This is a genomic window from Streptomyces sp. NPDC047853 (genome assembly GCF_043204535.1).
Taxonomy (GTDB): domain Bacteria; phylum Actinomycetota; class Actinomycetes; order Streptomycetales; family Streptomycetaceae; genus Streptomyces.
Genome location: NZ_JBIDCI010000003.1, coordinates 443794 through 501125 on the forward strand (window position 1 = coordinate 443794; position 57332 = coordinate 501125).

Genomic DNA, 57332 nt, shown 5'->3' on the forward strand with positions numbered 1-57332 from the left:
CGTGGGGGGGGGGGGGGGGGGGGGGGGGGGGGGGGGGGGGGGGGGGGGGGGTTGGGGGGGGGGGGGGGGGGGGGGGGGGGGGGGGGGGGGGGGGGGGGGGGGGGGGGGGGGGGGGGGGGGGGGGGGGGGGGGGGCCGTGCCGGGGGGTGTCCGTCCTCGGAACGGCGCGGAATCGGTCGCTTGCAAGGGTGCGGGGTGTTGACGCGCCAACCGCTGCGGGCGGACACCCCCCGACCCGGCCCCTCCTCGCCGTACGCGGCTCTCCGTCCGCGGAGCTGCGCCCTCTTTGCCGCAGCTGCGGGCAGTCGTGCCGCTGGGGCGGCACGGGTGGGCGCAGCGGCACCCCGTAGCGCCGGGCCGGGTCCGCCGGGGCGCGGCCCGGCGCTACGGGGCATGCAAAAACCCCGTCACTCCTCGGCAGAGGGCGGCGGGGGAGCCGTCGGGCGCAGCTTCAGCCAGGCCAGGAAGAACAGGCCGAGGAGCAGCATGCCGAGGCCGGTCCACAGGTTGATGTTCACTCCCTCGGCCTTGTCGATGTCGTCGTCGGACGCCACGAAGCCCGCGATCGTCACGATGACGCCGTAGACCACGAACAGGCCGCCGATGATGCGCCGGATGTCGAACAGCCGTGCGGCGGTAACGGACTTGGTCTCCAGCTCGGAGACCTCGTCCTGGACGTTCTTGTCGGAGTAGGAATCGGACATGCTCTCTCAATCCTCCCGCGGTCAGAACGAGAACGGGATGTAGCAGGCGGCGGCCAGGACGACCGCCCCCCAGCCCAGCAGCGCCGGCTTGCGGTACCACGCGTCGTCGCCCTCGGCGGGTGCCTCGGTCATGCCGGGGGACGTGGTGCCGTAGACCAGGCCCTGGAGCTCGGCGGTGGGCTTCGGGGCGGTGAACAGGGAGACCGCGACCATGACGACCGCGCCGGCCACGAAGCCGGCGATCGCCGAGACGAAGTTGGCGCCCTGGTCGGAGGGGATGTCGATGATGCCCTGCTTGTAGATGACGAAGTAGTTCACCATCGCCGCGGTGGTGCCGGCGATCAGGCCCCAGAAGCCGGACTTCATGGACGCCCGCTTCCAGAACATGCCGATGATGAAGACCACGAACATCGGCACGTTGAAGAAGGAGAAGAGCGTCTGGAGGTAGCTCATGATGTTGGAGAAGGACGAGGCCAGGAACGCCGTGCCGATGGAGGCGAGGACGCCGATCACCGTGATCAGGCGGCCGAAGCGCACGTAGTAGTCGTCCTCGCGGTCCTTCTTGACGTAGCGCGCCCAGATGTCGGTGGTGAAGACCGTGTTGAAGGACGAGACGTTCGCCGCCATGCCGGCCATGAAGGCGGCCAGGAGGCCGGTGACCGCGATGCCGAGGACGCCGTTGGGCAGCAGCTGCTGCATCAGGTACGGGATGGCGTCGTTGTACTGGAGGTCCGAGCCGGGGGTGCCGATCTTCGGGACGAGGACCGCGGCGACCAGGCCCGGGATCATGACGACGAAGACGATGAAGATCTTCGGGAAGGCGGCGATGAGCGGCGTGCGCTGGGCGGCCGAGAGGTTCTTCGCCGACAGGGCGCGCTGCACCTCGGCGAAGTTGGTCGTCCAGTAGCCGAAGGACAGCACGAAGCCGAGACCGAGGACGATGGTCAGCCAGTTGGCGCCGAGCGGGTTGTCGCTGCCGATGCCCGTGCCGCCCCACGCGGTCATGAAGTCGCCGCCGCGGGACTGGGTGAGGGAGTCGGACAGGCCGTCCCAGCCGCCGACCTTCTTCAGGCCCAGGATCGTGATCGGGATCAGGCCGGCCAGGATCACGAAGAACTGGAGGACCTCGTTGTAGATCGCCGAGGAGAGGCCGCCGAGCGTGATGTACGCGAGGACGAAGAAGCCGGCGACCACGATGGCCACCCACTGGGGCCAGCCGAGGAGGGCCTCGACGACGATCGCGAGGGCGTAGAGGTTGACGCCCGCGATGAGGATGGCGGCGACGGCGAACAGGATCGAACTGAGGAGGTGCGCGGCCCGGTCGAAGCGCAGGAGGAGGAACTCCGGAACCGAGCGGACCTTCGAGCCGTAGTAGAACGGCATCATCACCAGGCCCAGGAAGACCATCGCCGGGATGGCGCCGATCCAGTACCAGTGGGTCGTGTAGACGCCGTACTGGGCGCTGTTGGCGGCCATGCCGAGGATCTCGGTGGCGCCCAGGTTGGCCGCGACGAAGGCGAGGCCGGTGACCCAGGCGGGCAGTGAGCGGCCGGACAGGAAGAAGTCGAGGCTGGTCTTGACGGAGCGGCGGGCGGCGAAGCCGATGCCGAGCACGACGACGAAGTAGATCCCGAGGATCGTGTAGTCGAGCCAGTTGGTGGGGAGTCGAAGCTCCGCGGCTAGATATGTGGGGGTATGCATACGAACTCGCTTCGTTGCGCGAACTGGTCCGGAGCGGAACCTACGCCTCCGCGTTCAGTAATTGAACACTTCCGGTGACGTTCTTTGTTTGATTGTGATGAGCGGCGGGTCTGGTGAGTTGTGATGTGTTATGTTTGATTGTGTTGAGTGAGTGGGTGCGGGTGTAGAGGAGTGCGGCAGTGAAGAAGACCTCGACCCGGCTGGCCGACGGTCGCGAGCTCGTCTACTACGACCTGCACGACGACGCGGTCCGCGACGCCGTGGACCGCCGTCCGCTGGAGCCCACCGTCACCACCTCCGAGGTCCGTCGCGACCCGCTGCGCGGCGATTCGGTCGCCATCGCCTCGCACCGCCAGGGCCGCACCTACCACCCGCCCGCCGACCAGTGCCCGCTGTGCCCCACGCGGGGCGAGCGGCTGAGCGAGATCCCGGACACGTCGTACGACGTGGTGGTCTTCGAGAACCGCTTCCCCTCGCTGGCCGGCGACTCCGGCCGCTGCGAGGTCGTCTGCTTCACCTCCGACCACGACGCGTCCTTCGCCGCCCTGAGCGAGGAGCAGGCCCGGCTCGTGCTCGACGCCTGGACCGACCGGACGTCGGAGCTGTCGCATCTGCCCTCCGTGGAACAGGTGTTCTGTTTCGAGAACCGGGGCGCCGAGATCGGCGTGACGCTGGGGCACCCGCACGGGCAGATCTACGCCTACCCCTTCACCACCCCCCGCACCGCCCAGATGCTCCGTTCGCTCGCCGCCCACAAGGACGCCACGGGCGGGGAGAACCTGTTCGACGCGGTCCTGGAGGAGGAGCTGGCCGGTGAGCGGGTCGTCCTGGAGGGCGAGCACTGGGCCGCCTTCGTGCCGCACGCCGCGCACTGGCCGTACGAGGTGCACCTCTATCCCAAGCGCCGGGTGCCCGACCTGCTCGGGCTCGACGAGGCGGCTCGCACAGAGTTCCCCCAGGTCTATCTGGAACTGTTGAGGCGCTTCGACCGGATCTTCGGTGAGGGTGAGCCTCCGACGCCGTACATCGCCGCCTGGCACCAGGCGCCGTTCGGGCACCTGGAGGACTTCGAGGGCGTGGTGCGGGACGACTTCGCGCTGCACCTGGAGCTTTTCACCATCCGCCGTACGTCCGGCAAGCTGAAGTTCCTCGCGGGCTCCGAGTCGGGCATGGACGTGTTCATCAACGACGTGCCCCCGGAGCTCGCGGCCGAGCGACTGCGAGAGGTAGCGAGTTCATGAGTGGGAAGTACCTGGTGACGGGCGGTGCGGGGTATGTCGGCAGCGTCGTCGCCCAGCATCTGCTGGAAGCCGGTCACGAGGTCGTCGTGCTCGACAACCTCTCGACGGGCTTCCGGGAGGGCGTCCCGGCGGGCGCCGTGTTCGTCGAGGGGGACATCCGCGACGCCGCCAAGTGGCTGGACGCCACCTTCGACGGGGTGCTGCACTTCGCCGCCTTCTCGCAGGTCGGCGAGTCGGTCGTGAAGCCCGAGAAGTACTGGGAGAACAACGTCGGCGGCACCATGGCGCTGCTGGAGGCGATGCGCACGGCGGGCGTGCGCCGGCTCGTCTTCTCCTCCACGGCCGCGACCTACGGCGAGCCGGAGGAGTCCCCGATCGTCGAGTCCGCGCCCACCAGGCCCACCAGCCCCTACGGCGCCTCGAAGCTCGCCGTGGACCACATGATCACGGGTGAGGCGAAGGCCCACGGGCTGGGCGCGGTCTCGCTGCGGTACTTCAACGTCGCGGGCGCCTACGGGGCGTACGGCGAGCGCCACGACCCCGAGTCCCACCTGATCCCGCTGGTCCTCCAGGTGGCGCAGGGCCGGCGCGAGGCCATCTCCGTCTTCGGTGACGACTACCCGACCCCCGACGGCACCTGCATGCGCGACTACATCCACGTCGCCGACCTGGCCGAGGCCCACCTGCTGGCCCTGGGCGCGGCCGCCCCCGGCGAGCACCTCATCTGCAACCTGGGCAACGGCAACGGCTTCTCCGTCCGCGAGGTCGTCGAGACCGTCCGCCGGGTGACGGGCCACCCGATCCCGGAGGTCGTCGCGGAGCGCCGCGGCGGCGACCCGGCGGTCCTGGTGGCGTCGGCGGACACCGCCCGCGAGAAACTGGGCTGGAACCCGTCCCGCGCGGACCTCGCGGGGATCGTGGCGGACGCGTGGGAGTTCGCGCAGCGGCGCGCGGACCGGGACTCGACGAAGGGCTAGGGGTCAGGGCATGGGCGAGGCTGTCGCGGAGACCGTCGGCGAGCGGTTCCGGGAGCTGTACGGGGCGGACCCGGAAGGGGTGTGGGCGGCGCCGGGCCGGGTCAACCTCATCGGCGAACACACGGACTACAACGACGGCTTCGTCATGCCGTTCGCGCTGCCGCACACCGCGGTCGCCGCCGTCTCCCGGCGCGACGACGGCATCCTGCGCCTGCACTCGGCGGACATCGCCGCCGCACCCGTCGAGCTGCGGGTCGCCGACCTGGACCCCGGCTCGGACAAGTCCTGGACCGCCTACCCCTCGGGCGTCGTCTGGGCGCTGCGCGAGGCCGGCCACGAGCTGACCGGCGCCGACGTCCACCTCGCCTCGACGGTCCCCTCGGGCGCCGGGCTCTCGTCCTCGGCGGCCCTGGAGGTCGTCGTGGCCCTGGCGTTGAACGACCTGTACTCCCTCGGCCTGCGCGGCTGGCAGCTGGCCAGGCTGTGCCAGCGGGCGGAGAACGTCTACGTCGGCGCCCCGGTCGGCATCATGGACCAGACCGCGTCCGCCTGCTGCGAGACCGGGCACGCCCTGTTCCTCGACACCCGCGACCTCTCCCAGCGCCAGATCCCCTTCGACCTCGCGGCCGAGGGCATGCGCCTGCTCGTCGTCGACACCCGCGTCAAGCACTCCCACAGCGAGGGCGAGTACGGCAAGCGCCGCGCCGGCTGCGAGAAGGGCGCCGCGCTGCTCGGCGTGGACGCGCTGCGGGACGTGGCGTACGAGGAACTGGACGCGGCGCTGGAGCGGCTGGCCGACGACGAGGAGGTGCGCCGCCTGGTGCGCCACGTCGTCACCGAGGACGAGCGGGTCGAGCGGGTGGTGGCGCTGCTGGAGTCCGGCGACACCCGCGCCATCGGCCCGGTCCTGGTCGAGGGCCACGCCTCGCTGCGCGACGACTTCCGCATCTCCTGCCGGGAACTGGACCTGGTCGTCGACACGGCCCTCGCGGCCGGCGCCCTCGGCGCCCGCATGACCGGCGGCGGCTTCGGCGGCTCGGCCATCGTCCTCGTGGAGGCGGCCGACGTCGACGCCGTGACCAAGGCGGTGGAGGAGGCGTTCGCGGCGGCGGGCCTCACCGCCCCGCGGGTCTTCGAGGCGGTGCCCTCGGCGGGGGCGCGGCGCCTCGTCTGAGCCCGGCTACCCGAGCCGCTTCACCAGCGTGTACTCCGTGATCCCCGGCGGATAGTCGGGGATCACGCAGACCACCTCGTACCCCTGCCTGCGGTAGAAGTCCGGTGCCTGGAAGTCCCAGGTCTCCACCCGGGACGCCGAGCAGCCCCGTTCCCGGCGGGCCACGCGCTCCGCCTCCGTCAGCAGGGCGGAGCCCAGCCCCGCGCCGCGGTGGCGGTCGTCCACCCACAGGTAGGTCACGTGCAGCCAGGTCGCCCAGGTGTGGCCGACGAGGCCACCGGCCAGGGCGCCGGCCTCGTCCAGGACCCAGACGTGCAGGGGGAATTCGCGTTCGTGAGCGGTTCCGCGCAACGAACGCAGCACCGGGGAGGCCGCCGTGTTCGTCTCCCGCAGGCGGGTGCGCAGCAGATCGCGCCGTGCCTTGTCCACTTCTGTCACAAGACGAAACATGCGGCTCACCATAAACGTGCCGGACTGTCAGTTCTGCAAATAGCCTTCCGCTCCCGGCGCCCGCCCGTACTCTGATGGACAGCACCGGTGGGGGCCGGTGCCGTTCAGGGGGCGAGACAGCCGGGTACGACGCCCGGGACGGGGGCAGTGGTGGTGGCACGGCGGCGGCCGTGCGGCCGCGGCGTCCTGTCCCGGAGCACCGACCGCACCGTCGGGCACGGGACTCCGGGCGTCGTACCCGTGCCGGTGGCGTCTTCCGACGACGGACAGACGATGGGTATCCCCTGCTCCTGGAGGAGCTCGGGGGAGGGGGTTTCGTGGTTCGTATCCGAGTCCTGGTCGTCGACGACCATCGCATCTTCGCCGAGTCGCTGGCCGCCGCCCTGGCCGCCGAGCCCGACGTCGACGTCTCCGCGGCCGGCAGCGGTCCGGCCGCGCTGCGCTGCCTGGAGCGGGCCGCGTCCGAGGGGCGCCGGTTCGACGTGCTGCTCGTCGACGCCGACCTCGGCGGCCGGGTGCCCGGCGCCCGGCCCGCCGTGCCGGTGCGGGAGGGCAACGAGGACGGCCTGGTGGACGGGATCTCCCTGGTCGCCGGGGTGCGGACGGCCCAGCCCGGGGTGCGGACCGTCGTCCTCGCCGAGAAGGACGACCCCCGGCGGGCGGCCCTCGCACTGGGTGCCGGCGCCTGCGGGTGGGTGGCCAAGGACTGCTCCCTGTCGCGGCTGCTCAGCGTCATCCGGGGCGTCCTGCGCGACGAGACGCATCTGCCGCCCGCCCTGCTCACCGGCGTCCTGCGGGAGTTGACCGCCGCCCGCAAGCACCGCACCGAGAGCGAGCGGCTGGTGGAGTCGCTGACCCCGCGCGAACGCGAGGTGCTGCGCTGCATGGTGGCCGGGCTCGGGCGCAAGGCCGTCGCCGAGCGGCTGTACCTGTCCCCCCACACCGTCCGCACCCACATGCAGAACGTGCTGGGCAAGCTGGGCGTCCACTCCACCCTCGCGGCCGTGGCACTGGCCCGCCGGGCCGGGGTGGGACCGGTGGACCTGGGGCCGGCCGAGCGGATCGGGTCGCGGGAGAGCACCAGCGCCTGAGCGGGGGCCGGTGCGCACCGGTCGGGACCCGCGAGGCCTTGGCCCCTACGGTCCTCAGCCGGGGATGTTGTCGAAGGGGGCGGTCAGCTGGCGCAGCAGTGCCGCCAGTTCGCTGCGCTGGGCGCGGGACAGCTCGGCGAGGATCGCGCGCTCCTGGTCCAGCAGACCCGCCAGGGAGCGGTCGGCGCGGTCCCGGCCCTCGTCCGTGAGCCGGACCAGCACACCGCGCCGGTCACTGGGGTCGGGCAGGCGCTCCACCAGGCCCTTCTTGGCCAGGCGGTCGATACGGTTGGTCATCGTGCCCGAGGTGACCAGGGTCTGCGTGAGGAGCTGGCCCGGCGAGAGCTGGTACGGGGTGCCCGCGCGGCGCAGCGCGGTCAGGACGTCGAACTCCCACGGCTCGAGTTCGTGTTCGGAGAAGGCCAGTCGCCGTGCGCGGTCCAGGTGCCGGGCGAGCCGGCTGACCCGGCTCAGTACCTCGAGCGGTTCCACGTCGAGGTCCGGGCGCTCCCGGCGCCACGCTGCGACCAGCCGATCGACCTCGTCCTCCATGACGATCAGTGTAGTGGTTGTGTCGATGTGAAGTCTCTTGACCTCAACTCTCTTGACGTCAAGATAGTTGTCGGTGACGCTGGGTACCCGCCCCGGACGCGACCCTGGAGGCTCCATGCCCGCCACCACCCCCACCTGGGACCCCGCCCAGTACCTGCGCCACGCCGGACACCGCGCCCGCCCCTTCACCGACCTCCTCGCGCGCGTGCCCGACCTCGCCCAGGGCGCCTTCGCGAGGCCGCCCCGCATCGCCGACCTCGGCTGCGGCCCCGGCAACGTCACCGTCCTGCTCGCCGACCGCTGGCCCACCGCCCGCATCACCGGCTACGACAACTCGGCGCGGATGCTCGAACGCGCCGGGGAGCACGCCGGGCCCACCCCCGGGGGCGGACGCCTCGACTTCGCCCCCGCCGACGTCCGCACCTGGACGCCCGCCGAGCCGTACGACCTCCTCGTCAGCAACGCCACCCTCCAGTGGGTCCCCGGCCACGCCGACCGCTTCCCCGACTGGATCGCCGGCCTCGCCCCCGGCGGCGTCCTCGCCTTCCAGGTGCCCGGCAACTTCGACGCCCCCAGCCACCGCCTGATGCGCGAGATCGCCCACTCCCCGCGCTGGCGGGACCGCCTCGCCGGCACCCTGCGCCACGACGGGGCCGTCCTCACCCCCGAGGCCTACCTCGACCGCCTCACCACGGCCGGCTGCACCGCCGACGTGTGGGAGACGACGTACGTCCACCTGCTGCCCGGCGAGGACGCGGTCCTCGACTGGGTGAAGGGGACGGGACTGCGGCCCGTGCTCACCGCCCTCGACGACGACCCCGAGGCCCGCGACGCCTTCGTCGAGGAGTACCGGACCGCGCTGCGCGCCGCCTACCCGGCCGGGGCGCACGGCACCCCGTTCCCGTTCCGCCGCGTCTTCGCCGTGGCCCGCACGGAGGGAAGTCGGTGACCACCCCCGCGGGGGCGACCCCGCCACCCCGGGTGGCGGACCGGACGGGTCACACCACCCCGTCCGCCACCAGCGCCTCGATGTCCTCGGCGGACAGGCCCAGCTCGCCGAGGACGGCCCGCGTGTGCGCGCCCGGCGCGGGCACCGCCTCCATGCGGGGCGCCCCGCCCGTCGGGCCGGGAGGCGCCAGGGCCGGTACGGGTCCCACCGGGGTCGGCACCTCGTGCAGGCGCCCGCGCGCGGCCAGCTGCGGATGGGCCCACACCTCGTCGAGCGTGTTCACCCGGGCGTTGGCCACGGGCACCGCGCCCAGCAGGTCGATCGCCTCGGCGCTCGTCAGCTCCGCGAAGCGGGCGGCGACGATCCCGCCCAGCGTCTCGCGATGCGCGTTGCGGGCGGCGTTGGTCGCGTAGTCGGGGTGGTCGGCCAGCTCCGGCCGCTGAAGGAAGCGCTCGCAGAAGCCGCGCCACTCGCGCTCGTTCTGGATCGCCATCATGACGACCTTGCCGTCGCCCGCCGTGAACGGGCCGTAGGGGTGGATCGTGGCGTGCGCGGCACCCGCCCGAGGCGGCGGTTCGGCCCCGTCGAGCGCGTAGTACAACGGGAAGCCCATCCACTCCACGGTGGCCTCCAGCATCGACACGTCCAGATGCGTGCCCCGCCCGGTCCGCCCGCGTTCCAGCAGCGCGGCCAGGATCGAGCTGTAGGCGTACATCCCGGCGGCGATGTCCGACACCGAGACGCCCACCTTGGCCATCTCCTCCGGCGTGCCCGTGACGGACAGCAGCCCCGACTCCGCCTGCACCATCAGGTCGTACGCCTTGCGGTCCGCGTAGGGCCCGGGAGCGCCGTAACCGGAGATGTCGCACACGATCAGCCCGGGGTGCCGGGACCGCAGCTCCGCCGCGCCCAGGCCGGCCCGGGCCGCCGCGCCCGGCGCCAGGTTCTGCAGGAAGACGTCGGCGCCCGCGATCAGCCGGCGCAGCACCGCCGCGCCGCGCGGGTCCTTGATGTCCAGGGTGAGGGACTCCTTGTTCCGGTTCACCCAGACGAAGTGCGAGCTCAGACCCCGTGCCCGGGTGTCGTAGGCGCGGGCGAAGTCCCCCGTGCCGGGACGCTCCACCTTGATCACCCGCGCGCCGAGGTCGGCGAGCTGACGGCTCGCGTAAGGAGCGGCCACCGCCTGTTCGAGCGCGACGACGGTGACTCCGCGAAGCGGCTGCATGCGTGATTCCCCCGAGGTGCCGCTAGCTCTTGCGGTGGCCGATCAGCCGCGGCTTGGGCTCCAGACCGTCCAGCCCGTGCCACGCCAGGTTCACCAGGTGCGCCGCCACCTCCGCCTTCTTCGGGCGGCGCACGTCCAGCCACCACTGCCCGGTCAGCGCCACCATGCCCACCAGCGCCTGCGCGTACAGCGGGGCCAGCTTGGCGTCGAAGCCGCGGTTCTTGAACTCGCGGCCCAGGATGTCCTCCACCTGGGTGGCGATGTCCGAGATGAGGGAGGCGAAGGTGCCCGTCGACTGCGGGATGGGGGAGTCGCGGACCAGGATGCGGAAACCGTCCGTGTACTCCTCGATGTAGTCCAGGAGCGCGAAGGCCGCCTGCTCGCACAGCTCACGCGGATGACCGGCGGTCAGGGAACTGGTCACCATGTCGAGCAGCCGCCGCATCTCGCGGTCCACCACCACCGCGTACAGCCCCTCCTTGCCGCCGAAGTGCTCGTACACCACCGGCTTGGAGACCCCGGCCTTCGCCGCGATCTCTTCCACCGACGTGCCCTCGAAACCCTTCTCGGCGAAGAGGGTGCGACCGATCTCCAGCAGCTGCTGGCGGCGCTCGGCACCGGTCATCCGGGTGCGGCGCGCGCGGCGCGGCTTGTCATTGCTGGGAGTGCTGGAGTCGGTCGCCACAGCGACCATCATGCCGCCTCGACGGACTCCTTCCGGCGGCGGGAGCCGCCTTCGTCCGTGTTCCGCCGGGAATCGATACGCGAGCGTGACGGCCACCGCACGTCGTAGGCCCAGCCGAGCCGCTCGAACCAGCGGATCAGCCGCGCGCTCGAGTCCAGCTGGCCGCGCATCACACCGTGCCGCGCCGAGGTCGGGTCGGCGTGGTGCAGGTTGTGCCAGGACTCACCGCAGGACAGGATCGCCAGCCACCACACGTTGCCCGAGCGGTCCCGCGACTTGAACGGGCGCTTGCCGACCGCGTGGCAGATCGAGTTGATCGACCACGTCACGTGGTGCAGCAGGGCCACCCGCACGAGTGACCCCCAGAAGAACCCGGTGAACGCCCCCCACCACGACATCGTGACCAGCCCGCCGATCAGCGCCGGGAGGGCCAGCGACACCAGCGTCCACAGGACGAACTGGCGGGAGATCGCGCGCAGCGCCGGGTCCTTGATCAGATCCGGGGCGTACTTCTCCTGCGAGGTCTGCTCCTCGTCGAACATCCAGGCGATGTGCGCCCACCACAGGCCCTTGATCAGGGCCGGGACCGTCTCCCCGTACCGCCACGGCGAATGCGGGTCGCCCTCGTGGTCGGAGAACCTGTGGTGCTTGCGGTGGTCGGCCACCCAGCGGACCAGCGGACCCTCGACGGCCATCGAGCCCGCGATCGCCAGCGCGATCTTCAGCGGCCGTTTCGCCTTGAAGGAGCCGTGGGTGAAGTGACGGTGGAAGCCGATGGTGATGCCGTGGCAGCCCAGGAAGTAGAAGAAGACCAGCAGGCCCAGGTCCAGCCAGCTGACGCCCCACCCCCAGGCCAGCGGCACCGCCGCCACCAGCGCGAGGAACGGGACGGTGATGAACAGCAGCAGCGTGATCTGCTCGAGGGACCGCTTCTGCTCACCGCCCAGCGTGGCGGACGGCGCGGCGGTGCCGTCGGGATTCTTCGAAGCGTCCGGGATCACATCGGAACTCGTGGTCATGCGCGTCCCCTGGGGGGTCGAGGGTGATGTCAGGTGCCGGGTCTCGGTATCCGTGTGCTCGTTCCTACGGTTCCGTAACCTACGGCGACGTAAGTATGGCAGCGCGTGGTGCCGCGGCAAGAGCCCCAGAGCCTGCGCGTCCCGGCCGACACCTATCCTGGGGGTCGGTCGGACAGCGCGGTCCGCTCTGATTACTTCCCGGACGTCCGGCCCGGTAAGCGGCTCCCGCCGCGCGAGACGGCCGTCCGGGTCCCCTCCCAGACGAGCTTCAACACTGCAAGGAGCCGCACCTGTGAGCAGTGCCGACGACCAGACCACCGTGACGACCAGCAGCGAGCTGCGCGCCGACATCCGCCGGCTGGGTGATCTCCTCGGAGAGACCCTGGTACGGCAGGAGGGCCCCGAGCTGCTGGAACTCGTCGAAAAGGTGCGCCGACTCACCCGAGAGGACGGCGAGGCCGCCGCCGAGCTGCTGCGCGGCACCGAACTGGAGACCGCGGCCAAGCTGGTCCGCGCCTTCTCCACGTACTTCCACCTCGCCAACGTGACCGAGCAGGTCCACCGCGGCCGGGAACTGGGCGCCCGGCGCGCCGCCGAGGGCGGACTGCTCGCGCGGACCGCCGACCGCCTGAAGGACGCCGACCCCGAGCACCTGCGCGACACCGTCCGCAACCTCAACGTGCGGCCCGTCTTCACCGCGCACCCCACCGAGGCCGCCCGCCGCTCCGTCCTCAACAAGCTCCGCCGCATCGCCGCGCTCCTGGACACCCCGGTCATCGCATCCGACCGCCGCCGCCTCGACACCCGCCTCGCCGAGAACATCGACCTCGTCTGGCAGACCGACGAACTCCGCGTCGTGCGCCCCGAGCCCGCCGACGAGGCCCGCAACGCCATCTACTACCTGGACGAACTCCACGCGAACGCCGTCGGCGACGTCCTGGAGGACCTCACCGCGGAGCTGGAGCGGGCCGGCGTCAAGCTCCCCGACGACACCCGCCCCCTCACCTTCGGCACCTGGATCGGCGGCGACCGGGACGGCAACCCCAACGTCACCCCCCAGGTCACCTGGGACGTCCTCATCCTCCAGCACGAGCACGGCATCAACGACGCCCTGGAGATGATCGACGAGCTGCGCGGCTTCCTCTCCAACTCCATCCGCTACACCGGCGCCACCGAGGAACTCCTCACCTCCCTCCAGGCCGACCTCGAACGGCTTCCGGAGATCAGCCCCCGCTACAAGCGCCTCAACGCCGAGGAGCCCTACCGGCTCAAGGCCACCTGCATCCGGCAGAAGCTGGAGAACACCAAGCAGCGCCTCGCCAAGGGCACCCCCCACGAGGCCGGCCACGACTACCTGGGCACCGCCGAACTCCTCGACGACCTGCGCATCGTCCAGACCTCCCTGCGCGCCCACCGCGGCGGCCTCTTCGCCGACGGCCGCCTCGCCCGCACCATCCGCACCCTCGCCGCCTTCGGCCTCCAGCTCGCCACCATGGACGTCCGCGAGCACGCCGACGCCCACCACCACGCCCTCGGCCAGCTCTTCGACCGGCTCGGCGAGGAGTCCTGGCGCTACGCCGACATGCCCCGCGAGTACCGCACCAAGCTCCTCGCCAAGGAACTGCGCTCCCGGCGCCCCCTGGCACCCACCCCGGCACCCGTCGACGCCGCCGGGGAGAAGACCCTCGGCGTCTTCCAGACCGTCCGGCGCGCCCTGGAGGTCTTCGGCCCCGAGGTCATCGAGTCCTACATCATCTCCATGTGCCAGGGCGCCGACGACGTCTTCGCCGCCGCCGTGCTCGCCCGCGAGGCCGGACTGCTCGACCTGCACGCCGGCTGGGCGAAGATCGGCATCGTGCCGCTCCTGGAGACGACCGACGAGCTGAAGGCCGCCGACACCATCCTGGAGGACCTCCTCTCCGACCCCTCCTACCGGCGCCTGGTCGCCCTGCGCGGCGACGTCCAGGAGGTCATGCTCGGCTACTCCGACTCCTCCAAGTTCGGCGGCATCACCACCTCCCAGTGGGAGATCCACCGAGCCCAGCGCCGCCTGCGCGACGTCGCCCACCGCTACGGCGTGCGGCTGCGCCTCTTCCACGGCCGCGGCGGCACCGTCGGCCGCGGCGGCGGCCCTTCGCACGACGCGATCCTCGCCCAGCCCTGGGGCACCCTGGAGGGCGAGATCAAGGTGACCGAGCAGGGCGAGGTCATCTCCGACAAGTACCTCATCCCGGCCCTGGCCAGGGAGAACCTGGAGCTGACCGTCGCGGCCACCCTCCAGGCCTCCGCCCTGCACACCGCGCCCCGCCAGTCCGACGAGGCGCTCGCCCGCTGGGACGCCGCGATGGACGTCGTCTCCGACGCCGCCCACGCCGCCTACCGCAAGCTGGTCGAGGACCCCGACCTGCCCACGTACTTCCTGGCCTCCACGCCGGTCGACCAGCTCGCCGACCTGCACCTGGGCTCGCGGCCCTCCCGCCGCCCCGGCTCGGGCGTCTCGCTCGACGGACTGCGCGCCATCCCCTGGGTCTTCGGCTGGACCCAGTCCCGGCAGATCGTCCCCGGCTGGTACGGCGTCGGCTCCGGCCTGAAGGCCCTGCGCGAGGCCGGCCTGGACACCGTCCTGGACGAGATGCACCAGCAGTGGCACTTCTTCCGCAACTTCATCTCCAACGTCGAGATGACCCTCGCCAAGACCGACCTGCGCATCGCCCAGCACTACGTCGACACCCTCGTGCCGGACGAGCTGAAGCACGTCTTCGACGCCATCAAGGCCGAACACGAACTCACCGTCGCCGAGGTCCTGCGCGTCACCGGCGAGACCGAACTCCTGGACGCCGACCCGGTCCTGAAGCAGACCTTCGCCATCCGCGACGCCTACCTCGACCCGATCTCCTACCTCCAGGTCGCCCTCCTCGGCCGCCAGCGCGAGGCCGCCGCCGCGGGCGAGGAAGCCGACCCGCTGCTCGCCAGGGCGCTGCTCCTCACCGTCAACGGCGTCGCCGCGGGCCTGCGCAACACAGGCTGACGCCCCGCCCCCGACGAAAGACCGGTGCCCCGGGCTCACCCGAGCCCGGGGCACCGGCACGTCACGCCGTACGCGGACGCCTCACACCGCGACAAACGCCGCCGTCAACAGCGCGACCCCGGCCCCGGCCATCACCCACGCCGCCCGCGTCCGCCGCAGACCGCCCGCCACCACCACCGACGCCAGCAGCAACGCCCCGCCCAGCGGCACCCAGGCGTAGAGCACCCCGGCCGGCCCCGAACGCACCGCGTCGTCACTCCCCGGCTTCATCACCACGCTGTACGTCCGCCCCTGGCGCACGGCGACCGAGTCCTCCAGGACCACCCGCCCCCGCGTCTGCGACCCCGCCGACACCGGCGCGTAGGGCCCACTGCACACACCCCCGCCGCACCGCGTCACCTCGACGGTGCCCTGCTCCCGGCCCTTGGTCAGCAGCACGTGCTGCGCCGTACCCCAGGACGCCCAGACCCCGGCGATCAGGATCACCACCGTCACCGCGCCCATCGCCGCGATCCGGCCGAACCGCAGCAGGGCGGAGGAGGCCTGACGGGGACGGGCGGCGGCGGAGGCGGGCATGGCCGGGATCATTGGCCATACCTGCACGCCCGGTCAACTCGCCCGCGCACCATCACCGGACAAGTCGGGAGTTGTACGTCAGGAGTGCGCATCAGCAGTCGTGCGTCAGCAGTCGTGCGTCAGCAGTCGTGCGTCAGGAGCGGTGCGTCAGGAGTGGTGCGTCAGGAGTTGTACGAACTCTGCGCCCGCTCCAGGCCCTCGATCACCAGGGCCTCCACCGCGTCCGCCGCCCGGTCCACGAACCAGTCCAGCTCCTTGCGCTCCGTCGACGAGAAGTCCCGCAGCACGAAATCGGCCACCGGCATCCGCCCGGGCGGCCGCCCGATCCCGAACCGCACCCGGTGGTAGTCCGGCCCCAGCGCCTTCGTGATCGACTTCAGCCCGTTGTGCCCGTTGTCCCCGCCGCCCAGCTTCAGCCGCAGCACGCCGTAGTCGATGTCCAACTCGTCGTGCACCGCCACGATGTTGCCGACCGGGACCTTGTAGAAGTCCCGCAGCGCGGTCACCGGCCCGCCCGACACGTTCATGAACGACATCGGCTTCGCCAGGACCACCCGCCGACTGCCCGGCCCCGGCGGCCCGATCCGCCCCTCGACCACCTGCGCCTGCGCCTTGCCGTGCCGCTTGAACCGCGCCCCGATCCGCTCCGCCAGCAGATCCGCCACCATGAAACCGACGTTGTGCCGGTTCGCGGCGTACTCCGCCCCCGGATTGCCGAGTCCGGCCACCAGCCAGGGCGCACTCGCGTCCGTCGTCACGTCCCCGTCTCCTTCGTGTCCGCCATGACCCTCCGCCATGACCCTCCGCCATGACCGTCCGTACAAACGCGTCGGCCGCCGCCCCCGCGGGAGCAGCGGCCGACCGACGTTGACCGTGGGACGAGGATCAGGCCTCGGCGGCCTCGTCGCCCGTGCCCTCGCCCTCGCCCGCGGGCTCCTCGGCCTGCGCGGCCAGGACCTGCAGGACGACGGTGTCCTCCTCGACGGCCAGCTTGGTGCCGGCCGGGAGCGGGATGTCCTTCGCCAGGATGGAGGCGCCGGCCTCCAGGCCCTCGACGGAGACTGTGACCGACTCGGGGATGTGCGTGGCCTCGGCCTCGACCGGCAGCGCGTTCAGCACGTGCTCCAGCAGGTTGCCGCCCGGCGCCAGCTCACCCTCGGTCTGCACGAAGATCTCGACGCTGACCGTCTCGCCACGCTGCACCAGCTGCAGGTCGACGTGCTCCAGGAAACCCTTGATCGGGTCACGCTGGACCGACTTCGGGATCGCCAGCTCGTTGGACTTGCCGTCGATGTCCAGCGCGATCAGCACGTTCGGCGTACGCAGCGCCAGCAGCAGCTCGTGGCCCGGCAGCGTCAGGTGGATCGGGTCGGAACCGTGGCCGTACAGCACACCGGGAACCTTGTTGTCACGACGGATGCGACGGGCGGCACCCTTGCCGAACTCGCTGCGCGTGGCGGCGGCGATCTTCACCTCGGACATGATCACTCCTCGTAGAGGTAGAAAGCGGACGTGGTCACCCGGCCACGAACGGCCTGCTACGAAGAGCGCGTCGATAACGGACCGCCACACCCGCCAGAACGGGTACGGCCTCCCTCGCCGAGCAACTTCAGCAGTCTACTCGGAGAGGGAGGCCGCACCCAAAACGATCAGTCACGACGGCCCGCGGCGATCGGCGCGGGCCGCACGCCGCTACTGCTCGTCGAACAGGCTCGTCACCGAACCGTCCTCGAACACCTCGCGCACCGCACGCGCGATGGTCGGCGCGATCGACAGCACCGTGATCTTGTCCAGCTCCAGCTCGTTCGGCGTCGGCAGCGTGTTGGTGAACACGAACTCGCTCACCTTCGAGTTCTTCAGCCGGTCCGCCGCCGGACCCGACAGCACACCGTGCGTCGCCGTCACGATGACGTCCTCCGCACCGTGCGCGAACAGCGCGTCCGCCGCGGCGCAGATGGTGCCACCGGTGTCGATCATGTCGTCGACCAGGACGCAGATACGCCCCTTCACGTCACCCACGACCTCGTGCACCGTGACCTGGTTCGCCACGTCCTTGTCCCGCCGCTTGTGCACGATGGCCAGCGGCGCGCTCAGACGGTCGCACCAGCGGTCCGCCACCCGCACCCGGCCGGCGTCCGGCGAGACCACCGTCAGCTTCGAACGGTCCACCTTCGCACCCACGTAGTCCGCCAGCAGCGGCAGCGCGAACAGGTGGTCCACGGGACCGTCGAAGAAGCCCTGGATCTGGTCCGTGTGCAGGTCCACCGCGAGGATCCGGTCCGCACCCGCGGTCTTCATCAGGTCCGCGATCAGACGCGCCGAGATCGGTTCACGTCCGCGGTGCTTCTTGTCCTGCCGCGCGTAACCGTAGAACGGCACGATGACGGTGATGGAGCGGGCCGACGCGCGCTTCAACGCGTCGATCATGATCAGCTGCTCCATGACCCACTTGTTGATCGGGGCCGTGTGGCTCTGGATCAGGAAGCAGTCCGCACCGCGCGCCGACTCCTGGTAACGCACGTAGATCTCGCCGTTGGCGAAGTCGAAGGCCTTCGTCGGAACGACCCCGACACCCAGCTCGTGGGCGATCTCCTCGGCAAGCTCGGGGTGGGCGCGGCCGGAGAAGAACATCATCTTCTTCTCGCCGGTCGTCTTGATCCCGGTCACAGCACGTTCTCCTCAGAGGTTTCGCAGCTGAGCGTCACGGGCGCTCTCCCGACTGGCCGCGGGGGCGTCTCAGCTGGTGGGGTGCGGATGTGCACCTATCACGGTACGCCGTGTTCGACGCGCCGGTTTCCGGTCAGCCCTCGCCGCCGGCCTCCCCGGAGACCGCCTCGGCCGCCTTCGCCGCCGCGCTCCCCGGTCGCTTCCGAGCCACCCAACCCTCGATATTCCGCTGCTGGCCACGGGCCACGGCCAGCGAACCGGGCGGCACGTCCTTCGTGATGACCGAGCCGGCGGCGGTGTAGGCACCGTCCCCGACCGTGACAGGAGCCACAAACATGTTGTCCGAGCCCGTCTTGCAGTGTGAGCCGACGGTCGTGTGGTGCTTGCTCTCCCCGTCGTAGTTCACGAACACGCTCGCGGCGCCGATGTTCGAGTACTCGCCGATCGTCGCGTCGCCCACGTAGGAGAGGTGCGGCACCTTCGTGCCCTCGCCGATGGAGGCGTTCTTCGTCTCGACGTACGTACCGATCTTGGCCTTGAGCCCGAGACGGGTACCGGGACGCAGGTACGCGTACGGGCCCACGGTCGCCTCGGGGCCGACGGCCGCCGAGACCGAGACGGTGTTGTCCACACGGGCACCGGCGCCGACCCGCGTGTCCGTGAGCCGGGAGTTCGGACCGACCTCGGACCCCTCGGCGAGGTGGGTGGAGCCGTGCAGCTGCGTGCCCGGGTGGACGATCACGTCCTGCTCGAAGGTCACCGTCACGTCGACCCAGGTGGTCGCCGGGTCGACGACCGTCACGCCGGCCAGCATCGCCCGCGTCAGCAGCCGGTCGTTGAGGATCCGACGGGCCTCGGCGAGCTGCACCCGGTTGTTGATCCCGGCGATCTCCCGGTGGTCCCCGGCGACCGACGCGCCGACCCGGTGCCCGGCCTCGCGCAGGATGCCGAGGACGTCGGTGAGGTACTCCTCGCCCTGGCTGTTGTCCGTACGCACCTTGCCGAGCGCGTCGGCGAGCAGCCGGCCGTCGAAGGCGAAGACACCGGAGTTGATCTCGCGGATCGCCCGCTGCGACTCGGACGCGTCCTTGTGCTCGACGATCGCGGTGACGGCACCGGAGGCCCCGTCCCGCACGATCCGGCCGTACCCCGTCGCGTCCGGCACCTCGGCGGTCAGCACGGTCACCGCGTTCCCGTCGGCGGTGTGGGTGGCGGCGAGGGCCTGGAGCGTCTCGCCGGTCAGCAGGGGCGTGTCACCGCAGACGACCACGACCGTGCCGTCCACGGTGCCGCCCAGGGCCTCCAGCCCCATCCGCACCGCGTGCCCGGTGCCGTTCTGCTGCTCCTGGACGGCGGTGCGCACCTCGGGGGAGACCTCGGCGAGGTGGGCGGTGACCTTCTCACGGGCGTGTCCGACGACGACGACCAGGTTCTCGGGGTCCAGCTCATCGGCGGCGGCGAGCACGTGCCCGACGAGGGACCGGCCGCACAGCTCGTGCAGGACCTTGGGGGTGGCCGACTTCATACGGGTGCCCTCACCCGCTGCGAGAACGACGACGGCGGCCGGGCGAATGGCGCTCACGGGATGCCCTTCGGCTTTTTGGGGGGTGGGGGTGGACATCCGCAGGATACCGGGGTGGGTTGTGGGGGGCATGAGTGCGGGCCCTGACATCGGCTTTCGCCGGTCAGGACCCGAACTGAGCAATTGCTCCCGGGGGAGGACTCGAACCCCCATGATCAGAACCAAAATCTGACGTCTTGCCCTTAGACGACCCGGGATTACCGCTATGTCCGATTTCGTAGATCGGCTGCGGAAGCAGCACCTACTATGCCGTACCACCAGCCCTCAATGCGACGGTACAAATCCGCTCCGCCGCGTACGTCGATCCGCAGGCAGCCCCGATAGCTCTCGCCGGTGTTCTTCCGGTTGGTTTTGGGGCTGTGTCGCTTGAGGGTGGTCTTCATCAGGTCGGCCGCGTCGATGCCGACGTGATCCGCCCAGAAGGCTTCGGCCTGCGGTACGTCGGCCGTTTCGTGAATCTGTACGGCGAACCCGAGGGTCGCTGGATCCACGCGCAGCAGCTGCAGCCAGTCCAGGAAGAGTGAGATGACGTTCGGATCGCTGTTGACGAAGGTCACGCGCTCCCGGCGGCTGTAGGGCTTGCTCTTGGAGCCTTCCGCCCAGTAAAGGGCTACGCCCGCCACGAAGAGCTCACGGTCGGACAAGGTGCCCACCTCTTCCATGGCCTGCCGCGTGGTTCGCTGCCGCTCCTCTTCTCGCGTGCGGAGCGTCGCTTCCCAGCCCTTTTTGGCGATCGCCGCCGCCTCCTCGCGGGTCCGCCTGCGTTCGGGCTTCGGCAGATCCCGTACCCACAGCGAGATCGAGCTCTTGCTGCACCCCAGTTCCACCTGGATCCGGTCGTACGTCCACCCCTGGAGCCGTAGCTCCCGTGCCCGCTCCCGCAGGTCGTCCTTGGCGTTCGGGCGCTTCGTCCACTCGGGCGGAGGCTCGCCCTCCAGGAGTCGGTTGAGGATGTCGTTGTTGTCGACGTGGAGCCGGTCGCGGATCTGGCGGCGGCTCAGGCCCTCGCGCCGCAGCGCCACCGCCCGCTCCCGCAAGCCCTCGAAGTCCGCGTACTTGTTCTGTGGATGTGCCATGGGCATACCGTCCGGCCGGAATCCCCGCTTCCGGAGGTGAAGGGCCCGGGGTTCACCAGTTCGAGGGATATCGCGTCCTATCGTTTGTCGAAAGTCACCGGAAATGGGGCGCCCACCGCCCGTAGGCTGGGAGGCATGACCACGACGGGGGAAGAACACGCACCGGCCCGGGGTGGGCCTTGGTGGTGGGACAGGCGGCGCGGTGCGGTGCTCGATGTGAGCCTCGGCGCCGTGTCCGCGCTGGAGTGCGCGGCGGAGGGGGTTCCGTTCGCGCGGGACGCGGGGATTCCGCTGGCGGCGGGGGTCGTCTTCGGGTTGCTGGCCGGCTCGGTGCTGGTGGTGCGGCGGAGGTGGCCGATCGCGGTCGTGCTGGTGGGGATCGCCATCACGCCCGCCGAGATGGGTTTCCTGCTGGGCATCGTCGGCCTGTACACGCTGGCGGCGTCGGAGCTGCCGCGGCGGATCATCGGGTCGCTGGCCGGGATGTCGTTCCTGGGCACGCTGATCGTGACGTTCGTGCGGCTGCGGCAGGACATGGCGCGGGACGGCGTGGATTTCGGGGACTGGTTCTTCCCCTTCGCGTCGATCGGGACGTCGCTGGGCGTGACCGCTCCGCCGCTGCTGCTGGGCCTGTACGTGGGGGCGCGGCGCCGGTTGATGGAGAGCCTGCGGGAGCGGGCGGACAGTCTGGAGCGGGAGCTGCAGTTGTTGGCGGAGCGGGCGGAGGAGCGCGCGCAGTGGGCCCGCAACGAGGAGCGGACGCGGATCGCGCGGGAGATGCACGACGTGGTCGCGCACCGGGTGAGTCTGATGGTGGTGCATGCGGCCGCGTTGCAGGCGGTGGCGCGGAAGGACCCGGAGAAGGCGGTGAAGAACGCCGCGTTGGTGGGGGACATGGGGCGGCAGGCGCTGACGGAGCTGCGGGAGATGCTCGGGGTGCTGCGCAGTGGTGGGGACGGTGTGCGCGGGGAGCGGGCGTCGGTGCCGCTGGCGGCGGTGGGGGCGGCTGCCGCGGCGGCGGCCTCGCGGGCCGCGGGGGACGGGGAGGGGCCCGCGGACGGGCCGTGTCTGTCCGAGTTGGACGAGTTGGTGGGGCAGTCGGAGGCGGCCGGGATGGTCGTGAACCTGTCGGTGGAGGGGGAGGAGCGGTCGTATCCGCCCGAGGTGGAGTCGACGGCGTTCCGGGTGGTGCAGGAGGCGTTGACCAATGTGCACAAGCACGCGGCCGGCGCGAAGACGTACGTGCGGCTGGCCCACCGGGTCTCGGAGATCGCGATGCAGGTGGAGAACGAGCCGCCGCCGGAGCTGTCCTCCGCCTCGTCGGCGCGGTTGCCGTCGGGTGGCAACGGGCTGGTGGGGATGAAGGAGCGGGTGGCCGCGTTGGGCGGGGTGTTCGTGTCCGGCCCGACGGACGCGGGGGGTTTCCGGGTGTCGGCGGTGATTCCGGCGTCGTCGGCGGTGCTGTAGCCCGCGGGTCAGCCGGTGGTGAGGCGGGTCGGCTGGGTGCCGGCGACGAGGGTGGCGAGGGCCTGGTCGATGTCGGGGCCGAGGTACCAGTCGCCGGTGTGGTCGAGGGCGTAGACGCGGCCCTCGGTGTCGATGGCGACGAGGGCCTGGCTGTCGGTCTCGATGCCGAGGGGGCAGGTCCGGGTGTCGAGGGCGCGGCCGAGGTCGCCGAGGGTGCGGGCCATGTGGAGGCCGTGCAGGGGGTCCAGGTGGAGGACGGCGGGGGCGATCTGGCGGCCGGGGCCGGTGGGCGCGATGTGGAGGCCGCCGAATTCGGCCCAGGCCTCGACGGCGGCGGGGAAGACGGTGTGGCGGTGTCCTGCGGGCGAGGTGTGTTCGCGCAGGGTGTCGGCCCAGATCTCGGCCTGTTTGATGTCCCAGCGTCCGGGCAGCCAGCCGGCGTCGCGCAGCGCGGCGTCGACGGGGACGGGGAAGCGGGTGGTGGAGGTGCGGTCGGCTTGCATCGGCCCTTGGTTCGTTTCGGTCGGCTCTGGCGGCTCTGGCGGCTCTGTCTTCGGTGGGGGTGGCCGGGGGGTCAGCCGTCCTGCGTCGTGGGGTCGACGACGCGGACGCCGAAGTGGGCGCTGAGGGCGGTGCAGGCGCGGCACGGTGCGGCGAAGCTGCCGTGCAGGGGGTCGCCGTCCTCGCGGATGCGGCGGGTGGTGAGCTTGGAGTGCTTGAGCGCCTTGCGTGCCTCGCCGTTGGTCATGGGTTTGCGTGCGGCGCGTTTGCTGCGGGCGGCGTCGGCGGTGGCCAGGTGTCGTGAGATGAGGATGGTCTCGGCGCAGCGGCCGGTGTAGCGGTCGCGTTGGCCGCTGGTGAGGGTGTCGAGGAAGTCCTGTACGAGAGGGTGCAGGGCGGGCGGTGCGTCGGCGCGGGTGGCGGTGCCGGTGAGGGTGGTGCCGCGGACCGACAGGGCGGCGGCGACGGTGGGGAGGATGCCGTCGCGGCGGTGCTGGAGGACCGGCGCGTGGTGGGCTTCCGTGCTGCTCCAGCCGACGCGGGGGTCGCCGCCGCGTGGGCCGTCGGACCGGCCGGTGTCGGGTCCCGTCTGTGTCGCACTCATGATCGTCTTCCCCTCCTGAGCATCCCCCCGGAGGTCACAGAGTGCCAAATCCCGTGGCGGCTGCGGAAGCTGGGGCGTGGCGACACGCCCGGGTACGGGCGGTGCGTCACGGGAGGGTGACGGCTGGTCACGGAAGCGGAGGTGGGCGTGTCGGGCGCGGGGTCCGGTGCCGGTGACCCCTCTTGCCGTACCGCATAGGCTGTCGGCACCGCGATCGCGTGCGGTGAACGAGACAGTTCAGACAGTGCAGACAGATCAGACAGACGCCGCAGGGGGCAACCGCCATGACGACAGGTCGGCTCGGGCAACAAGCCGCGCCGCCGAACGCGGCCTATGCCGGACAGGTCGTGCATTTCCCGGATCCGGTGCGGGCGGCCCGTCACCCGAGAGGGGTACGGGTGGACGAGGGTGGTTACCCCGTCTTCTCGCCGTACGCCCGCGCGGTCGCGGAGATCGCGGACCCGCCGGAGGGGTTCGGCGTCGACGAGCTGCGGCTGACGGACTACGTGTCGGCCAACGCGGCGCTGTCGGCGTCGGGGCACGAGTTGTGGGACACGGTGCCCGCGGTGGCGACGCCGCACGGCTGGACGTGGCACCACGTGGCCGGTTCGCGGCGGATGGAGCTGGTCCCGGTCGAGGTGAAGGCGCTGTTGCGGCACCACGGCGGGATCGCGACGGCGGCGGTGGACCAGGGCAAGCGGGGCACGCGGCCGTTGCAGGAGACGCGTCCGGCGCACTTCGGTCTGCCGAAGTCGGGAGTGGCCGTGTCGGAGCAGCAGGTGCAGGAGGTCGAGGAGGACCTCGGGTACCGGCTGCCGGGCGCGTACCGGTCGTTCCTGAAGGCGGCGGGCGGCTGTGCCCCGGTGGGCACGGCGCTCGACGCGGAGCTGGGGCTGCTGGTGGACCAGCCGTTCTTCACGGTGCGTGAGGAGGCGGCGGTCAACGACCTGGTCTATGTCAACAAGTGTCTGCGGGACCATCTGACCAAGGACTACCTGGGCGTCGCGTTCGTCCAGGGTGGTCTGCTCGCGGTGAAGGTGAAGGGCGAGCGGCTCGGTTCGGTGTGGTTCTGCGCGTACGACGACGTGCGGGACGTGGACCCCGCGTTGCCGCCCGCCGAGCGGGTGGAGCGGTTGCTGCGGCCCTGCGGTGAGGACTTCGACGCGTTCCTGTCGCGGCTCGCGGGGTCTCCGCCGGAGCTGGAGACGGTGGCGAACCTGATGGTGGACGGCGGGTTCGCGCGTGCGGTGCCGGTGGCGTCTGTGCCCTCGGCGTCTTCGGCGTCTTCGGCGTCTTCGGTAGGGGAGTGAGCTGGCGATGGTGACGTTCGCGCAGGCGCAGGAGCGCGCGGAGGAGTGGGTCAACGGCGAGCTGCCGTCGTACCAGCACCGCGAGGTGCGGGTCCGGGAGTTCGACCTCGGGTTCGTGGTGTGGGCCGAGGACCGTGCGGACGGGCCGCGTTCGGACGGGGGTGCGCAGCGGCTGGTGATCGCGCGGGACAGCGGTGAGGCGACGCTGTGGCCCGGGCTGCCGGTGGGTGAGGTCATCCGCCGGTACGAGGAGGAGTACGGCCGTCCCGAGGAGGCCGCGGAGCCGGCGTCGGCGCCCGCGGCGCGGGTGGACCTCAATCAGACGTCGTTCCTGCTGAGCCCGCCGGAGTGGTTGCAGGAGGCGGCGGACAAGCTGGGCATTCCGGATCGGCGGCAGGGGGGCGGCGCGGCCGCCGCCGGTGCCGACGCGGGGCCCGGGGCGCTGCCCGAGACGCAGGCCGGGGTGCCGACGGCGCCCGAGCCGTCCGCGTTCCCCGCCGCGCCGGCGGCTCCCGCGGCCTCGGCCGACGCGGGGTCGAGCGGTGCGGTGTGGCCGGCCGCCGGGTCCGGTGGTGCCGGCTCTTCCGCGGCGGGCGCGCCGGCGGGGGCGACGCCCTGGGCGGGGACGGACACCAACGCGGACGCCGGTGAGGACCGTTCGGTGCCGCTGCCCGAGACCGTGTTCGCGCCGCCGCTGAGCAGTGCGGACCGCGGCACGCCGCCGCCCGCGGCCACGCCGGAGGCCAAGACGGCGCTGCTCTCGGGGGGCAGCCGGCTTCCGCCGACGGCGGTCGCCCCCGCGATCGAGGACCCGAACGCCTCGGCCGCGCCCGCGGGAGCGGATACGTCGGCGCCCGCGTCACCGGCGCAGCCGTCGGCGGGTGCGGGTGCGGGTGCGCCCGCCACGCCGGCCCGGCCGCTCCGCCCGGACGCGGGGGACATCGCCGACGCGGCGACCAGCAAGGCGACGCCCCCGCCGCGGCGGGGCGGTGGTTCCACCACCCCGGCTCCGCCGAGCGCGCCGGGCGTGCCGGGCGTGCGCCCCGGCGGGACGCCCCCGCCGTCCGCGCCGGGAACGCCGGGAACGCCGGCGGGCGGTTACGTGCCGACGCAGCTGGTGTCGTCCCTCGGCCCCGAGGGTCCGGGCAACGGCCCCGGTACGCCGCCTCCGCCGAACGCGCCGCAGCCGCCCGCCGGTCAGGGTGCGCCGGGGACGCCGCCTCCGCCGAGCGCCCCCGGCGGCACGACGCCCCCGGGCGGGATGCACCACGCCGCCACGATGCTGGCCGACCCGGGCCGGACGGGTGGCGGTGCGCCCCAGCAGCCCGGGCCCCCCGCGCCGCCCGCGCCTCCGGGTGCGCCGGGCGCCCCCGGGGTGTCCGGTGGGCCGGGCACGCCTCCGTTCCCCGCGGCTCCGGGTGGGCCGGGCACGCCGCCGCCCCCCGCGGCTCCGGGTGCGCCCGGCCGCCAGGGTTCCTCCGGTGGGGCGGGCGGTGCCGTGCACCACGCCCAGACCGTGCTGGCCGCGCCGCCGGTGGCCGGCCCGGGTGCGCCTCCGCCGCCGCCGGGTGCTCCTGGCGTCCCGGGTGCCCCCGGGGCCCAGGGCGTTCCCGGGGCTCCGGGTGTCCCCGGCGCCGCACAGCCCATGCCGCCCGGTGCCATGCCTCCGCCCGGTGCCATGCCGCCCCCGGGTGCCATGCCGCCGCCCGGTGGGCCGGTGCCCGGGCAGCCGCCCGCGTACGGCTATCCGCAGCCGCCCGCCGGTCTGCCGACCGTCGGCCCGGGCTACCAGGCCGTGCTGCGCTACCGCGCCCAGGACGGCTCCGAGCAGCAGCTGATCCGGCGTTCGGCGCCGGGCACGCCGCACCCGGAGTGGCAGATCTTCCACGAGCTGCGCGCCATGAACGTGCCGCCGGACCAGGTGCTGGAGCTGCACACGGAGCTGGAGTCGTGTGAGCTGCCGGGCGCGTACTGCGCACGGATGATCCGCGAGCAGTGGCCCCAGGCGCGGATCACCTCCATCGCCCCGTACGGCACGGACCACGCGAGCCGGCAGCAGGGCATGCAGCAACTGCTCGAGCACCAGGGCGAGTTGCATCAGGTGGCCGACGGGCCGGCCCGGCCGGCGCCGGTGCGTGCCCCGCTGCCGCCCGTGCAGCCGGTGCCGCCGGTGCCGCCGGAGGTCATCGGGCAGGAGCTGGGCGGCGCGTTCGGTCCGGGGGTCTTCCGGTTCGAGCAGGCCGCGGTGTCGCGTCAGGGTGTGCCGCCGGTCGTGGCACACACGCTGGTCGCGGCGGGTCTGCCGATGGACATGGGCCCGTTCTTCTGGGCGCAGGCCCAGCCGGGCCGCCCGGTGCCGACGCTGGCGGAGCTGGCGGCCGAGCGGGGGGTGCAGCCGGCCCCGGACGCGGGTTCGTACCTCGTCGTGGGCAGTGACTTCGGCCGGGCGATCTGCGTGCAGTACGGCACGGCGGCCATCGTGGCGGTGCCGGTGGAGGCCGGTCCGGGCGGGGCGCCCGTGCCGCCGCAGTTCGTCAACACGGGGCTGCCGGAGTTCGCGCGCAGCCTGGCCCTGCTGGGCCGTATGTGGCGGCTGCGGTTCGGGCTGAACCAGGAGCAGGCGGGCCGCTGGACGGTGGACTTCCAGGCTCAGCTGGCCGCGCTGGACCCGGCGGCGCTCGGCTCGCCGGAGAGCTGGTGGTCGGTGCTGCTGGAGCAGATGTGGGACGGGCTGCTGTGACGGTTCGTCACCGCTGACGCGTCCGACGGGTGGGGCCCGGTCGTCCTGAGGGGCGACCGGGCCCCACCCGTTTCCGTGCGGTGTGTCGCATTATGTTGGGTTACGCCCGCTCCATAAAGTCGGTCGGGTCCATTCAGTGCGGCAGGTTCACCGCAGGGGTGATGAGCATGAGCAGCGCATCGGCGTCTCCGCACGACTTCGTGACCGTACGCGGGTGGGACCGCGGTTACCGTCCCGAGCAGGTGGAGGCGTGTGCGGCGGCCCTCTCCGAGGAGCGCGACGCGGCCTGGGAGCGGGCGGCCCGGCTGACCGTGCTCGCCCGGGAGATGGGGGAGGAGCTGGCGGAGCTGCGGGAAGCGGCCGCACACCTCACCTCGCAGGACTACGCGGGGCTCGGGGAGCGCGCCCGGCGCCTGTTCCTGCTCGGTCAGGAGGAGGCCGAGGCCGTACGGGAGGAGGGCCGGTGTGCGGCGGAGCGCCTGGCGGAGGAGGCGCGGGCGTACGCGGCCGGTCTGCACGAGGCGGCGCGGGCGCACGCCGACGCCGTGCGCGCCGAGGCCGACGAGCGGGCCCGGCAACGGCTGCTCGCGGCGCGTGCGGAGGCCGACGAGGCGCGGATCGAGGCGCGGCGCGAGGTGCGGTCCGGGCGTGCGGAGGCGTTGGCGGCCCTGCGGGACATGCGCGGGCGGACCACCGGGATGCTGGCCGAGCAGGACAGGGAGCACGCCGGGCGGCGCGCCGCGGCCGAGCGCGAGCACGACGAGCGGGCGCGGGCGCTGGACGCCCGCCACGCGGAGCTGGTGGCCCGCGCCGAGCAGGGCGTGGACGCGGCGCGGCGGGCCCTGGCCGCCGCCGAGGAGGCCGCCACGCGGCGGCAGGAGGAGGCCCGGGCCCGGGCGGCCGAGGTGGTCGCCGAGGCCCGGGCACGGCAGGAGCGGATCGCCCGTGAGACGGAGCGGCTGCTGCGCGAGCATGGGGAGCGGTGGGACGAACTCCAGGCCCAGATGGCCTCCGTGCGCAGCAACCTCAGTTCGTTGACGGGGCGGGCGGTGGAGTGAGGCGCGGGGCTCCCGGCCGTGGCTCCGGGAGCGTCGCGCCTCACTCGCCCCGGCGGACCGCTCCGGCCAGGATCCAGCCCTCCACGGCCTCGTAGGCGCGGCGCTGCTCCTCCGCCTTGCGCCGGCCCGACAGCACCGTCCCCAGCCAGCCGAAGGCGAAGCCGAGCGGGATGGTGACCAGGCCCGTGGTGGTGAACGGGAACCAGTTGAAGTCGGCGTCGGGGAAGGCGGAGACGGGCGAGCCGGAGACCAGGTTGGTGCCCGGCATCAGCAGCAGGACGGCCAGCGAGCCGCCGATCAGGGTGCTGAGCAGTCCGGTGCGGGTGTAGCGGCGCCAGAAGAGGCCGTAGACGAGGGCGGGGGCGAGGGCCGAGGCGCCCAGGCAGAAGGACAGGGTGACCAGGGGCTGGAGGCTGCGGTGCTGGACGAGGGTCGCGAGGACGATCGCGGGGACGCCCACCGCCAGGGCCGAGACGCGGGCGAGGGCCATCTCGCGGCGCGGTGACAGTTCCCGGACGCGGGCGGCGAACACGTCGTGGGCGAGGGAGTTGGCGCAGGCGAGGATCATCCCGCCGACGGAGGCGAGCAGGGTGAGGAAGACGGCCGTGGTGACCGTCGTGAACAGGAACGTCTCCGCCGTGGACACCTGGGCGCCGAACGCCGCCTGGGAGCCCAGCAGGTAGGCGGTGTTGCCCTGCGGGTCGACGCCGATGACGGTCTCCCGTCCCACCAGGGCCGCCGCGCCGAAGCCGACGACCGTGATGACCAGGACGAACAGCGCCACGGCCGACACCGCCCAGGACATCGAGCGGCGCACCTGGCGGGCCGAGGACGCGGTGTACATGCGCATGGTGACGTGGGGGAGGCAGGCGCCGCCGAGGACGACGGTCAGGTGCGCGGTGACCATGTCCACCTCGGGGTGCGGTCCGCCCGCGAACTGGAGGCCGGAGTTGAGGAACGCCTCGCCCGCACCGCTGCGGTCCGCCGCCGCGTCGAACAGGGCGCCCGGGTCCCAGTCGAAGCGGTTCAGGATCAGTACGGCGACCACGGCGCCCGAACCGAGCAGCATCACGATCTTGAGGATCTGGATGAGGGCGGTGCCTTTCATCCCGCCGATCGCGGCGTAGCTGATCATCAGTACGCCCAGGCCGATGATGCAGCCGGTCTCCAGTGACTCGCCGGAGAAGCCGAGGACGAAGGCGAGCAGTTGGCCGGCGCCCGCGAGCTGCACCAGCATCAGCGGGAGCAGCGCCGCGAGGGTCACCGCGCAGGCGGTGACGCGGACGCCGCGTCCGGGCATCCGCCGGGCGAACGCGTCGCCCATGGTGAAGCGGCCCGCGTTGCGCAGGGGTTCGGCCAGCAGGAACATCAGCAGCATCAGCGACAGGGCGGTGCTGAGCGCCAGGACGACGCCGTCGTGGCCGAAGAGGGCGATGACGCCGCTGGTGCCGAGCACGGTCGCGGCCGAGATGTAGTCGCCGGCGATCGCCAGGCCGTTGCGCATCGGGGACAGCGAGCCGTAGCCGGTGTAGAACTCGTCGAGGTCGTCCCGGTCGGGGCCGGTCATCACGCACAGCAGCAGCGTGATGGTGGCGACGGTGGTGAAGCCGACCAGGGACATGGTCTGGGCGTTGCCGCTGAACTCCGTCATCGTGCCACCCTCCGCCGGGCGTCCAGTTCGGCCTCCTTGCGGATGCGGTCCGCGAGCGGGTCGACACGCCGGCGGGCGGTGTGTTCGTACAGGGCTATCGCCAGCCAGGTGACGGGCAGCTGGACCAGGGCGAACATCAGGCCGGTGGGTATCCCGCCGACGAGGGTCCCGCTCATGAGGCCGGGCGCGTAGGCGGACAGGAGCAGGAACAGGGTGAAGTAGCCGAGCGCGGTGAGCGTGGCGGTGCGGCGCTGCCAGCGGTAGGCGCTGCGCAGGACCCGCAGGTCGCTGTGGTGCCCGAGCGCGGCCCGGCGCGGCGCCCGTCGGGAGGCGGGGGCGGCGAAGGGGGCGGGGGCGGCGAAGGGGGAGGGGGACGGCTCCGCCGGTCGCCGGGGGCGGGCGCCGTGGGGGGACGGGGCGGGGGCGTGGGACGGGTAGGGCGGGCGTTGCTGCGGGGGTGGTGGGGGCCGGTGCGGGTACGACGGGGACGGGTCGTAGGACATCCCGGTGCTCCTTGCGCGGCTCGGGTCCGGTGCGGCGGACCGCAGGGAGGTGGGGGGCGGCGGGCCACGCACGTTACTCGCCGGTCACGTGGAGCGCTGAGTTTTGGCCCAACTGGTCGGTCGGTATGCGCCGAGCGGTCCGATCGGACGGTGTTACCCGCGTTAACCTGGGCTTTTCCACAGGTGCCGGCCCGCGGGACCTCAGTCCTTCAGCACCGGGAACCGGCGTGGCGCGACCACGAGCAGCACCAGGAACGCCAGCGCCGCCGCACCCGCCGCGCCCCAGTACACCGCGTGCACGGCGTCGGCGATCGCCCTCCGTACGGGCTCGTGGGCGGCCCCCGAGTCCAGCGCCCTCGTCACCGAGTCGAGCGCGCCGGCCCCGTGCTCGCCGGCCCCGGCCTCGACGAACTCGCCGGTCGAGTGCGCGCCGTTCCCGTGCTCGCCGTTCCCGAGGTCGGCGCCCGTCCCGCTCAGCCGCGCCGCCAGCACCCCGTTGGCGATGGCGCCGAAGGCCGCCGCGCCGAGCGTCTGTCCGGTCTGCCGGCAGAAGAGGATCGACGCGGTGGCGGTGCCCCGCTCCGACCAGCCGACCGTGGACTGGACCCCCACGATGAGCGGCAGCTGGAACAGTCCGAGCGCGGCGCCGAGCAGCAGCATCAGCAGGGCCGGCTGCCAGGCCTCGCCGGGGTAGGGCAGGAAGGGGAAGGCGAACAGGAGCAGGGCCGCGGCGCCGATGCCGAGCACCGCCGTGTTCCGGAAGCCGATCCTGCGGTACACGTGCTGGCTCAGGGCCGCCGACACCGGCCAGCTCAGCGTCCACACGGAGAGCACGAAGCCGGCCGCCACGGGCGCCAGACCCAGCACCGACTGGGCGTAGGTGGGCAGGAACACGGCCGGCGCCACCATCAGCACGCCCAGCGCGCCGAGTGCCAGGTTCACCGCGGCGATCGTACGGCGGCGCCACACCCAGCCGGGGATGATCGGCTCCACCGCCCGGCGCTCGATCACCACCACGGCCGCCAGCAGCGCGAGACCCGCCCCGAACAGGGCGAGCGAGGGAGCCGACAGCCACGGCCAGGCCACCCCGCCCTGCACCAGGGCGGCGAGCAGCACGCCGCCGCAGGCGAAGACGGCCAGCGCGCCCGCCCAGTCGACCCGTGCGCGCGCCGTGCGCCGCTCCCGCGCCGGCTCGTGCAGGTGACGGACGATCAGCCACAGGGCGAGCGCGCCGACAGGCAGGTTGACGAGGAAGATCCAGCGCCAGTCGGCGTAGGCGACCAGCAGGCCGCCGATGCCGGGGCCGGTGACCGCGGAGACCGCCCACACCGTGGACAGCCTGGCCTGGATCTTCGGCCGCTCCTGAAGCGGGTACAGGTCGGCGGCAAGGGTCTGCACGGTGCCCTGGAGGGCGCCGCCGCCCAGCCCCTGCAGGACCCGGAAGGCGATCAGCGCGCCCATGTTCCAGGCGAGCGCGCACAGCAGGGAGCCGAGGAGGAACAGCGCCGCCCCCGCCACCAGGACCGGTTTGCGGCCGAAGGTGTCGGAGAGCTTGCCGTAGACGGGCAGCGTGACCGTGACGGCCAGCAGGTAGCCGGAGAAGAGCCAGGAGAAGAGGGAGAAGCCGCCGAGGTCGCCCACGATCTGCGGGACGGCGGTGGAGACGATCGTGGCGTCCAGCGCCGCCAGCGCCATGGCGAGCATCAGGGCCGCGACGACCGGACCGCGCCGGTCCGGGCCCGTACCCCGCCCGGCGCCGTGTGTCACCGGCCTGGTGCTCTCCGCGCCGTCCGCGCCGTCCACCCGGGTGCCCTCCCTTGCGTTCCCCCTGCATCCATCCGCCGGGATCAGCTTGCCATTTGATACCGGTGCGACGGCAGGGTGAGGCTCGGTGCGACCAAGGGGGGAGGCCTACCCCGAGACCGCCTCCCCCGGAGGGTGGACTGCCCCTAGGGGTACCTCCGTACCAGGGGTCGGGGAGGGTTCGTACCGACGGAGGACGAGACGGCCCGCGCGCGTCCTTAATCTGGCTTTACGCCGCTGGGGGGCGGCGAACCGGACCCACGGGGGTGGGGTTTTCCCCAGCGGAAGAGTGCGCTGAACCTCAGCGCGCCCGACCCCTGGTTCCGGCCAGACTTCTCGACGTAGCAGCGACACCTTCCACGCACCACGTTCACGCACCACGTCCACGCACCGAGTTCACGCGAAGCGGTAGCGCGCAGCGTCCACCGCCGGCATCGGCGGCCCGGACGATGACCGACATAGGAGACTTGACATGACATCGGCCGTAACCATTCCCAGGCACGGGGACACTGGAGGGCGTACGGCCGTTGCCGCGCGAGCGCGGCAGGTCGTGAAGGCCTACGGGTCGGGCGAGACCCGGGTCGTCGCCCTCGACCACGTGGACGTGGACATCGCCCGCGGCCAGTTCACCGCGATCATGGGCCCGTCGGGGTCCGGCAAGTCGACGCTGATGCACTGCCTGGCCGGCCTGGACACCGTCACCGGCGGGAAGATCTACCTGGACGAGACCGAGATCACCGGCCTGAAGGACAAGAAGCTCACGCAGCTGCGCCGGGACCGGATCGGCTTCATCTTCCAGGCCTTCAACCTGCTCCCGACGCTGAACGCGATCGAGAACATCACGCTGCCCATGGACATCGCCGGCCGCAGGTACGACCGCGCGTGGCTGGACCGGGTCGTCGAGACCGTGGGGCTCGCCGGGCGGCTGAAGCACCGGCCGAACCAGCTCTCCGGCGGCCAGCAGCAGCGCGTCGCGGTGGCGCGGGCACTGGCCGCGCGGCCCGAGATCATCTTCGGTGACGAACCGACCGGAAACCTCGACTCGCGGGCCGGCGCCGAGGTGCTGGGCTTCCTGCGCCGGTCGGTCACCGAACTGGGGCAGACCATCGTGATGGTCACCCACGACCCGGTCGCCGCCAGCTACGCGGACCGGGTCCTGTACCTCGCCGACGGCCGCATCGTGGACGAGATGTACGAGCCGACCGCGGACACCGTCCTCGACCGCATGAAGGACTTCGACGCCCGGGGGCGCACGTCATGACCGTCGTCAAGACCTCGATGCGCAACTTCTTCGCGCACAAGGGCCGCATGGCGCTCTCCGCGGTGGCCGTGCTGCTGTCGGTGGCGTTCGTCTGCGGCACCCTGGTGTTCACCGACACCATGAACACCACCTTCGACAAGCTCTTCGCCGTCACGTCGTCGGACGTGACGGTCATGCCGAAGGACGCCAAGAGCGAGGAGACCCCGCAGAACGGCGTGCCCGCGGCGCTGCCCGCGTCCGCCCTGGAGCAGGTCCGCAAGGCCGAGGGCGTCGAGTCCGCCGAGGGCGCGGTCGCCTCCATGAACGTGACCGTCGTCGACGCCGACAACGACAACGTGGGCGCCACCAGCGGCGCCCCGACCATCGCCGGCAATTGGACGAAGAACGACCTGCGGTCGATGGAGATCACCTCCGGGCACGCCCCCCGCGGGCCGACCGAGGCCATGGTCGACGCCGACACCGCCGACAAGCACGACCTGAAGCTCGGCGACGAACTGCGCACCATCGCGCAGACCGGCGACTTCAAGGCGAGGATCGTCGGCATCGCCTCCTTCACGGTGACCAACCCCGGCGCCGCCGTCGTCTACTTCGACACGGCCACCGCCCAGCGCGAACTGCTCGGCGCCACCGGCCGGTTCACCCAGTTCAACGTCACCGCCGCGGACGGTGTCTCCGACGCGCAGCTCAAGCAGAGCGTCTCCGGGGCCACGGACGGCACCTTCAAGGTGCAGACGGCGAAGGAGAACTCCGACGAGAACCGCAAGGAACTCGGCGAGTTCATGAACGTCATCAAGTACGCGATGCTCGGCTTCGCCGGGATCGCGTTCCTGGTCGGCATCTTCCTGATCATCAACACCTTCTCCATGCTGGTCGCCCAGCGCACCCGCGAGATCGGCCTCATGCGGGCCGTCGGCTCCTCCCGCAGCCAGGTCAACCGCTCGGTGCTGGTCGAGGCGCTGCTCCTCGGCGTCGTCGGCTCGGTCCTCGGCGTCGCGGCCGGTGTCGGGATCGCCGTCGGCCTGATGAAGCTGATGTCGACGGCGGGCATGAACCTGTCCACCGACGACCTGACCGTCAAGACGGCCACCCCCGTGGTCGGCCTCATCCTCGGCATCGTCGTCACCGTCCTGGCCGCCTACCTGCCCGCCCGCCGCGCGGGCAAGATCTCCCCGATGGCCGCCCTGCGCGACGCCGGTACACCCGCCGACGGCAAGGCCGGCTGGATACGCGGTCTGATCGGCCTGGTCCTCACCGGTGCCGGTGCCGCCGCCCTGCTCGCGGCCGCCGGTGCCGACAAGGCGAGCGAGGGTTCGCTGATGCTCGGTGTGGGCATCGTGCTGTCCCTCATCGGCTTCGTCGTCATCGGGCCGCTGCTGGCCGGCATCGTGGTCCGGGCGATCAGCGTGGTGCTGCTGCGGGCCTTCGGTCCGGTGGGCCGCCTGGCCGAGCGCAACGCCCTGCGCAACCCGCGCCGCACCGGCGCCACGGGCGCCGCCCTGATGATCGGCCTCGCGCTGGTGGCCTGCCTGTCGGTGGTCGGCTCCTCCATGGTCGCCTCGGCCACCAGCGAGCTGGACAAGACGGTCGGCGCGGACTTCATCGTCCAGGGCAGCCAGCGGATCGTGCCGCAGGCCGAGAAGGCGATGCAGGAGACGCCCGGCCTGGACCACGTCACCCGCTACAAGATGCTCGACGCCACCCTGACCTCGCCCGACGGCAAGAAGGACGACGAGGGCATCACGGCCGCCGACCCGACCTACGCCGAGGACGTGAACCGCGCGACGACCGAGGGCGAGCTGACCGCCGCCTACGGCGCCGACGCGATGTCGGTCGGCTCGGACTACGCGACCGAGCACGACGTGCACGTCGGCGACACGATCTCCGTCGCCTTCAAGGGCGGCGAGACCGCCGAGCTGAAGGTCGCCGCGATCACGTCCGACGACGTGGCCATCGACCAGGGCGCGCGGTACATCAGCATCGAGACGATGCGGAAGTACCTGCCGGCCGACAGCGTCCCGCCGAACACGATCATGTTCGCCAAGGCCGCGGACGGCCAGGCGGAGCAGGCGTACGCGGCGCTGAAGAAGTCGATGGATCCCTACCCGCAGTACCAGGTGGCCGACCAGACCGACTACAAGCAGGAGCTGAAGGACCAGATCGGCCAGCTGCTGAACATGGTCTACGGCCTGCTCGCCCTGGCGATCATCGTCGCCGTCCTCGGCGTGGTGAACACGCTGGCCCTGTCGGTGGTCGAGCGGACCCGCGAGATCGGCCTCATGCGGGCGATCGGCCTCTCCCGCCGCCAGCTGCGCCGGATGATCCGCATGGAGTCCGTCGTCATCGCCCTCTTCGGCGCCTTGCTGGGCCTGGGGCTGGGCATGGGCTGGGGCGCCACGGCGCAGAAGCTGCTCGCCCTGGAGGGACTGAACGTCCTCGACATCCCCTGGCCGACGATCATCGGCGTCTTCGTCGGCTCGGCCTTCGTGGGCCTGTTCGCGGCGCTCGTCCCGGCCTTCCGCGCGGGCCGGATGAACGTCCTGAACGCCATCGCGACGGAGTAGCGACCGGAAGCCACCGCATACGGGGGTTGCGGGGGAGCGCCCGGCGCCGGAGTCCTCAGGACTCCGGCGCCGGGCGCTTTCGTGCGGGGACTCCGGCGGGCCCGGCGCACGGCAGGTGTCTCGGCGGCGGGGTTTCGCGGTGCGGGGAGTCCGCCCGAGCCGGCGCGCACGCCGGCGACCCGGCGGCGGACGCCGTCCACAGCCCCCGGCGCCGGCCCGCCCGGCGTCGTACGCTGGAGACCCCCGGCCCTCATCACGCCGGGTTGTTCGCGTTGCACATCTTCAGGACGGAAGCGCCCTCTCCATGAGCCTGCACGGTCTGCTCGACGCCGTCGTCAAGGACACCGCCCTCGCGGAAGCGATCTCGGCGGCCGCAGACGGCAACCGCATGCACGTCGACCTGGTCGGCCCGCCCGCCGCCCGCGCCTTCTCGGTCGCCGCGCTGGCCCGCGAGACCGGCCGCCCCGTGCTGGCGGTGACGGCGACGGGGCGCGAGGCGGAGGACCTGGCGGCGGCCCTGCGTTCCCTGCTGCCTCCGGAGGGGGTCGTGGAGTACCCCTCCTGGGAGACCCTCCCGCACGAGCGCCTCAGCCCCCGCAGCGACACCGTCGGCCGCCGCCTGGCCGTCCTGCGCCGCCTCGCCCACCCCCGCGCCGACGACCCCGAGACCGGACCCGTCTCGGTCGTCGTCGCCCCCGTGCGCTCCGTGCTCCAGCCGCAGGTCAAGGGCCTCGGCGACCTGGAGCCGGTGGCGCTGCGCTCCGGACAGAGCGCCGACCTGGAGGAGGTCGTCCAGGCCCTGGCGGCCGCGGCGTACGCGCGCGTGGAGCTGGTGGAGAAGCGCGGCGAGTTCGCCGTGCGCGGCGGCATCCTCGACGTCTTCCCGCCCACCGAGGAACACCCGCTGCGCGTGGAGTTCTGGGGCGACGACGTCGAGGAGATCCGCTACTTCAAGGTCGCCGACCAGCGCTCCCTGGAGGTCGCCGAGCACGGCCTGTGGGCCCCGCCCTGCCGCGAGCTGCTGCTCACCGACGACGTGCGCGAGCGGGCCCGAGTCCTCGCCGAGGACCACCCCGAGCTGGGCGAGCTGCTCGGCAAGATCGCCGAGGGCATCGCGGTCGAGGGCATGGAGTCCCTGGCCCCGGTCCTCGTCGACGACATGGAACTGCTGCTCGACGTGCTGCCCAAGGGCGCGATGGCCGTGGTCTGCGACCCCGAGCGGGTGCGCACGCGGGCCGCCGACCTGGTGGCCACCAGCCAGGAGTTCCTCCAGGCCTCCTGGGCGGCCACCGCGGGCGGGGGCGAGGCGCCGATCGACGTGGACGCGGCCTCGCTGTGGTCCATCGCGGACGTCCGGGAGCGGGCCCGCGAGCTGGACATGATGTGGTGGTCCGTCTCGCCCTTCGCCGCCGACGACGCGCTGGAGGACGCCGACACCCTCAAGCTCGGCATGCACGCCCCCGAGACCTACCGCGGGGACACCGCGAAGGCGCTGGCCGACACCAAGGGCTGGCTCGCCGACGGCTGGCGCGCGGTCTACCTCACCGAGGGCCACGGCCCGGCCGCCCGCACCGTCGAGGTCCTCGGCGGCGAAGGCATCCCGGCCCGTCTCGACAACGACCTCACGACCCTCGGCCCCTCCGTCGTGCACGTCTCCTGTGGCTCGGTCGACCACGGCTTCGTCGACCGGGCGCTCAAGCTCGCCGTCCTCACCGAGACCGACCTGACCGGCCAGAAGGCCGCGGGCCGCGAGGGCGCCCGGATGCCGGCCCGGCGCCGCAAGACCATCGACCCGCTCACGCTGGAGGCGGGCGACCACATCGTCCACGAGCAGCACGGCGTGGGCCGCTACATCGAGATGGTCCAGCGCACCGTGCAGGGCGCCACCCGCGAGTACCTGGTGGTGGAGTACGCCCCCGCCAAGCGCGGCCAGCCCGGCGACCGGCTGTACATCCCCACCGACCAGCTGGAGCAGATCACCAAGTACGTCGGCGGCGAGGCGCCCACCCTGCACCGCCTCGGCGGCGCGGACTGGACCAAGACCAAGGCCCGTGCGAAGAAGGCGGTCAAGGAGATCGCCGCCGACCTGATCAAGCTCTACAGCGCCCGCATGGCGGCACCGGGGCACGCCTTCGGCGCGGACACCCCCTGGCAGCGCGAGCTGGAGGACGCCTTCCCGTACGCGGAGACCCCGGACCAGCTCACCACCATCGCCGAGGTCAAGGAGGACATGGAGAAGACCGTCCCCATGGACCGCCTGATCTGCGGCGACGTCGGCTACGGCAAGACGGAGATCGCGGTCCGCGCCGCCTTCAAGGCCGTCCAGGACGGCAAGCAGGTCGCCGTCCTCGTCCCGACGACGTTGCTGGTGCAGCAGCACTTCGGCACGTTCAGCGAGCGGTACGCGCAGTTCCCGGTGAACGTGCGGGCGCTGTCCCGCTTCCAGAGCGACACCGAGGCGAAGGCGACCCTGGAAGGGCTCCGCGAGGGCTCGGTGGACCTCGTCATCGGCACCCACCGGCTCTTCTCCTCCGAGACGAAGTTCAAGGACCTGGGTCTGGTCATCGTCGACGAGGAGCAGCGCTTCGGCGTCGAGCACAAGGAGCAGCTGAAGAAGCTCCGCGCCAACGTCGACGTGCTCACCATGTCCGCCACCCCCATCCCGCGCACCCTGGAGATGGCGGTCACCGGCATCCGCGAGATGTCGACGATCACCACCCCGCCGGAGGAGCGCCACCCGGTGCTGACCTTCGTCGGCCCCTACGAGCACCGGCAGATCGGCGCCGCCATCCGCCGCGAGCTGCTGCGCGAGGGGCAGGTCTTCTACATCCACAACCGCGTCGAGTCCATCGACCGCGCGGCGGCCAAGCTGCGCGAGATCGTGCCCGAGGCGCGCATCGCCACCGCCCACGGCCAGATGTCCGAGCAGGCGCTGGAACAGGTCGTCGTCGACTTCTGGGAGAAGAAGTTCGACGTCCTGGTCTCCACGACCATCGTCGAGTCCGGCATCGACATCTCCAACGCCAACACCCTCATCGTCGAGCGCGGCGACAACTTCGGCCTCAGCCAGCTCCACCAGCTGCGCGGCCGGGTCGGCCGAGGCCGCGAGCGCGGCTACGCCTACTTCCTCTACCCGCCGGAGAAGCCGCTGACCGAGACCGCGCACGAGCGGCTCGCCACCATCGCCCAGCACACCGAGATGGGCGCGGGCATGTACGTGGCGATGAAGGACCTGGAGATCCGCGGCGCCGGCAACCTGCTCGGCGGCGAGCAGTCCGGCCACATCGCGGGCGTCGGCTTCGACCTGTACGTGCGGATGGTCGGCGAGGCCGTCGCCGACTACCGCGCCTCCCTGGAGGGCGGTGTGGAGGAGGAGCCGCCGCTGGAGGTCAAGATCGAGCTGCCGGTCGACGCGCACGTCCCGCACGACTACGCCCCCGGCGAGCGGCTGCGGCTCCAGGCGTACCGGTCCATCGCCTCCGCCAACAGCGAGGAGGACGTCAAGGCCGTACGCGAGGAACTCGTCGACCGCTACGGCAAGCTGCCGGAACCGGTGGAGAACCTGCTCCTGGTGGCGGGGCTGCGCATGCTCGCGCGGGCGTGCGCCGTCGGCGACATCGTGCTCCAGGGCAACAACATCCGGTTCGCGCCGGTGGAGTTGCGCGAGTCGCAGGAGCTGAGGCTGAAGCGGCTCTACCCCGGCAGCGTCATCAAGGCGGGCGCCCACCAGGTCCTCGTACCGCGTCCGAAGACCGCGAAGGTGGGCGGCAAGCCGCTGGTCGGACGCGAGTTGCTGGGCTGGGTGGGGGAGTTCCTGACCTCGATCCTCGGGTCGTAGCCAGCCGCCGGCCCGGCGGGTGGTGGTCAGCCGCCGGTCCGGCGGGTCGCAGTCGCCCGCCCGGGACGCCGCCCACGCGCGAAGCCGGTCACGCCCTGAGCGGGTCCCCCCTGAGCAGGTCCCGCCCTGAGCAGATCCCGCCCTGAGCCGGGCACGCGCGAAGCCGTCACGCGCGAAGCCGTCCACGGGGACAGGTCCCGTGGACGGCTTCGGTGTGTGCGCGGCGCGGAAGTGCTCTACCGCTGATCGGGGCCGCCCTGCTCGCGCCCGAAGCCGAGTTTGCCCTCGGCCCGCTGCTGCGCGGAGTCGACCTGCTTCTGGTGCTTGCCACCGGTCCTCTGGTTGACCTGCTGCTCGGCGGCGTCGGACATCTTCCTGGACCTGTCCTTGTCCTTGCCGGCCATGCTCTTCATCTTGTCGAGGATGCCCATGCAGGAGCTCCTTCCGGGACGTGACTCACAGTCGACCGTACGACAGATATGCCGCGTATGCCCACTAGGGGCTCTTTGGGCCCCCTATGGTCTGAACCTCTCCGTCGCTACGGTGGTACGGCGAACGGCAAGGGGAGGGCACGCATGACGCGGCACAGCAGGATCCGTACCGGAGGGGCCGCGGTCGCGGTCCTCGCCCTGGCGCTGGTCACCGGTTGCGAGGGCCCGGGCGGGGAGGGGTCCTCGCCGCCCGGTGGCGGCGCCGAGGCACCGGCGGCGGGACAGGCCGTCAGCCCCCTGCGCAACCCGGACGGAACCGAGCCCGGCCTCGCCCCGATCACGGGCGACGCCCAGGAGGCGGCGGCCCGGGACCTCATCGACGGCCTGCGCACCAAGGGGCGCGGCCCGCGGACGGGCTACGACCGCGACGAGTTCGGGTACGCGTGGATGGACTCGGTGGAGGGCGTACCGCTGGCGAGGAACGGCTGTGACACGCGGAACGACCTGCTGAAACGCGACGGCCAGGACCTGCGCTTCCGCTCCGGCTCCGACTGCGTGGTCGTCGCCATGACGCTGGACGACCCGTACACCCGCACCACCATCGAGTGGCGCAAGCAGGACGCGAGCGAGGTCCAGATCGACCACGTCGTGCCCCTGTCGTACAGCTGGCAGATGGGTTCCTCGCGGTGGGCGGAGAGCAAGCGCGAGCAACTGGCCAACGACCCGCTCAACCTCCTCCCCGTCGAGGGCCGCGCCAACTCCGCCAAGCGGGACTCCGGCCCGGCGTCCTGGCTGCCGCCGAACAAGTCGGTCAGGTGCGCGTACGCGGTGCGGTTCGCGCAGGTCGCCGTCAAGTACGAACTCGCGGTGACCGCACCGGACCGGCAGGCGATGCTGCGCCAGTGCGGCGGCTGACGCGGGGGACCGGGGGGTCGGTGAAGGCTGACCTCGGGCCGTCGGCCGTGCCGAATTCCGTTTCCGGAGCGTCGGCCGTCCTGGCTACGGTGACCGCATGGAGCTGAAGATATCCAGCCTCGCCGAGCGCCCGGAGATGGTGGACCGGGTCCGCGCCATGGCCGACAGCTGGCCGGCCTTCGCCGTGGAGGACCTGTCGGGCAACGCCCACTACCCGCGCATCGCCGCCGAACTGCCGGAGTACGTGCAGTTCGCCGAGGACGAGCACGGTGAAGTCGTCGCCCACGGCCACAGCGTGCCGTTCGCCCTGCACCGCGAAGGGCGCGGCACCCTGCCCGCCCGGGGGTGGGGCGAGGTGCTCGTCTGGGCCTTCGGCGACCTGCGCCGGGGCGACCCCACCGACACCGTCAGCGCCATCTCCGTCACCGTCGCCCCGCACGCGCAAGGGCGCGGTCTCTCCGGCCGGATGCTCGCCGCCATGCGGGACAACGCCCGTGCCCGCGGTTTCCGTGAGGTCGTCGCCCCCGTCCGCCCCAGCGCCAAGCACCTCGAACCGCACGCCCCCATCGAGGAGTACGCCCGCCGTCTGCGTCCCGACGGTCTGCCCCACGACCCGTGGCTGCGCGTCCACGCCCGGGCCGGCGCCACCCTCGACTCCGTGGCCCCGGCCTCCATGACCGTCTCCGGTTCGCTGGAGCAGTGGCGGAGCTGGACCGGGCTGCCCTTCGACACCGCCGGGGACGTCGAGGTCCCCGGCGCCCTGGTGCCGGTGCGCTGTGAACCGGAGCGCGGGTACGCGGTGTACGTCGAGCCGAACGTGTGGATGCGGCACCCGTTGTGACCTGACGGCGCGTGACCGCCGGCTCCCTCGCCCCCGATCCGGCGGCGCCCGCGCCCCGGCGCCGTGTGTGGTGGTCTTCGAGGCTCGTGGCCGCCGCGCGGACGGCCGAAACCCGGCGGCCGGAAACCCAGCGGCCGGAAACCCGGCGGTCAGAAGGTGCCGTTGCCGAGCAGCTCGCCGTCGGCGTCGTAGACGGTGACGAGGCCGTTCTCGCTCTGCTTCCAGTCCGCGAACGCGGAGGCGATGAGGTTGGCCGGGCCCGTTCCCTCGCCCATGATTCCGCCGGTGAAGTCGGTGTAGACGTCGGCCGAGTCGAGGACGTCGTTCTGCTCTTCGGCGCCCTGCACCTTGGTGACGTGGGACACGGCGTCCTTCTCCGCGGCGGTCCCGTTCTTCCCCACGAACGCCTTGAACTGCTCGGCCTGGGACGCCTTCTCGACGGCCTTGTCCTCGGCGGGTTTGGCGTCCGCCTTGCCGTCCGCCTTCGCGCCGCCGCCCGCCTTCGCGTCACCGTCCGTCTTCGCGCCGCCGCCGTCCGCCTTCGCGCCGCCGGGATTCTCGTCGGCGCCGACGGAGGTCCGGCCGTCGCTCTTGCCGTCGCCGCCTCCGTCACCGGCGTTCGCCGACACCGCGCCGATGACGACGAGCCCCACCACGGCGCCCAGCGCGACCTTGGTCTTCATACCCATGACTGTGTCCCCTCCCGATGCGGCAACCGCCCTCTCCCGGCGACTGCTCGTTCGCGAGGTCAATAAGAACAAACTCTGTGAACCGAGTCAACACTGTTCACGCGTATACCCGCGTACACGGCGTGAACCACCCGCACGCCCTCGTCGGTATGCTCGGCGTCACAAGCGATGAGGGGAGCCGTGCGGGTGCAGGACAACGCGACGGAAGTGACCGCGGCCGGGATCGCGAGGCTCGCCGGCGTCGGCCGGGCTGCCGTGAGCAACTGGCGCCGTCGGCACGCCGACTTCCCCCGGCCGGTGGGGGGCACCGAGACCAGCCCCTCCTTCGCCCTCGCCGAGGTGGAGGGCTGGCTGCGTGAGCACGGCAAACTCGCCGAGGTCCCGCTCCGGGAGCGGGTGTGGCAGCAGCTGGCCGGGCATCCGGCGGGCCCGGTCACCGCACTGACGCACGTCGGCTGCGTCCTGCTGCTCATCCACGACCGCCCACCGCTCTGGCTCAACGCGAGCGCCGGCTCCGACGCACGGCTCGCGGCGATGCTGCCCGAGGCGTTGGAGCAGGTACTGACTCCGCGTTTCGGGCCGGCCCGCCGGGGTCGCGGCGGCCGCTGGGGCGGAGATGGCGCCCGCCCCGCCACCGGAGCATCCGCCGCTGTGAACGCGGCTTCCGGGGAGCAAGCGTCCGCCGCGGTTCACACACAGCCCGCGGCCGCCGCCGGTCAGACGCAGCGCGCGGCCGCCGCCATTCACGCGCAGTCCGAGGGTGCCGCCGTTCACACGCAGCCCGCTGTGACGGCACCGACCACTGTGAACAGCTCACCGACAGTTCACGACTCGCCGAGCGTCCACAGCCCGGTGGCGAAGCTCCGCACCCCGCCCGCCCCCACGTCGGCGGCCCCCACCTCGTCCGCCCCCGCCCTCGACACCCTCACGGGCCCCGCCCTCCTCCCCTCGACCCCCCTCCTCCGAGGCGCCGCGGAACTGGCCTCCGAACTCGGCGCCCGGCAGACCTTCGAGTTCCTGCTCGGCCGGCACCTCGACGCCAACCCCCGCCAGTACACGCTCACCCCCGCCGACCTCGCCGGCCTGATGGCGGACCTCGCCGGCCCCGCCCGTACCGTCCTCGACCCCGCCTGCGGCACCGGTGCCCTCCTGCGCGCCGCCGCGCCGGACGGCCCGGCCCCCCGGCCCGAACAGGCCGACCAGCGACTGCACGCCCAGGACGCCGCCCCCGACCTCGCCGCGCTCACCGGGCTCCGGCTCGCCCTGCACACCCGGGCCGGCCTCCGCGCCGCGGCCGGCGACACCCTGCGCGCCGACGCCTTCCCCGAGCTGCGCGCCGACGCCGTCCTGTGCCACCCGCCGTTCAACGAGCGCAACTGGGGACACGACGAACTCGCCTACGACGCACGCTGGGAGTACGGCTTCCCGGCCCGCACCGAGTCCGAGCTGGCCTGGGTGCAGCACGCCCTGGCCCGCCTGCGGGACGGCGGTACCGCCGTCCTCCTCATGCCGCCCGCCGCCGCCTCCCGCCGCTCCGGTCGCCGCGTCCGCGCCGATCTGCTGCGCCGGGGCGCGCTGCGGGCCGTGGTCGCGCTGCCGGTCGGCGCGGCACCGCCGTACAACATCGCGCTCCACCTGTGGGTGCTGCGCCGGCCCGACAAGGCCCCCGCGCAGCCCGAGGTGCTGCTCGCCGACGTGGGGCAGTTCGCCGGCGAGGGACGGGGCGGCCCCGACTGGCGGGCCGTGCGGGACACCGTGCTGGACGCCTGGCGGGACTTCGACGGTGCCGGGCGTCTCGACGAACGGCCCGGCCTGGCCCGTTCGCTGCCCGTCATCGCCCTCCTCGACGACGACGTCGACCTCTCACCCGCCCGCCATCTGCCGCCCCCTACGGCCGCCGACGGCGCCGGACGCCTCACCGACGTACGCGAACGCCTCGGTGAGACCCTGCGTCTGACCGCCGACCTCACCCCCGCCCCCGCGCACGACCCCGCCCAGCCCGCGCCCCGCTGGCCGCTCACCACCGTCGGCGAACTCGTCCGCGGGGGCGCCCTGGTGGTGCGCACCGGCACCCACGGCGGCCACGCGCGCGTGCCCGTGCTCACCGACCACGACGTCCTCTCCGGCACCGGCCCCTCCGGCACCCTCCCGGAGAGCGACGAGGAACCCGTGCTCACCGAACCCGGCGACGTCGTCGTCCCGGTCCTCGGCGGCGGCTCCGTCGCGCGCGTGGTCGACGACGCCACCGCGGGCGCCGCCCTGGGGCGCAACCTGGTCCTTCTGCGCCCCGACCCGGCCGCGCTCGACCCCTGGTTCCTCGCCGGCTTCCTGCGCGGCACCGCCAACAACCGCCAGGCCAGCAGCTACGCCTCCACCGCCACCCGCCTCGACGTACGCCGCCTCCAGTTGCCGCGGCTCCCGCTCGACGCCCAGCACCGCTACGGCACCCGTTTCCGCGCCCTCGACGAGTTCGACCGGGCCCTCAAACGCGCGGGCCGCCTCGGCGACCAGCTCGTACGGGGCATGTACGACGGGCTCACGGACGGCTCGGTGGCCCCGGACTGACGGCCTGCCCGGCGGCTGTCCGGCGGCCCGGTCGACGGCCCGCCGGAAGCCCGTCCGACGGCCTGATCCACGGCCCCACGGACGCCCCGTCCGGCGAGCCGCCCGATGCCCCGTCCGACGCCCCGGGCACGGGAAGTGACCAGCACGGCAACGGTTCGGTACAACCCGGGACCGCTTGTCCGTGTCGGCCTATACGCTCGTCCCCACACGGGACCTTCCGGTGTGTCCGCCTCACCAGGCCTTCAGGAGAAGTCATGCACGGCCAGGGCTTTGTGCCGCCACCGCCGCCGCGCCGCCCCCACACCGCGGTGCTGGTCCTGCTGCGCGTCTTCTTCGTGGCGCTCCCCCTGCTGAGCCTCGGGTTCCTCGCCTGGATATCGACCCTCTACGCGGCCATCGTCTCCCGCAGACCGCGCGACTGGTGGGCCTTCGGCGCGTCGGCCGTCGTCCTGGTGATCAGCTTCAGCCTGCTCGCCACGGACGACACGGACGACTTCAGCACGCCGAAGGGCACCACGGGCATGGTCATCCTGTTGCTCAACGCCTGCGCGTGCGCCGGTTACTTCCTCTACGCGGACATCCGGCACCACCAGGCGCCCCTCCACACCGGCTACCCGCCCCCCGGGCCCCCGGCCACCGGATACGGACACCCGCAGCCCGCGTACCACTACACCCCCGCGCCCCCGCAGGCGGTCCCGCAGCAGCCCCCGCCCCCGTACCGGGCCCCGCAGCCACAGACACCCACCCCGCCCCCGCGCACCCCCCAGCCCGCCCGCATCGACCAGGTCCGCGCCGAACTCGACGAGCTGAGCGACTACCTCCGCAAGCACGACGGCAGCGGCAGCGGCGGCCAGGAGAACGCCAGGTGACCGTGGCGGCGGGACGCGTCGTCGCCGACCGGTACGAACTGTCCACGCTCATCGGACAGGGCGGCATGGGCCAGGTCTGGACGGCCTACGACCGACGGCTCGACCGGCGCGTGGCGGTGAAGCTGCTGCGCCCCGACAAGGTGGCCGGCCAGGAGGCCGAGGAACTGCGCCGCCGGTTCGTGCGCGAGTGCCGGGTGACCGCCCAGGTCGACCACCCCGGCCTCGTCACCGTGCACGACGCCGGCAGCGAGGGCGAGGAGCTGTTCCTCGTCATGCAGTACGTCGACGGCGCCGACCTCTCCGACCACCTCGCCGAACACGACCCCTACCCCTGGCAGTGGGCGGTCGCCGTGGCCGCGCAGCTGTGCGCCGTCCTGAGCGCGGTGCACGCCGTGCCGATCGTCCACCGCGACCTCAAGCCCCGCAACGTGATGGTGAAGCAGGACGGCACCGTCACCGTCCTCGACCTCGGCGTCGCCTCCGTCATCGACGCCGACACCACCCGTCTCACCCACACCGGCACCCCCATAGGCTCGCCCGCCTACATGGCGCCCGAGCAGGCGATGGGCGGCGCCGTCGGCCCCTACACCGACCTCTACGCACTCGGTGTCCTCCTGCACGAACTGCTCAGCGGAGACGTCCCGTTCGCCGGTTCCACCGCCCTCGGCGTCCTCCACCGGCACCTGTACGAGCCCCCGCTGCCCGTACGCCGCCTCCGCCCCGAGGTCCCCGAGGCGCTCGAAGCCCTGGTCCTGCGCCTGCTCGCCAAGGACCCGCAGCACCGCCCCGCCTCCGCCCAGGAGGTCTACGAGCACCTGGCACTGCTGCTGCCCGCGCGCTCCATGCCCACCGGCGGGCCCCTCGACCCCACCCGCCCCTTCGTGCGCCCGCACGCCCCCTGGCCGGACCTGGCCCGCACCCCCGCGCCGCAGCCGACACCCGTCCCGCCCGTCGTCGAGGCCGAGAAGCCGGACGTCGCCCGAGCCGTCGACGACGTCAAACGCCTCCTCGGCGAGGGCCGCATCACCCAGGCCGTCGACATCCTCGGCGCGATCCTGCCCGTCGCCGCGGCCCAGCACGGCGAGCGCTCCCCGGTCGTGCGCACCCTGCGCAAGCAGTACGCGGCCACCCTCCTGGACGACGGCCAGTACCGGCGTGCCCTGCCCGAGCTGCGCCGCCTCGCCGACGAACGCGCCGCCGAGGCCGGTCAGGCCGACCCGCAGTCCCTGCGCCACCGCTACGACGCCGCCCAGTGCCTGGAGCAGCTCGGCGAACCGGCCGCCGCTCTCGCCGAGTACCGCGCCCTGCTGCCGTACTACGAGAACCAGTACGTCGCGGGCGACCCCGACCTCGCCCACGACGTCCGCCGCCGCATCGGACACCTGCTGCTCGCCCTCGGCGACCGCGCCGCCGCCCACGAGACGCTGGTGCGGCTGCTGCACGACGTGGAGCGCCTGCACGGCCCCGGCCATCCGGTGGCGGCCGAGGTCCGGCGCACCCTCCAGTGGCTCGGCCAGGTACGCGGCTGACGACCGAGCGCCCTCCCCGGCGGACGGCGTGCCCTCCCCGGCGGACGGCGTTGCCCTCCCCGGCGGACCGCGCGGACGGCGCGGCGGTGCCCGAAGTCCCGGTGAATCGTTGGTCGAATGGGTTGGCCAGAGCCGGGCCACTGCCTACCATCGATCATCGCAAGACTTTGTGCACCGTCGCACAATCTCCAACGGGAGGCTTCCTTGCACCGCCGCCGTCGCACCGCGCTCCTGCTCACCGCCGCGATCGCCGCCGCGGCGCCCCTGCTCACCGCCTGCGGCAACGACGCGCATCCGGGAGCGGCGGCCGTCGTGGGCGACCAGCGGATCACCGTCGCCCAGCTGGAGAACCGCGTCGACGAGGTGCGCGAGGCGCAGCGGGCCGCCGTCCCGGACGACACCCAGTACCAGCAGGTCGTCGCCCGCACCGGCACCCTCACCCGCGACACCCTGCACAGCATGGTCCTGGACCGGGTCCTGCACCGCGCCGCCCAGGACGCGGGGGTGACCGTCAGCCGCGGTGAGGTGCAGAAGATGCGCGGCGGACTGGAGGAGCAGGCCGGCGGCGCCAAGGAGCTGGAGACGGTCTGGCTGCAGCAGTACGGTGTCGCCCCCGAGCGCCTCGACGAGAACCTCCGTCTCCAGCTGGAGGCCCAGAAGCTCGCCGAGAGCCTCGGCACCGACACCAGCCGTCCCGAGTTCTGGCAGGCCCTGTCCAAGGCCTCGGCCAAGCTCGACGTCGACCTCAATCCGCGCTACGGCGACTGGGACGTCCAGAAGAGCAGCCGCGTCGACGCGAAGACGCCGTGGCTGCGGGAGATCACGGCACAGCGCTCCCAGCAGACGGCGTAACGGTCCTGCGCGGGGCCTGCCCACCGACGGACAGGCCCGGGCGACCACGCGGCGGAGAACCGGCACGGGCACCCCGTGCGGACACGCCGGGTGGGCACCGCCCTGTGGACAGCCTTTGTGGACAGCCCCTGTGGACAACTCAGGGCGCCGTCAGCCGCGTGCGTTACGTTTCTGATCGTGAACGCAATCAGCGCCGACGCCGCTCCCGGCACCGCCCCCGACCCCGGCCGCATCGTCCTGCTCACCACGAGCCATCGCGTGGCCCCCGGCCTGCTGTCCTGGCCCGCCTGGCAGGCCCTGCGCACCGCCGACCGCGTGCTGTGCGCCGACGCGGCGCACCCGCAGCTCCCGTACCTGCGCGAGGCGGGCATACGGGTCGACGAGGGGGCCCCGACCGCCGAGGAGCTGGTCGCGGCCTGCGCCGGCGGCCGGACCGTGGTGGTCGTGGCGACCGGTGAGGGCGACCCCGCGCTCACCGACGGACTGGCCCGCCTCGCCGGCTCCGGCCGCCTGGCCATGCCCGACCTGGAGCTGCTCCCCGCCTCCTACGACCTCCCGGGCGCCCGCCTCCTCGACCTCGTGCAGGTCATGGACCGCATCCGCGTCGAATGCCCCTGGTCGTCCCGGCGGACCCACGAGGGCCTGGCCAAGTACGCCATCGAGGAGGCGTACGAGCTGGTCGAGGCGATCGAGGACGGCGACCGCGACGAACTCCGCGAGGAACTGGGCGACGTACTCCTCCAGGTCGTGTTCCACGCCCGCATCGCCGAGGAGGACCCCGACGCCCCGTTCTCCGTGGACGACGTGGCCGGCACCATCGTCAGCAAACTGATCCACCGCCACCCGCACGTCTTCGGCGACGAGACGGCGACCACCCCCGAGGAGGTCAGGGAGCACTGGCTGCGCACCAAGGCCGCCGAGAAGCAGCGCACCTCGGTCACCGAGGGCGTCCCGCTCGGCCAGCCCGGCCTCGCCCTCGCCGCCAAGCTCGCCTCCCGGGTCCGCACGGCGGGCCTCACCGTCCCCCTTCCCACCGGCGAAGGTGTCGGTTACGAACTCCTCGCCCTCGCCGCCCGCGCCGAGTCCGAGGGCACCGACCCGGAGGCGGCCCTGAGAGCGGCGGCCCGCACCTACCGGGACGCGATCAGGGAGGTCGAGGGGTGACCGGCCACCCGCCCCGACCCGGCCACCCCGGACGCCCGCCCCACCCCGGCCACCGTGCCCCCGGTGCCACCGAGGGCCCGGCCCCCGAGCTGTTCACCTGGGAGTTCGCGAGCGACCCCTACCCCGCGTACGCCTGGCTGCGCGAGCATTCCCCCGTGCACCGGACGCGGCTGCCCAGCGGCGTGGAGGCCTGGCTGGTGACCCGGTACGCCGACGCCAAGCAGGCCCTCGCCGACCCACGGCTGTCCAAGAACCCGGCCCACCACGACGAGCCCGCGCACGCCAAGGGCAAGACCGGCATCCCGGGGGAGCGCAAGGCCGACCTGATGACCCATCTGCTGAACATCGACCCGCCGGACCACACCCGGCTGCGCCGACTGGTCAGCAAGGCGTTCACCCCGCGCCGGGTGGCGGAGTTCGCGCCCCGCGTGCAGGAGCTCGCCGACGGGCTCATCGACCGGTTCGCCGCCACCGGCAGCGCCGATCTCATCCACGAGTTCGCCTTCCCGCTCCCCATCTACGCCATCTGCGACCTGCTCGGCGTACCCCGCGAGGACCAGGACGACTTCCGGGACTGGGCGGGCATGATGATCCGCCACGGCGGGGGGCCACGGGGCGGGGTGGCGCGGTCGGTGAAGAAGATGCGGGGCTACCTCGCCGAGCTCATCCACCGCAAGCGCGCGGCGCTGACACCCGAGCCCGGACCCGGTGAGGACCTCATCTCCGGCCTCATCCGCGCCTCGGACCACGGGGAGCACCTCACCGAGAACGAGGCCGCGGCCATGGCCTTCATCCTGTTGTTCGCGGGTTTCGAGACCACGGTGAACCTGGTGGGCAACGGGACGTACGCCCTGCTCACGCACCCGGAGCAGCGGGCCCGTCTCCAGTCGTCCCTGGCCGACGGCGAACGCGCCCTGCTGGAGACCGGAGTGGAGGAACTGCTGCGGTACGACGGCCCGGTGGAGCTGGCCACGTGGCGCTTCGCCACCCGGCCGCTCACCATCGGCGGGCAGGACATCGCGGCGGGCGACCCCGTCCTCGTCGTCCTCGCCGCCGCCGACCGGGACCCGGAGCGGTTCACGGACCCGGACACCCTGGACCTCTCCCGCCGGGACAGCCAGCACCTCGGGTACGGCCACGGCATCCACTACTGCCTGGGCGCCCCGCTCGCCCGGCTGGAGGGGCAGACCGCGCTCGCCACGCTCCTCACCCGCCTGCCGGACCTGAGCCTCGCCGCCGACCCGGCCGAACTGCGCTGGCGCGGCGGGCTCATCATGCGAGGTCTGCGCACCCTGCCCGTGTCGTTCACACCGGTCGCACCGGCGAACGGGAGCGTTGCGTCGCCTCCGCAAAAGTGACACGCGCTCAACTTTGTGATCTTCACGTGATCTGCGCGGCATGAACTTGTGACAAGCGATCATCTGCCTATACGTTCACGGATCAACGTGGCCCCCAGTCTCACGGCCACGCGATCCTCGCTGTCTCGTGAAAGGTCGTCGCATGCTCTCCGGGAACGGTCGTCACCGCCGCCCCCGCCAGGCACCCGCCCTGGTCGTCGCCGCCGGAGTCACGGGCTCCGCCATCGCGATCCCGCTTCTCGGCGCCACCGGCGCGCACGCGGCCGACGGGGCGAACTGGGACCGGGTCGCCGAGTGCGAGACCGGCGGCGCCTGGAGCCAGAGCAGCGGCAACGGCTACTACGGCGGGCTGCAACTGTCCCAGGACGTCTGGGAGCAGTACGGCGGCCTGGAGTACGCGTCGAGCGCCGATCAGGCCAGCCGCTCCCAGCAGATAAGAATCGCCGAGAAGTTGCGCGCGGACCAGGGCATCGCCGCCTGGCCGACCTGCGGCCTGCTCGCGGGCCTGGGCAACGACTCGGGTTCGCCGGCCGGCGGCACGGGTGCGGCGGAGGAGGGTCCGTCGCAGGGGTCGGACGACGCGGGGACGCCGAAGGCTCCCCGGTCGACCGGGGCGTCCGGCACCGGCTCGTCCGGCTCGTCCGAAGAGTCCGAGCGGGCCTCCGGGGTCTCGCCTTCGTCCCCGCCCCCGGCCACGCCTGACTCCCCGTCGACCGAACCGGACGAAACGGCCAAGGCCGACACGGCGCCCGGAACCAGCCCCTCGGCGACCGCCGACCCGCAGGAGTCCGACAGGTCGTCCGCAGCCACCACCAAGGGTGACGAAACGGACAAGGCGGGCCAGAGTGCGGGCTCTTCGGCCCTCACCGACACCGCGGGGTCCGGCGCCGGCAAGCACCGCGGCGACCGCGCCGAGGAGGGCGTGGAGGAGGGCCGCGGGACCGACGCGTCGGGGCGGCATGCCTCGCGCGGTGAGGACGAGGCGCGAGAGGTCGTCGACGGCTCGTACACCGTCCGTTCCGGCGACAGCCTCTGGGGCATCGCCGACTCCCTTGAGCTCGACGGCGGGTGGCGCTCGCTGTACGTCGGCAACGAGGAGGTCGTCGGCGCCGACCCGGACCACATCCTGCCCGGTCAGACGCTCATGGTCGGGGGCGAATCGGGCCAAAAGTAGGGGGAGTTCGCGTCACGGTTCGGGGCCTATGTCCGATTTGGATCACGTGAGACATAGCTCTCAGAAGCCGTGATCGTCTTTGAAAATCCGGCGAGCGCGTGTCTACGGTCATGGTCGCTCGCCATCGCGGGCCCCGGCTGCCGCAACGCCGAATCCTGCCAGCGGCCGTCCGGGAACAGTCGTCGCGTCAAGCGCCGCAGGCAGGAGCGGGGGACCCAAGGTAAGTGCCGCACCGGGCAGTCGAGCCGGAGCGGCTAGGGGTGGAGCCGAGTTCCGCGAGGAACCCGGCCGGGCAACTCAACCGGCCCGAACCCGACAGCTCACCTCGCAGGCGTCGGTGAGGGGATCAACCATGCTGTTTTCCGGCAAGGGCAAGCACCGTCGCCCGTCCAAGGCCACCCGAGTCATCGCCGTCGCCGGTGTCACCGGTGCCGCCGTCGCCGCCCCGCTGATGGCGGCCGGCAACGCCTCCGCCGCCACCGCCTCCGAGTGGGACGCCGTCGCCCAGTGCGAGTCCGGTGGCAACTGGTCCATCAACACCGGCAACGGTTACTACGGCGGTCTGCAGTTCTCCGCCTCCACCTGGGCCGGCTACGGCGGTACGCAGTACGCCGCGACCGCCGACCAGGCGAGCAAGTCGCAGCAGATCGAGATCGCCGAGAAGGTGCTCGCGGGCCAGGGCAAGGGTGCCTGGCCGGTCTGCGGCACCGGCCTGTCGGGCGCCGCGTACACCGGTGGCGGCTCCACCGAGAGCCAGGACAGCGGTTCCGCGCAGGGCTCCGGCAGCTCCGAGAGCCAGAGCAGCGGCTCCACCGCCGACCGCTCCACCGAGCAGAAGGCCTCCCGCTCCGAGGAGCGCCCGGCCGCCGAGAAGCCGGCCGAGAAGAAGACCGTCACCACCCCGACCGGCAAGAAGGTCGAGAAGGGCGACGGCGAGTACAAGGTCGTCAAGGGCGACACCCTCAGCTCGATCGCCCAGGAGCACGACGTCAAGGGCGGCTGGGCGAAGCTGTTCAAGCTGAACGACGACATCGTCGACGAGGCCGACCTGATCTACCCGGGCCAGCAGCTGCACCTGAAGTAAGCGGCGGCCCCGCCTGCTCCCGTCCCGGCGCGTGTTCCCCCGTACGCGCCGGGACGGGTTTTTCACGCCCCCGTCCCGCCCGCGCCGCCGTCCCCGGGGCCGCGGGTGTTTCCGGAAACGTCTTTGTTCCGTTCGGAAACAATTTACTCTCGGTTCTGTCCAGCGGGTGGGCGATCGGCTGGCCGATCGCCCGGAGCCGGTTAGGCTCGGTCCCGCAGAGCCGCTGCGGTCCTGTGGACCCGCGCGTCACACCGAAGCGTCACATTGAAGAAGGAGATGCTCGTGCCGTCCATCGACGTCGTCGTAGCCCGGGAAATCCTGGACTCCCGAGGCAACCCCACGGTCGAGGTCGAGGTCGGCCTCGACGACGGCAGCACGGGTCGTGCCGCCGTTCCCTCCGGCGCCTCCACCGGCGCCTTCGAGGCCATCGAACTCCGTGACGGCGACCCGGCCCGTTACCTGGGCAAGGGCGTCGAGAAGGCCGTCCTGGCCGTCATCGAGCAGATCGGCCCGGAGCTGGTCGGCTACGACGCCACCGAGCAGCGCCTGATCGACCAGGCCATGTTCGACCTGGACGCCACCGACAACAAGGGCTCGCTGGGCGCCAACGCCATCCTCGGCGTCTCCCTCGCCGTCGCCCACGCCGCCTCCGAGGCCAGCGACCTGCCGCTCTTCCGCTACCTGGGCGGCCCCAACGCGCACCTGCTGCCGGTGCCGATGATGAACATCCTGAACGGCGGCTCGCACGCCGACTCCAACGTGGACATCCAGGAGTTCATGATCGCCCCGATCGGCGCGGAGTCCTTCTCCGAGGCCCTGCGCTGGGGCGCCGAGGTCTACCACACGCTGAAGAAGGTCCTGAAGAACAAGGGCCTGGCCACCGGCCTCGGCGACGAGGGCGGCTTCGCCCCGAACCTCGGCTCCAACCGCGAGGCCCTCGACCTGATCCTCGAGGCGATCAAGGAGGCCGGCTACACCCCCGGCGAGCAGATCGCCCTGGCGCTCGACGTCGCCGCGTCCGAGTTCTACAAGGACGGCTCCTACGCCTTCGAGGGCAAGAACCGCACCGCCGCCGAGATGACCGAGTACTACGCCGAGCTGGTCGAGGCGTACCCGCTGGTCTCCATCGAGGACCCGCTGTTCGAGGACGACTGGGACGGCTGGAACACCATCACCGCCAAGCTCGGCGACAAGGTGCAGCTCGTCGGCGACGACCTGTTCGTCACCAACCCGGAGCGCCTGGCCCGCGGCATCGAGGAGAACTCGGCCAACGCCCTGCTCGTCAAGGTGAACCAGATCGGCTCGCTGACCGAGACCCTGGACGCCGTCGAGCTGGCCCAGCGCAACGGCTTCAAGTGCATGATGTCCCACCGTTCCGGCGAGACCGAGGACGTCACCATCGCCGACCTGGCCGTCGCCACCAACTGCGGCCAGATCAAGACCGGTGCCCCGGCCCGCTCCGAGCGCGTCGCCAAGTACAACCAGCTGCTGCGCATCGAGGAGATCCTCGACGACGCCGCGGTGTACGCCGGCCGCAGCGCGTTCCCCCGCTTCAAGGGCTGACCCGCCCGGTAAGAGGCGGCGTCGTACGTACGTCCCCGTACTCGGTCCCGTACCGTGTGCGGGGACGTACGCACGTAGGGCGACGCACGAGGGTGCAGGGGAGGCGGGGACATGGCGGTGAAGGACCGGGACCGTTTCTCCACCGCGACCAGGATCCGGATCATCGGGGAGCAGACCGCGGCCCGGGTCTACCGTTCGCAGACCAAGCGCCAGGCCCGCCGCTCCCGGCTGACCGGCCGGGCCGCGCTGCTCGCGATGGTGCTCTGCTCGCTGGTCGTGGCGCTCGCCTATCCGATACGGCAGTACGTCGCCCAGCGGGCGGAGGTCGCCGATCTCCAGCGGGAGCAGCGCGAGACCCGGAGCCGGGTCGAGGAGCTGCGCGACCTCAAGGCGCGCTGGCAGGACGACGCCTACGCCGAGCAGCAGGTCCGGCTGCGGCTGCACTACGTGATGCCGGGGGAGACGGGGTTCGTCGTCGTCGACCCGGACGCCGCCAAGCAGGCCCGCGCCGAGGCCGGTGCCGCCGACCGCCCCTGGTACCGCAACGTCTGGGACGGGATCGACAAGGCCGACGCCGCCGGCCGGCCGTGAACCGACCGCGCCGGCCGTGAACCGACCGCGCCGGCCGTGAACCGACCGCGCCGGCCGTGACTCAACAGGAAGACCAGCAGAAGACAGTCATGCAGACTCCCCCGCCGACCACCCCGCGCACCGAGCCCACCGACGCGGACGTGGCGGCCTTCAAGCAGCAGCTCGGGCGTCCTCCGCGCGGCCTGCGCGCCATCGCGCACCGCTGCCCCTGCGGTCAGCCGGACGTCGTGGAGACGGCGCCGCGGCTGCCCGACGGCACGCCCTTCCCCACGCTGTACTACCTGACGTGCCCCCGGGCGGCCTCCGCGATCGGCACGCTGGAGGCGAACGGCGTGATGAAGGAGATGACCGAGCGCCTCGCCACCGACCCCGAGCTGGCCGCCGCCTACCGGGCCGCGCACGAGGACTACATCCGGCGCCGCGACGAGATCGAGGAGCTGACCGGGTTCCCGAGCGCGGGCGGCATGCCCGACCGGGTCAAGTGCCTGCACGTGCTGGTCGGCCACTCCCTCGCGGCCGGGCCGGGCGTGAACCCACTGGGCGACGAGGCCATCGCGATGCTGCCCGAGTGGTGGCGCAAGGGGCCGTGCGTGACGGTCGACGGGACCTGTGGGGAGGACGGCCAGTGACCCGTGTCGCCGCCATCGACTGCGGTACGAACTCCATCCGGCTGCTGGTCGCCGACGTCGACCCGGCGACCGGTGAGCTGACCGACCTGGACCGCCGCATGACCATCGTGCGGCTCGGTCAGGGCGTCGACCGCACCGGGCGGCTGGCGCCCGAGGCGCTGGAGCGGACCTTCGCCGCGTGCCGCGAGTACGCCGAGGTGATCAAGGAGCACGGCGCGGAGCGGCTGCGCTTCGTGGCGACCTCCGCCTCCCGGGACGCGGAGAACCGAACCGACTTCGTGCGCGGCGTGCTGGACATCCTCGGCGTGGAGCCGGAGGTCATCACGGGGGACCAGGAGGCGGAGTTCTCCTTCACCGGCGCCACCCGGGAGCTGGCCGGCCGCGACCACCTCGACAGGCCCTACCTGGTCGTGGACATCGGCGGCGGCTCGACCGAGTTCGTCGTCGGCGACGACCACGTGCGTGCCGCCCGCTCCGTGGACGTCGGCTGCGTCCGGATGACCGAGCGGCACCTGGTCCAGGACGGCGCGGTGACCGACCCGCCGACCGAGGCGCAGGTCGCGGCGATGCGGGCGGACATCGAGGCGGCCCTGGACCTCGCCGAGGAGACGGTGCCGCTGCGCGAGGCGCGCACGCTGGTGGGGCTGGCCGGCTCGGTGACGACGCTCTCCGCCATCGCGCAGGAGCTGCCCGAGTACGACTCGGCCGCCATCCACCACTCCCGGGTCTCCCGGGACCGGGTCGGGGAGATCACCGCGTGGCTGCTGCGCTCCACCCACGCCGAGCGCGCGGCGGTCCCGTCCCTGCATCCGGGCCGCGTCGACGTCATCGGAGCGGGTGCGCTCGTCCTCCTGGCGATCATGGAGCGAACGGGCGCGCGGGAGGTCGTCGTGAGCGAGCACGACATCCTCGACGGCATCGCATGGTCGGTGGCGTAGGGTCCGTGCTCGCTCTCTGAGCAGGGCGGACGACGATTGAGCGGTCGCCGGGGGGCCTCGCGGGCCTCTCGGTGACGTCCTGTCGGGAAAGTTCGTGAAGTTCTTCACAAGGAATTGGGCCCGGTCGGACGGCGAAAGCGCGTCGG

47 protein-coding genes, 1 tRNA gene and 1 riboswitch are annotated in these 57332 nt (G+C 72.5%); of the genes, 27 read left to right on the forward strand and 21 right to left on the reverse strand.

The features are described from left to right. Nucleotides 1-407 precede the first annotated feature (407 nt). Both ACGF5T_RS08920 and ACGF5T_RS08925 read right to left on the reverse strand, forming a co-directional pair. Complete coding sequence (locus tag ACGF5T_RS08920; protein ID WP_356608924.1) at nt 408-704, reverse strand: hypothetical protein; 297 nt, start codon at nt 702-704, stop codon at nt 408-410. Nucleotides 705-725: 21 nt separating this feature from the next. Further along, nucleotides 726-2405, reverse strand: coding sequence for a sodium:solute symporter family protein (locus ACGF5T_RS08925; RefSeq protein ID WP_356608922.1), 1680 nt, complete (start codon nt 2403-2405; stop codon nt 726-728). A gap of 179 nt (nt 2406-2584) precedes the next feature. Here ACGF5T_RS08925 and galT point away from each other — a divergent pair, with 179 nt between their 5' ends. Genes galT through galK form a run of 3 tightly spaced genes read left to right on the forward strand, consistent with a single transcriptional unit; the run spans nt 2585 to nt 5797 of the window. Then, entirely contained in the window at nt 2585-3646 is a 1062-nt protein-coding gene (gene galT / locus ACGF5T_RS08930; RefSeq protein ID WP_366766788.1) for a galactose-1-phosphate uridylyltransferase, read from the forward strand. Further along, entirely contained in the window at nt 3643-4623 is a 981-nt protein-coding gene (gene galE / locus ACGF5T_RS08935; protein ID WP_356608918.1) for a UDP-glucose 4-epimerase GalE, read from the forward strand. The genes galT and galE overlap by 4 nt, the downstream gene beginning before the upstream one ends. A gap of 10 nt (nt 4624-4633) precedes the next feature. After that, nucleotides 4634-5797, forward strand: coding sequence for a galactokinase (gene galK, locus ACGF5T_RS08940; RefSeq protein WP_356608916.1), 1164 nt, complete (start codon nt 4634-4636; stop codon nt 5795-5797). Nucleotides 5798-5803: 6 nt separating this feature from the next. Here the strand turns inward: galK and ACGF5T_RS08945 are convergent, their stop codons facing one another. Then, nucleotides 5804-6259, reverse strand: a complete 456-nt coding sequence (locus ACGF5T_RS08945; protein WP_356608914.1) for a GNAT family N-acetyltransferase — start codon at nt 6257-6259, stop codon at nt 5804-5806. Between the two features lie 305 nt (nt 6260-6564). On the opposite strand from ACGF5T_RS08945, the gene ACGF5T_RS08950 reads away from it, so the two are divergent. Next, nucleotides 6565-7338 carry a response regulator transcription factor gene (locus ACGF5T_RS08950; protein ID WP_356608912.1) on the forward strand — a complete coding sequence of 258 codons (774 nt, stop codon included), beginning with the start codon at nt 6565-6567 and terminating at the stop codon, nt 7336-7338. Between the two features lie 54 nt (nt 7339-7392). Here the strand turns inward: ACGF5T_RS08950 and tamR are convergent, their stop codons facing one another. Further along, on the reverse strand, nt 7393-7890 hold the full coding sequence (tamR, locus tag ACGF5T_RS08955; protein WP_055417342.1) for a MarR family transcriptional regulator TamR: 498 nt from the start codon (nt 7888-7890) through the stop codon (nt 7393-7395). 115 nt (nt 7891-8005) lie between these two features. Between tamR and ACGF5T_RS08960 the strand changes: the two genes are divergently transcribed. Then, nucleotides 8006-8839, forward strand: a complete 834-nt coding sequence (locus tag ACGF5T_RS08960; RefSeq protein ID WP_366766787.1) for a trans-aconitate 2-methyltransferase — start codon at nt 8006-8008, stop codon at nt 8837-8839. Between the two features lie 49 nt (nt 8840-8888). Here the strand turns inward: ACGF5T_RS08960 and ACGF5T_RS08965 are convergent, their stop codons facing one another. The 3 genes from ACGF5T_RS08965 to ACGF5T_RS08975 are packed head-to-tail and all read right to left on the reverse strand — an operon-like array spanning nt 8889 to nt 11768. Further along, nucleotides 8889-10064, reverse strand: a complete 1176-nt coding sequence (locus tag ACGF5T_RS08965; RefSeq protein ID WP_356608908.1) for a CaiB/BaiF CoA-transferase family protein — start codon at nt 10062-10064, stop codon at nt 8889-8891. Nucleotides 10065-10086: 22 nt separating this feature from the next. Further along, on the reverse strand, nt 10087-10761 hold the full coding sequence (locus ACGF5T_RS08970) for a TetR/AcrR family transcriptional regulator (RefSeq protein ID WP_053132409.1): 675 nt from the start codon (nt 10759-10761) through the stop codon (nt 10087-10089). Then, nucleotides 10758-11768, reverse strand: coding sequence for a fatty acid desaturase (locus ACGF5T_RS08975; protein ID WP_366766786.1), 1011 nt, complete (start codon nt 11766-11768; stop codon nt 10758-10760). Before ACGF5T_RS08975 ends, ACGF5T_RS08970 begins: the two co-directional genes overlap by 4 nt. Nucleotides 11769-12060: 292 nt before the next feature. Here ACGF5T_RS08975 and ppc point away from each other — a divergent pair, with 292 nt between their 5' ends. After that, entirely contained in the window at nt 12061-14796 is a 2736-nt protein-coding gene (gene ppc / locus ACGF5T_RS08980) for a phosphoenolpyruvate carboxylase (protein ID WP_361013761.1), read from the forward strand. An 81-nt stretch (nt 14797-14877) separates the two neighbouring features. On the opposite strand, the gene ACGF5T_RS08985 is transcribed toward ppc, so the two are convergent. The 7 genes from ACGF5T_RS08985 to ACGF5T_RS09015 all read right to left on the reverse strand — a co-directional run bounded on the left by ACGF5T_RS08985 (nt 14878) and on the right by ACGF5T_RS09015 (nt 20703). Further along, nucleotides 14878-15384 (reverse strand): hypothetical protein, encoded by a 507-nt coding sequence (locus ACGF5T_RS08985; RefSeq protein WP_366766785.1) that lies wholly within the window; start codon nt 15382-15384, stop codon nt 14878-14880. A 149-nt stretch (nt 15385-15533) separates the two neighbouring features. Beyond that, nucleotides 15534-16169, reverse strand: a complete 636-nt coding sequence (gene pth / locus ACGF5T_RS08990; protein WP_356608900.1) for an aminoacyl-tRNA hydrolase — start codon at nt 16167-16169, stop codon at nt 15534-15536. An 88-nt stretch (nt 16170-16257) separates the two neighbouring features. Beyond that, on the reverse strand, nt 16258-16854 hold the full coding sequence (locus tag ACGF5T_RS08995) for a 50S ribosomal protein L25/general stress protein Ctc (RefSeq protein WP_356608898.1): 597 nt from the start codon (nt 16852-16854) through the stop codon (nt 16258-16260). A 210-nt stretch (nt 16855-17064) separates the two neighbouring features. Continuing rightward, on the reverse strand, nt 17065-18039 hold the full coding sequence (locus ACGF5T_RS09000) for a ribose-phosphate diphosphokinase (protein WP_356608896.1): 975 nt from the start codon (nt 18037-18039) through the stop codon (nt 17065-17067). A 133-nt stretch (nt 18040-18172) separates the two neighbouring features. Further along, entirely contained in the window at nt 18173-19621 is a 1449-nt protein-coding gene (gene glmU / locus ACGF5T_RS09005) for a bifunctional UDP-N-acetylglucosamine diphosphorylase/glucosamine-1-phosphate N-acetyltransferase GlmU (protein ID WP_356608894.1), read from the reverse strand. A gap of 126 nt (nt 19622-19747) precedes the next feature. Next, nucleotides 19748-19818: transfer RNA gene (locus tag ACGF5T_RS09010), tRNA-Gln, on the reverse strand. A gap of 6 nt (nt 19819-19824) precedes the next feature. Then, nucleotides 19825-20703: a hypothetical protein gene (locus tag ACGF5T_RS09015; protein ID WP_366766784.1), complete on the reverse strand. Its 879-nt coding sequence runs from the start codon at nt 20701-20703 to the stop codon at nt 19825-19827. 129 nt (nt 20704-20832) lie between these two features. Between ACGF5T_RS09015 and ACGF5T_RS09020 the strand changes: the two genes are divergently transcribed. Further along, nucleotides 20833-22164 (forward strand): histidine kinase, encoded by a 1332-nt coding sequence (locus ACGF5T_RS09020; protein WP_356608890.1) that lies wholly within the window; start codon nt 20833-20835, stop codon nt 22162-22164. Nucleotides 22165-22172: 8 nt separating this feature from the next. On the opposite strand, the gene ACGF5T_RS09025 is transcribed toward ACGF5T_RS09020, so the two are convergent. Continuing rightward, on the reverse strand, nt 22173-22667 hold the full coding sequence (locus ACGF5T_RS09025) for an SUKH-3 domain-containing protein (protein WP_053132383.1): 495 nt from the start codon (nt 22665-22667) through the stop codon (nt 22173-22175). A 71-nt stretch (nt 22668-22738) separates the two neighbouring features. After that, on the reverse strand, nt 22739-23269 hold the full coding sequence (locus ACGF5T_RS09030) for a YwqJ-related putative deaminase (protein ID WP_356608888.1): 531 nt from the start codon (nt 23267-23269) through the stop codon (nt 22739-22741). 284 nt (nt 23270-23553) lie between these two features. Here ACGF5T_RS09030 and ACGF5T_RS09035 point away from each other — a divergent pair, with 284 nt between their 5' ends. From ACGF5T_RS09035 to ACGF5T_RS09045, 3 genes are all read left to right on the forward strand, one after another. After that, nucleotides 23554-24579, forward strand: coding sequence for an SMI1/KNR4 family protein (locus ACGF5T_RS09035; protein WP_356608886.1), 1026 nt, complete (start codon nt 23554-23556; stop codon nt 24577-24579). A gap of 7 nt (nt 24580-24586) precedes the next feature. Further along, entirely contained in the window at nt 24587-27319 is a 2733-nt protein-coding gene (locus tag ACGF5T_RS09040; protein ID WP_366766783.1) for an SUKH-4 family immunity protein, read from the forward strand. A gap of 167 nt (nt 27320-27486) precedes the next feature. Further along, nucleotides 27487-28377 (forward strand): cellulose-binding protein, encoded by an 891-nt coding sequence (locus tag ACGF5T_RS09045; protein WP_356608882.1) that lies wholly within the window; start codon nt 27487-27489, stop codon nt 28375-28377. Between the two features lie 40 nt (nt 28378-28417). Here ACGF5T_RS09045 and ACGF5T_RS09050 read toward each other — a convergent pair whose 3' ends face one another. From ACGF5T_RS09050 to ACGF5T_RS09060, 3 genes are all read right to left on the reverse strand, one after another. Continuing rightward, nucleotides 28418-30028 carry a cation acetate symporter gene (locus ACGF5T_RS09050; RefSeq protein WP_366766782.1) on the reverse strand — a complete coding sequence of 537 codons (1611 nt, stop codon included), beginning with the start codon at nt 30026-30028 and terminating at the stop codon, nt 28418-28420. After that, on the reverse strand, nt 30025-30531 hold the full coding sequence (locus ACGF5T_RS09055; protein ID WP_366766781.1) for a DUF485 domain-containing protein: 507 nt from the start codon (nt 30529-30531) through the stop codon (nt 30025-30027). The genes ACGF5T_RS09050 and ACGF5T_RS09055 overlap by 4 nt, the downstream gene beginning before the upstream one ends. Nucleotides 30532-30732: 201 nt before the next feature. After that, nucleotides 30733-32334, reverse strand: coding sequence for an MFS transporter (locus tag ACGF5T_RS09060; protein ID WP_392887306.1), 1602 nt, complete (start codon nt 32332-32334; stop codon nt 30733-30735). Nucleotides 32335-32806: 472 nt separating this feature from the next. Here ACGF5T_RS09060 and ACGF5T_RS09065 point away from each other — a divergent pair, with 472 nt between their 5' ends. From ACGF5T_RS09065 to mfd, 3 genes are all read left to right on the forward strand, one after another. Further along, nucleotides 32807-33595: an ABC transporter ATP-binding protein gene (locus ACGF5T_RS09065; protein ID WP_356608876.1), complete on the forward strand. Its 789-nt coding sequence runs from the start codon at nt 32807-32809 to the stop codon at nt 33593-33595. Next, complete coding sequence (locus ACGF5T_RS09070) at nt 33592-36156, forward strand: FtsX-like permease family protein (RefSeq protein WP_366766780.1); 2565 nt, start codon at nt 33592-33594, stop codon at nt 36154-36156. Before ACGF5T_RS09065 ends, ACGF5T_RS09070 begins: the two co-directional genes overlap by 4 nt. Before the next feature lie 304 nt (nt 36157-36460). Next, nucleotides 36461-39994: a transcription-repair coupling factor gene (mfd, locus tag ACGF5T_RS09075; RefSeq protein ID WP_356608872.1), complete on the forward strand. Its 3534-nt coding sequence runs from the start codon at nt 36461-36463 to the stop codon at nt 39992-39994. Between the two features lie 236 nt (nt 39995-40230). Here mfd and ACGF5T_RS09080 read toward each other — a convergent pair whose 3' ends face one another. Beyond that, nucleotides 40231-40425, reverse strand: a complete 195-nt coding sequence (locus ACGF5T_RS09080; RefSeq protein WP_356608870.1) for an antitoxin — start codon at nt 40423-40425, stop codon at nt 40231-40233. Nucleotides 40426-40569: 144 nt separating this feature from the next. Between ACGF5T_RS09080 and ACGF5T_RS09085 the strand changes: the two genes are divergently transcribed. Beyond that, nucleotides 40570-41340 carry an HNH endonuclease family protein gene (locus tag ACGF5T_RS09085; protein ID WP_366766779.1) on the forward strand — a complete coding sequence of 257 codons (771 nt, stop codon included), beginning with the start codon at nt 40570-40572 and terminating at the stop codon, nt 41338-41340. A 97-nt stretch (nt 41341-41437) separates the two neighbouring features. Continuing rightward, on the forward strand, nt 41438-42181 hold the full coding sequence (locus ACGF5T_RS09090; protein ID WP_356608866.1) for a GNAT family N-acetyltransferase: 744 nt from the start codon (nt 41438-41440) through the stop codon (nt 42179-42181). Nucleotides 42182-42330: 149 nt separating this feature from the next. Here the strand turns inward: ACGF5T_RS09090 and ACGF5T_RS09095 are convergent, their stop codons facing one another. Beyond that, nucleotides 42331-42870: a hypothetical protein gene (locus ACGF5T_RS09095; RefSeq protein ID WP_366766778.1), complete on the reverse strand. Its 540-nt coding sequence runs from the start codon at nt 42868-42870 to the stop codon at nt 42331-42333. Between the two features lie 186 nt (nt 42871-43056). On the opposite strand from ACGF5T_RS09095, the gene ACGF5T_RS09100 reads away from it, so the two are divergent. The 12 genes from ACGF5T_RS09100 to ACGF5T_RS09155 all read left to right on the forward strand — a co-directional run bounded on the left by ACGF5T_RS09100 (nt 43057) and on the right by ACGF5T_RS09155 (nt 57186). After that, nucleotides 43057-45435: an N-6 DNA methylase gene (locus ACGF5T_RS09100; protein ID WP_366766777.1), complete on the forward strand. Its 2379-nt coding sequence runs from the start codon at nt 43057-43059 to the stop codon at nt 45433-45435. A 254-nt stretch (nt 45436-45689) separates the two neighbouring features. After that, entirely contained in the window at nt 45690-46304 is a 615-nt protein-coding gene (locus tag ACGF5T_RS09105) for a hypothetical protein (protein WP_356608860.1), read from the forward strand. Nucleotides 46305-46342: 38 nt separating this feature from the next. After that, entirely contained in the window at nt 46343-47833 is a 1491-nt protein-coding gene (gene pkaE / locus ACGF5T_RS09110) for a serine/threonine protein kinase PkaE (RefSeq protein ID WP_356609098.1), read from the forward strand. 204 nt (nt 47834-48037) lie between these two features. Continuing rightward, nucleotides 48038-48685: a SurA N-terminal domain-containing protein gene (locus tag ACGF5T_RS09115; protein ID WP_356608858.1), complete on the forward strand. Its 648-nt coding sequence runs from the start codon at nt 48038-48040 to the stop codon at nt 48683-48685. 177 nt (nt 48686-48862) lie between these two features. Further along, complete coding sequence (locus ACGF5T_RS09120; RefSeq protein ID WP_392887314.1) at nt 48863-49849, forward strand: nucleoside triphosphate pyrophosphohydrolase; 987 nt, start codon at nt 48863-48865, stop codon at nt 49847-49849. An 89-nt stretch (nt 49850-49938) separates the two neighbouring features. Then, complete coding sequence (locus ACGF5T_RS09125; RefSeq protein WP_356609094.1) at nt 49939-51207, forward strand: cytochrome P450; 1269 nt, start codon at nt 49939-49941, stop codon at nt 51205-51207. A gap of 142 nt (nt 51208-51349) precedes the next feature. Next, nucleotides 51350-52381, forward strand: a complete 1032-nt coding sequence (locus tag ACGF5T_RS09130) for a transglycosylase family protein (protein WP_366766776.1) — start codon at nt 51350-51352, stop codon at nt 52379-52381. A 182-nt stretch (nt 52382-52563) separates the two neighbouring features. Next, nucleotides 52564-52730, forward strand: a riboswitch (cyclic di-AMP (ydaO/yuaA leader). A gap of 3 nt (nt 52731-52733) precedes the next feature. Next, the gene (locus ACGF5T_RS09135; protein ID WP_366766775.1) at nt 52734-53465 is read left to right on the forward strand and encodes a transglycosylase family protein; all 732 of its coding nucleotides are present in this window, start codon (nt 52734-52736) and stop codon (nt 53463-53465) included. A 282-nt stretch (nt 53466-53747) separates the two neighbouring features. Continuing rightward, nucleotides 53748-55028, forward strand: coding sequence for a phosphopyruvate hydratase (eno, locus tag ACGF5T_RS09140; RefSeq protein WP_356608852.1), 1281 nt, complete (start codon nt 53748-53750; stop codon nt 55026-55028). Nucleotides 55029-55139: 111 nt separating this feature from the next. Next, nucleotides 55140-55619: a septum formation initiator family protein gene (locus ACGF5T_RS09145; RefSeq protein ID WP_356608850.1), complete on the forward strand. Its 480-nt coding sequence runs from the start codon at nt 55140-55142 to the stop codon at nt 55617-55619. A gap of 89 nt (nt 55620-55708) precedes the next feature. Next, a complete protein-coding gene (locus tag ACGF5T_RS09150) occupies nt 55709-56248 on the forward strand; it encodes a DUF501 domain-containing protein (RefSeq protein ID WP_356608848.1) in 540 nt (179 codons plus the stop codon). Beyond that, complete coding sequence (locus ACGF5T_RS09155) at nt 56245-57186, forward strand: Ppx/GppA phosphatase family protein (RefSeq protein WP_361013709.1); 942 nt, start codon at nt 56245-56247, stop codon at nt 57184-57186. The genes ACGF5T_RS09150 and ACGF5T_RS09155 overlap by 4 nt, the downstream gene beginning before the upstream one ends. Nucleotides 57187-57332 lie beyond the last annotated feature (146 nt).

What these genes read in the sequence shown, in the direction of transcription:
- ACGF5T_RS09105 (WP_356608860.1), top strand. Translation starts at nt 45,690, where the DNA reads ATGCACGGCCAGGGCTTTGTGCCGCCACCGCCGCCGCGCCGCCCCCAC.
- ACGF5T_RS09025 (WP_053132383.1), bottom strand. Translation starts at nt 22,667, where the DNA reads ATGCAAGCCGACCGCACCTCCACCACCCGCTTCCCCGTCCCCGTCGAC.
- ACGF5T_RS09085 (WP_366766779.1), top strand. Translation starts at nt 40,570, where the DNA reads ATGACGCGGCACAGCAGGATCCGTACCGGAGGGGCCGCGGTCGCGGTC.
- ACGF5T_RS08920 (WP_356608924.1), bottom strand. Translation starts at nt 704, where the DNA reads ATGTCCGATTCCTACTCCGACAAGAACGTCCAGGACGAGGTCTCCGAG.
- galE (WP_356608918.1), top strand. Translation starts at nt 3,643, where the DNA reads ATGAGTGGGAAGTACCTGGTGACGGGCGGTGCGGGGTATGTCGGCAGC.
- ACGF5T_RS09055 (WP_366766781.1), bottom strand. Translation starts at nt 30,531, where the DNA reads ATGTCCTACGACCCGTCCCCGTCGTACCCGCACCGGCCCCCACCACCC.
- ACGF5T_RS09015 (WP_366766784.1), bottom strand. Translation starts at nt 20,703, where the DNA reads ATGCCCATGGCACATCCACAGAACAAGTACGCGGACTTCGAGGGCTTG.
- ACGF5T_RS08925 (WP_356608922.1), bottom strand. Translation starts at nt 2,405, where the DNA reads ATGCATACCCCCACATATCTAGCCGCGGAGCTTCGACTCCCCACCAAC.
- ACGF5T_RS08965 (WP_356608908.1), bottom strand. Translation starts at nt 10,064, where the DNA reads ATGCAGCCGCTTCGCGGAGTCACCGTCGTCGCGCTCGAACAGGCGGTG.
- ACGF5T_RS09070 (WP_366766780.1), top strand. Translation starts at nt 33,592, where the DNA reads ATGACCGTCGTCAAGACCTCGATGCGCAACTTCTTCGCGCACAAGGGC.
- ACGF5T_RS09135 (WP_366766775.1), top strand. Translation starts at nt 52,734, where the DNA reads ATGCTGTTTTCCGGCAAGGGCAAGCACCGTCGCCCGTCCAAGGCCACC.
- ACGF5T_RS09090 (WP_356608866.1), top strand. Translation starts at nt 41,438, where the DNA reads ATGGAGCTGAAGATATCCAGCCTCGCCGAGCGCCCGGAGATGGTGGAC.
- ACGF5T_RS09050 (WP_366766782.1), bottom strand. Translation starts at nt 30,028, where the DNA reads ATGACGGAGTTCAGCGGCAACGCCCAGACCATGTCCCTGGTCGGCTTC.
- galK (WP_356608916.1), top strand. Translation starts at nt 4,634, where the DNA reads ATGGGCGAGGCTGTCGCGGAGACCGTCGGCGAGCGGTTCCGGGAGCTG.
- ACGF5T_RS08970 (WP_053132409.1), bottom strand. Translation starts at nt 10,761, where the DNA reads ATGATGGTCGCTGTGGCGACCGACTCCAGCACTCCCAGCAATGACAAG.
- ACGF5T_RS08975 (WP_366766786.1), bottom strand. Translation starts at nt 11,768, where the DNA reads ATGACCACGAGTTCCGATGTGATCCCGGACGCTTCGAAGAATCCCGAC.
- ACGF5T_RS09045 (WP_356608882.1), top strand. Translation starts at nt 27,487, where the DNA reads ATGAGCAGCGCATCGGCGTCTCCGCACGACTTCGTGACCGTACGCGGG.
- ACGF5T_RS09130 (WP_366766776.1), top strand. Translation starts at nt 51,350, where the DNA reads ATGCTCTCCGGGAACGGTCGTCACCGCCGCCCCCGCCAGGCACCCGCC.
- ACGF5T_RS09030 (WP_356608888.1), bottom strand. Translation starts at nt 23,269, where the DNA reads ATGAGTGCGACACAGACGGGACCCGACACCGGCCGGTCCGACGGCCCA.
- ACGF5T_RS08960 (WP_366766787.1), top strand. Translation starts at nt 8,006, where the DNA reads ATGCCCGCCACCACCCCCACCTGGGACCCCGCCCAGTACCTGCGCCAC.
- ACGF5T_RS09035 (WP_356608886.1), top strand. Translation starts at nt 23,554, where the DNA reads ATGACGACAGGTCGGCTCGGGCAACAAGCCGCGCCGCCGAACGCGGCC.
- ACGF5T_RS08945 (WP_356608914.1), bottom strand. Translation starts at nt 6,259, where the DNA reads ATGGTGAGCCGCATGTTTCGTCTTGTGACAGAAGTGGACAAGGCACGG.
- pth (WP_356608900.1), bottom strand. Translation starts at nt 16,169, where the DNA reads ATGGCGGAGGGTCATGGCGGACACGAAGGAGACGGGGACGTGACGACG.
- ACGF5T_RS09040 (WP_366766783.1), top strand. Translation starts at nt 24,587, where the DNA reads ATGGTGACGTTCGCGCAGGCGCAGGAGCGCGCGGAGGAGTGGGTCAAC.
- mfd (WP_356608872.1), top strand. Translation starts at nt 36,461, where the DNA reads ATGAGCCTGCACGGTCTGCTCGACGCCGTCGTCAAGGACACCGCCCTC.
- ACGF5T_RS09080 (WP_356608870.1), bottom strand. Translation starts at nt 40,425, where the DNA reads ATGGGCATCCTCGACAAGATGAAGAGCATGGCCGGCAAGGACAAGGAC.
- ACGF5T_RS09150 (WP_356608848.1), top strand. Translation starts at nt 55,709, where the DNA reads ATGCAGACTCCCCCGCCGACCACCCCGCGCACCGAGCCCACCGACGCG.
- ACGF5T_RS09145 (WP_356608850.1), top strand. Translation starts at nt 55,140, where the DNA reads ATGGCGGTGAAGGACCGGGACCGTTTCTCCACCGCGACCAGGATCCGG.
- ACGF5T_RS09020 (WP_356608890.1), top strand. Translation starts at nt 20,833, where the DNA reads ATGACCACGACGGGGGAAGAACACGCACCGGCCCGGGGTGGGCCTTGG.
- ACGF5T_RS09065 (WP_356608876.1), top strand. Translation starts at nt 32,807, where the DNA reads ATGACATCGGCCGTAACCATTCCCAGGCACGGGGACACTGGAGGGCGT.
- tamR (WP_055417342.1), bottom strand. Translation starts at nt 7,890, where the DNA reads ATGGAGGACGAGGTCGATCGGCTGGTCGCAGCGTGGCGCCGGGAGCGC.
- ACGF5T_RS09095 (WP_366766778.1), bottom strand. Translation starts at nt 42,870, where the DNA reads ATGGGTATGAAGACCAAGGTCGCGCTGGGCGCCGTGGTGGGGCTCGTC.
- ACGF5T_RS08995 (WP_356608898.1), bottom strand. Translation starts at nt 16,854, where the DNA reads ATGTCCGAGGTGAAGATCGCCGCCGCCACGCGCAGCGAGTTCGGCAAG.
- ACGF5T_RS08985 (WP_366766785.1), bottom strand. Translation starts at nt 15,384, where the DNA reads ATGATCCCGGCCATGCCCGCCTCCGCCGCCGCCCGTCCCCGTCAGGCC.